The organism is Neobacillus sp. NPDC097160 (assembly GCF_044762155.1).
GTDB lineage: Bacteria > Bacillota > Bacilli > Bacillales > Cytobacillaceae > Neobacillus.
Map to the genome: position 1 here is coordinate 1 of NZ_JBIWDU010000003.1, position 55999 is coordinate 55999.

Genomic DNA, 55999 nt, shown 5'->3' on the forward strand with positions numbered 1-55999 from the left:
CAAAAACGACTAAACCATCGTGCTCCAGTTGAATACCGGATCACGATGGCTGCATAGTCTTTTTTAGAGCTGTCTACTTGACGGGTGTAAGTCCATTTTGACAGTCTTTTTTAATGCGTTCCAGTAGGAAAACCAGAATTGATAATTGTCATGACTGTAAACCAGCCGAAAACCAAGAATGAAGCTACACCCCAAAATGCGCCTAAGAAGTTTTTATTCTTCAGTGCACTATATCCGCCGAAGGCAGCCAGCACGGTTACGATCGCAAAAATAATAACTAAACCCATGATTAATCCCCCTTTTTGGTATACGCAGGCAATGTGCCTAACAAGTGAAAAAAATTATGTAACTATATTATATACATTCGATTCCTATTTTATATTTTTTTCTTGCATTTGTCGAGGGCAAAAATAGTGTAATGTAAGTGCATTAATTTCTAATCCTAATGTTTTAGTGTAAAATAATACTAATGTAATTTGAATAGGAGGTTCTTTTTCATGAAGTGGCAGCAAATTCCATTAGGTGCATTGCAAACAAATTGTTATATCGTTGAAAATCCTGACCGGACATGTTTAATTTTTGACCCGGGCAGTGAAGGAAATAAGTTGATTCATTTACTGAACCAAAGAAAATTAAAGCCAAGTGCCATTATTTTAACACATGCGCATTTTGATCATATTGGAGCAGTAAATGTAGTGAAGGATACATATAAAATACCTGCTTATATTCACAAACAGGAAGAAAAATGGCTGGGCGATCCTGCATTAAATGGCTCACAGTTGTTTATGCATGTTGAACCAATTCGCGTAAATCCTGCCGATCACATTATTCATAATGAAGGGGCAATGAAAATCGGGGATTTTGAGTTTGATGTTTTTCATACACCAGGACATTCGCCAGGGAGCATTTCCTGCTATTTCGATAGGGAAGGGTTTGTTATCTCTGGAGACGCCTTATTTCAGGGCAGTATCGGCCGTACAGACCTGCCGGGAGGTAATCAATCACAGCTATTAAAAAGTATCCATGACAAGCTGTTAACATTACCTGAGGAAACCTATGTCTTATCCGGTCATGGTCCTGTTACAACAATTGGTGAGGAAATGGACAGCAATCCATTTTTGAATGGTTTTTAGGATAATAATATAGAAGACCCTTCTCACTGAAGAGAAGGGTCTTTCTGGGGGATGTTCTTTATTCATATAATGGGAGGGGATATTGTTAAGCTACTAACTTAACAATATAATAAAATTAACACTATGTCAATAGTGCTAACTAAAAAGGGGTTTACGATGATTACCTATTTACAGAACTTAATTTCAAATTCTCAAGCAGGATTTATCTCTTACGCTGATTATATTGGTGCAGCTCTTTATCATCCCGAATTTGGCTATTATATGAAAGATAAACAGAAAATTGGCCGCCAAGGTGATTTTATTACAACAAGCAATATCTCTGATGTGTATGGCAGGCTGGTAGCAAAATGGTTTTCCCACATCTGTCAAACCACAAACCTGCCAGCAATATTTTGCGAAATTGGGGCAGGAAATGGCCGCTTCGCTAAGTCCTTTTTGCAGGAATGGAACGAATCAATAAAATCGCCACTGCAATATTTTATTGTGGAAAGCAGCCCATATCATCGGAAATTACAAAGTGAATTACTGTCGCCCGATTTTTTTGTTGTCCAAGTGGAGAGCCTAAGCGAAATAGAGCACTTTGAAGGGATGATATTTTCAAACGAACTTTTTGATGCATTACCTGTCCATGTGATTGAAAAAACAGATGGGAAACTATTAGAGGTGATGGTTGGGATTCAAAAAGACGAATTGTGCGAACTAGAAATTCCATTAACAAATCCAGAAATTTTTTCTTTTCTAGAGGAAAGTAAAATTGCTTTAAAGGAAAAGCAGCGAATTGAAATACCACTAGCAATGGATAAGATGATGCAAGAGATTTCAACAGTATTAACCAAAGGCTTGGTTGTGACAGCTGATTATGGTTATTCGAATGAGGAATGGATGGATCCCCGGAGAGCACAGGGGAGCTTGAGAGGATATTATCAACACATGATGATTCATGATGTCTTGCAGCATCCCGGGGAAATGGACATTACTACTCATATCCATTTTGATTACCTAATTCAAAAAGGTGAGCAAGTCGAGTTGCAATTATTAACAAAACTTCGACAGGATGAATTTTTATTAAAAGCAGGTATTCTAAAGGAATTAGAAGACCATTTTGATCCCAATCCATTTTCAGAGGTAAGTAAGCGGAATCGAGCGATTCGCAGCTTAATTATGCCTTCCGGGATGAGCTCATATTTTCATCTAATTGTTCAGCAAAAAGGGATGCAATTACATGGAAGCAATGTGTTCACTGAATAAAAGAAAAGCCGGAGCATAAACTCCGGCTTTTTCTCAATGTCCTCCAAGCGGCATCATAAATGTTGTCCAATATGTGAAGCCAGCGAAGAAAACTGTTAAATATGCTCCGAACACCCATAAATACATACGCTCGGAAAGTTTAAGATAGCTTAGCAGAATGAAAAATCCTGTTTGGGCTAAGAATAACATCGCTGTTTTATCCAAATCACCCAGATAAAACATAACAGTAAAAATGCCCGTCCAGAAACCACAAACTCTGAACATGCGATCCATATGTATCCCTCCTTTTACCCCATCGATACCATCATTACAATATTATAAAGTAAAAGGAGGTGTAATGTAAATAATGGTTTCGAATTAGTTTGTCACAAGTGCTTGATAAGAGCAAGTATCACAGCCGGAAATCATGTTTTCTTTCTCGATTAATTCAACCGATTCGAAAAGTGCTCCGAACATTCCCTTTAAAAATTCATGGTGCATACTGCAAACTGTTTCCGAATGTTCTTCTGCAACCTCTTTAAATGGGCAATTGAAAATTTGGAAAAAGATTTTTGTTTTATCACCATTTGCTTCAAATTCCGGGTAAAAACCTGCTAGTGTTGCGGCACTTTTTAATATTGTTAGCTTTTGCTCAAATTCTAATTCCTCACCCAGAGATCTTTTTGCCATTTCCTGCTCAATCACTTCCGTACCAAATCGCTTCCCTGTTAAGAAAAGTGCTTCTTTACCAACTTCACCAAGTGAAATCATGGTTTGAATTGCAACTTTGGATAATAGCATATAGTCGCGGTATGGGAAATGAAGCTGAATGACATCGTCGGATAAACGATATAACCGGCTTGGCCGACCGCCTTTTCCCGTTTTCTTTGTTTCTGATGCTAACATGTTAACATCCTCTAACTTTGATAAATGCAATCTTGCTACATTCGGATGAATATTAAAATTTTCTGCAACTTCTTGAACAGTTACTTCTTGATGACGTTTGGTAATGTATTGATAAATGTAGTATCGTGTTGGATCTGACAAAACGTTTGTAATTTTTAATGTTTGTTCCATCTCTGTTCACCTCTGACCCCCATAATTTATTCCATTATAATACAGCAATTACAACAAGGGAATGAAGTTAACAATGTTAACACTATATGTTTAGAAAATGTTCACAATTACCGTCTTTATATTGTAACAATATTAGAAAAATGGTGTGTTTTATTAAATAGATGTGCATGTCAATGCTGGATTATTGGAATTATTGGAAAGGGGAGGGAAGCAAAAAAAATTGTAAAAAAAATAATTATTTTTGAAAAATAAAGAAGGAAAAGAAAGAACGATGTCGAAATATATGCAAAGAAAATTAAAAAGGTGGTGTTACCTATTGTTAGCGCAATTGAAATTTTAGCTGATCGAATCATTACAGATGCAGCACGGAACCAAGCAACAGATATTCACATTATACCAAGAAAGAAAGACACACTTGTTCAAATCCGTTTAACCAACAAACTCATTCCCCGGTTATCACTTCCCAAAGATGAATGCGACAGATTAATCTCACATTTTAAATTCACAGCCAATATGGATATCGGAGAAAGAAGACGCCCGCAAAGCGGAGCCATTTTTTGTGAAGTAGACGGACAATTAATGGGACTAAGGCTTTCAACTCTTCCATCAAACAACAGAGAAAGTCTTGTCATCCGGTTATTACCCCAACAAGAACAGATCCCTTTTCACCAACTTTCGTTATTCCCAGCAATGACACGAAAACTGCTAGCCCTACTCAAACACGCACATGGACTCATCATATTTACCGGTCCGACTGGATCGGGTAAGACAACAACCCTCTACTCGCTATTGAATGAAACGGCCCACTTATTTCATCGTAATGTCATCACACTTGAAGACCCAATTGAAAAAAACTATGACTCTGTCCTGCAGGTTCAAGTGAACGAAAAAGCAGGCGTAACCTATGCGGCCGGATTAAAGGCTATTCTTCGCCACGATCCTGATATCATCATGGTTGGTGAAATTAGGGATGCAGAAACGGCCAAGATAGCCGTACGCGCAGCCTTAACAGGGCATTTAGTTTTAAGCACAATGCACACGAGAGACGCCAAGGGTGCGGTATACCGTCTCCGTGAATTTGGTGTGAATTGGTTAGAGGTAGAGCAGACATTGATTGCTGTCACCGCACAAAGACTAGTGGAACTTACATGCCCATTCTGCGAGGGGGAGTGTTCACCTATTTGTTATTCATATGGAAGATGGAAAAGAGCAAGTGTGTTTGAATTGTTATCAGGAAGAAATTTAAACTCAGCGATGAAAGCGGCCAAGGGTGAAAAAACCGAATCACATTATAGGAGACTTAAAGAAGTGATTAACAAGGGGATTGCCCTTGGATATATTCAAGAGTCGGAATATGAACGGCTGGTGTTTGATCATGAAAACCCGTAAATGGTCTGTGAATGAACAAGCGATTTTCTTGAAGAGAACCGGTGAATTACTTGCACGGGGGTATCCAATTGCAGAAGCAATTGAATCCATAGCATTACAATTACCTGCGAAACGAAAGGAGGAATTATATGGCTGTTTAGAAGAGTTAAAAAAGGGCTTACCATTTCATGATGTCTTAACCACTCTCAGGTTTAACAAAGACTTAATCGGCTATGTTTATTTTGCAGAGCAGCATGGCAGCTTTGCCGATGCATTATTAGAAGGAAGTGAACTTGCACTTTTAAAGGATAAAGATTTACAAAAACTGCTAAAATTACTTCAATATCCGATGCTGCTTATATTTATTACAGGTGTGCTATTCATTTTTATCGAAAACACATTGCTGCCAAGGTTTACGACGCTTTTTTCGTCGCTTGGCCTTGAGGCGAATTTTTTCACAAAGGTCATCTACGCCTTTGACCATTATTTCCCGTATGTTGTCGGTGCTGTGTTAGTGCTTCTCATCCTAACGGCAATTTATTATTTTCTTGTATTTCGAAAACTCTCCATCCTGCAGCAAAGGTCACAACTCGTCCGTATTCCTATTGTCGGCAGGATCCTCAAATTGCTGTTTACACACTACTTTTCCATTCAACTAAGCTTCCTATTATCCGGTGGAATTTCAGTCTCGGAAGCACTGCTTCTTTTTGAAAAAAATCAAAGACAACCGTTTTACAGCAAAATAGCTGAAGAAATTAAATATAAGCTTGTTACAGGAGAAAAATTGGAAACCATTTTAGCTGCCTTCTCATTTTTTGAAAAGGAATTTCCGATGATTGTCAAACACGGCCAAGAAAATGGAAAATTAGAGCAGGAATTGCTGTTTTTCAGTAAACACTGTGTCACCAACATGGAGGAAATGATTGAAAAAAGTTTAAAAACCATTCAGCCCCTTCTTTATTTGTTTATTGGATTTCTCGTTGTTTCCATGTATTTAGCTATTCTATTACCAATGTTCCATCTGCTTGATGGAATTTAAGAAAATGGAGGATTCTTAATATGTTAAAAAATGAAAAAGGTTTTACACTGATAGAAATGATGATCGTAATGCTTGTCATTTCAGTTTTGTTAATTGTCACGATTCCGAATGTTGCCAAACATAATTCAAATATCAATAACAAGGGATGCGAGGCATATGTCAAAATGGTACAAGCCCAAGTTCAAGCATATGTAATGGACAAGAACAAGTTTCCAACACTTGATGAGCTTAAAACAGAGGGATATTTAAAGGATGTCAAAGGTTGTCCAAACGGGAATACAGTTGAAATTGATTCTAAAGGTAACGTCACTTCTGTTGAAAAGGTAGCATCAAATTAACAATGAGCCAAAATCAAAAAGGCTTTACCTTAATTGAATCCTTATTAGTTCTCTCGATCTTTATGATTATTTCCTCGATTACAGTCTTCTATTTAAAGCCGCAGCACTCTGTAATTGAAGATGAGGCCTTTTTAACACAATTGCAGGCAGACCTGCTATATGCCCAGCAATATGCAATTTCTCACCAGTATGAAGTGACAGTTGTCTTTATGCCGGATCAATATCTTTATTTTATGAGATTGCGACCCGATCTGCCGCGATTTATCGAGAGAAAATACTCAACAAAATATACTGTCAGGGAGGGCACCATCCCTTTATCTTACAAATTCTTAAGTGACGGAAATGTCAACAAGTTTGGTACTTTTTTTATCTATACTGAAAAGAAAACTTATCGACTAACCGTTTTGATTGGGAAGGGACGGTTTTATGTTACAGAGCAATAAGGGATTTTTTTTGCTGGAACTGCTGCTCTCATTGTCTGCATTGTTAATGCTAAGCTTATATTTATTGCCCATATTAATGGAGATAAGGCACCAATCCATGAAATTGGAAATAGAGAATACGTCGCGAAAAATAATGTATGAAGAACTGCAAGCAAAATTAATCGATAGTCAAACATTCAAAAATTACACAATTATCCGGAATAAGGTAGAATACAAAATCATTTGGAATGAAACAGAATCGTTAGGTCAAAAGGAGGTGTGTGTAAACGTTGAAAAAAATGCATTCCTTCCAGAATCGAAAGTTTGTGGTGTCCTCGAATGAAAAAGCTTTTACCCTAATCGAAGTACTGATCGCTTTTTCAATCTTTGCCACTATTATTTTCTTTATGGCACCTATTTTTCAAATTATCCTGAACACGAAAGGGAATGACGCAGAACTACAAGCGATGGAGTGGGAAGTCTTTTCCAGTCAAATGAAAAAGGAGATCCGGCTGTCCACACGTGCCGTAGTAGAATCGGGCCGTTTAATCCTTACCAAAGATACAGAAACTGTTCAAATTGAAATGTATGGGTCCAACTTAAGAAGACGTGTGAACTCAACAGGGCACGAAATTATCCTCCAAAACGTATCGCAATCCACCTTTTCGATCATCAATAGTGCTGTTAAGATAACCGTTACAGACACTAGGGGAAAAGAATATGTCGTCACATGCTATTCGTTAGTGAATTGGTCTGGTGGAACATGAAAAATAATCAACAAGGATTTACCTACCCGCTAGTTTTGTGCTTACTTATCATTTTTCTGCTATTTTTCTCCATGCATATTGAACAATTGCTAACTGAAAGAAAAATGGCCCATGAAACGGCAGCAATCCTCCAACAGGAATATTATTTTCTTTCATCAGTAAAGAAAGTGGAGTTGCTGCAACAAACTGGAGGAATTCCTGCCAAGGGAACGCTCATTTATGTAAATGGAACCATGGATTACCAAGCCGAAACGCCGTCCGGATCTAACCAGAAGGTAAATTTTACGCTATGTCTAAAATCTGGCGAAATTATTACAGGACGCGGCTTTTTTGATTTAAAGTCAAAGAAAATGGTCAAATGGGTAAATTGAAATACCCGTTTGAAAAAACAAAACATGGATATACTTTTAAGTGTAAGAAAAGGCAGGTGTGTCCGTGAAAACAAATGATTATGTTAAATACATGACCCAAACCATTGTAAAATATGCTGACCAGCCGAAGGATGAACGCAAACGGCTGCGTATTGAAAGAAAGCAAAAAAAGGCTGATTTTTGGTATAGATGGTTTGGAATTCTACCCTATATCCTTTATTCTGAAGTGAAAAAGAAACGGAAAATGTGAGGAAACGATTTAGGATATTTAAAAATCCATTACACTGTAATGGATTTTTTCTTTATATTGCTTTTTCCGTCAAATAGAAGAGCCCGCCATTGATGAAGGAGATGTTTATTTTTGGTTCGTATTGTTCTTGTAGAGCCTTTTTTTCTGTCTCGTAGCTTTCATTTTCATCTTCTACGTCCTCATAAAAATGATCTAACAGCTGCAAATCCTGATCCCACCGCTTCCGTGCATCATAAGCCCATGAATGGTCTTCTTCAGAAATTATTGATTGTAAATACGTTTCGATTCTTGACATGCCGCTCTTTGGTTTTACCAATGGCGATAATGTAAAGGAATAATCGGGAATTTTGGGGGTCAGCGGTATTTGCATTAATCGGTCGTGAAAGTCCTCAACCATTTGACCATTAATTAGCTGTAAGCCGATTGATTTAAAAACATCCCGCTTACGGTCACATTGATAGGAAATCTTAACATTCATGCATAACCACGGCAGCAAGGGAGTTTGGCTGCCGAGCTTGCGATGATTCTCATAAAGGCGAATATAACTGGCGAGATTTTTTGTTGATTCAAAAATTTGATGCAGACGTGGCGAACCAAAGTGGATCGTTTCGCCCTTGATATGATCGGGGGCTAATCCCTTATTCGTGATGAAGGTAAGCCGCATTGGATTTGGAACTCCGCCAGTTTTTTCTAAATAGTGCCAGTAAAATGGCCTGTTCATCAGTTCTTTATCCAGTTCAATTGTTAACTGGACAGTTAAAAAGCCTGGTTTATTTTCAAGTATTAGGCATTCATTTGCCTTAAAATAATTCAAAAGAAAATTATGAATTTCCTGCTGCTGCATGTGAATCCCCTTCCTTCATGGATTGAGCAAATTCAATCATCGATGATAAATTCTCCATTTTTATTCTCATTTCGCCTTCAGATGCGGATTGTCCAAAAATATCAATCAAATGATCTTCAATGTTGCCAAATTCCAGTTTTGTTAAGATATCATCAAGCTCACCAATTACTTTTTCAAATAAATGGATCTTTTCATAAAGGAGCTTTAAGATATGTTCTTCCACAGTATTCTTGATGGCAAAATTGTAGATCATGACATCCTTTTCCTGTCCGAGACGATGGATTCGGCCAATTCGCTGCTCGAGCCGCATTGGATTCCATGGTAAATCAAAATTAATGATATGATTACAAAACTGCAAATTAATTCCTTCACCACCAGCTTCTGTCGCAATCAACACCTGGGCGTGCTTTTGAAACAATTCCCGCATCCAGTCCTTTTTCCCGCGTTTAAAGCCGCCGCGAAACGGTACAGAAGAAATCCCATGCTGTTTTAAAAACCATTGCAGGTACATCTGTGTGGCTCGATATTCGGTAAAAATAATGACTTTATCATTTACTTTTTGAATCAATTCAAGTGCTTTTTCTGCTTTTGAATTTTGCTGGACGGCTTCTACCTTTGAAATTAAAAACTGAATTTGCTCCTCGAAAGCACGAGTTGGATTTTCCCTTTTTTGAAGCATATTTTTCAGAGTATAAAAAACTGCTTCCCTGCTGCTGCATGCCTCCCGTTGCAGCGTCATCACCGAGAAAGCACTAGTCTGAACCCAATCACCCTCATTTTTAAGCGTGTTTATCGCCTCATAAAGCTCTTTTTCAGGAGACGTGAATTTAATCGGAATTGTTTCCACATGGCGTTTCGTCCATTCAATTCCTGTATCAGCGCGGCGGTTGCGGATCATCACCTTGTTTACTAATTCTTTTAAATGCTCATCATCATTTAAAGACCGCGCATCACGTTTGTATTTCTCATAAAATGAAGTCTCACTGCCTAAATGCCCGGGTTTTAGCAGAGAAACTAGATTAAAGATTTCTTCGATTCGGTTTTGAATCGGTGTGGCTGTCAATAGTAAGCAAAATTTCTTTTTAAGATTCTGGACAAATTCGTAGTTTTTCGTTTTGTTATTTTTTAATTTATGTGCTTCATCAATGATGATGAGATCATAGTCTTGTTTATAGATAATATCTCGATGTGGGTTTCGTTTGGCTGTATCAATCGATGAAACGACAACATCACACTGTTCCCATACATAACTTTTCCTTTGGGTAATCGCAGGGATAAAAAATTTGCTATTCAGTTCAATCGCCCATTGGGTGACCAAGGAAGCAGGGACAAGAATCAAGACCTTTTTCACTAATCCGCGAATCATGTATTCTTTTAAAATTAATCCAGCCTCAATGGTCTTCCCAAGTCCAACTTCGTCCGCTAGGATGGCTTTTCCATTCATGTTTTCAATTACTTGTTTTGCTGTTTCGAGCTGGTGGGGAAGGGGGGTTAAATTAGGCAAATGATCTGTGGCTTGCAAGCCCTCGAATTCCGGTATCACCAAATGTTTTTCAACCCCGATTGCCAGCTTAAATAGCTCCCAATTCCCCCATGGACCATCGTTGTCAATTCTATGTAAAAAATCATCCTGCCAAGAGGAATCAAATTCAATTTCGACCGACATCATTTCAGCTCCTTTTCATATATTCATCTATCCTCAGTCACCAGATTTATGCGCTTACAGTTTTCTAATAAAGTTATTGCTCAATGTGTTGTTTTAATGGTAGGATGATAATAGCTTTGAAAGTTTTTAAATATTTTAATAAGGTAAATTACTTTATAAGTATAATTAGTATGACCAAATTGGAAAATATTATAATGCGAATGACAACAAGGGGAGAGACTACCGTTGTAGCGCCGAAGGAGCAAGCAGAAATGTGAATCTCTCAGGCAAAAGAACTCTTGTTTGACGCAGCTCTGGAGAGCGCTGCCCAATATAGGCAGCCACCAAAGGGGAAAACCATTTTTTGGTAAACTTTCAGGTGCAAGGACAGAGACCTTCTTTTATCCAAAGGGGGGCTTCTGTCCTTTTTTATGGTCTTTTTAGAATGATCATCCATCTGTTTGTTTTTCTAGAAGGAAGTATGGATAATAATTTTGCATGATTTTGGTAATGGGTTCAATCTCTTTTAAAGAGTCATTTATAACAAATAATGAACAAGTAAAAGATTGAAGGGGGACTTTATTGATGACTGGATTAAAACGTACTCCGCTTTTCGATGTGTATAAAGAAAATGGGGGGAAAACCATCGATTTTGGCGGATGGGAGCTGCCTGTCCAATTCTCAAGCATAAAGGAAGAACATGAAGCAGTCCGCAATCGTGCAGGCTTGTTTGATGTATCCCATATGGGTGAAGTCGAAGTCAAAGGATCTGACAGCTTAAGCTACTTGCAAAAAATGATGACAAATGACATTTCAAAAGTAAAAAATGGCGGTGCCCAGTATACAGCTATGTGCTTCGATAACGGCGGTACAGTCGATGATTTACTCGTCTATAAAATCGAAGACGACCATTATCTTTTGGTTGTAAATGCATCCAACATTGAAAAGGATTATAAATGGCTTGAAGAGCATGTAGAAGGTGATGTCACAATTGAAAACCTTTCAGAAAAAACAGCTCAGCTGGCTATTCAAGGGCCGCTTGCTGAAAAAGTCCTGCAAAAGCTTGTGACTGGAACAAATTTAAGTGATATTGGCTTTTTCAAATTCCAACAAAAAGTAAACGTAAATGGCAAAACGGCACTTGTATCTAGAACTGGTTATACCGGTGAAGATGGTTTTGAGGTGTATTGTGACGCAAAAGATGTTGTCGAATTATGGAGAGCCATTTTAAAAGCCGGTGAAGAGGAAGGTGTGCTTCCATGTGGATTGGGGGCGCGTGACACACTCCGATTTGAAGCGAATTTAGCCCTTTATGGCCAAGAGCTTTCACCAGAAATTTCACCGCTGGAAGCAGGTATTGGCTTTGCAGTGAAATTAAATAAAGAAGGCGATTTTATTGGCAAAACTGCTTTAAAACAGCAAAAAGAAAGTGGCTTATCAAGAAAATTAGTTGGGATTGAAATGATTGACCGTGGAATCCCTCGTCATGGATACCCTGTTTATATCGGTGAGGAGCTAATCGGCGAAGTAACTACCGGTACGCAATCACCTACTTTAAAGAAAAATATTGGCCTTGCCCTTATTAAGACGGAATTTACCGGGCTTGAATCTGAGGTTGAAGTTGAAATTCGTGGAAAACGTTTAAAAGCTGCAGTAGTTCCAACACCTTTTTATAAAAGAGAAAAGTAAAACATGAAGGGAGTTAGGTTTATGAAACATCGCTATTTACCTATGACTGAACAAGATAAGAAGGCTATGCTTGAAACGATTGGTGTTTCTTCAATTGATGAACTGTTTAGCGATATCCCTGAAAAAGTAAGGTTTAAGGGTGAGTACAACATTAAAGCGGCTAAGTCCGAGACTGCGCTAATGAAAGAGCTTTTTATGTTAGCAGACCAAAATGCTGACCTTAAACGAAATGTATCATTCCTGGGCGCTGGTGTTTATGATCATTACATGCCTGTTATTGTTGATCATGTAATCTCTCGTTCTGAATTTTATACTGCCTATACACCATACCAGCCGGAAATTTCTCAAGGCGAGTTGCAAGCAATTTTTGAATTCCAAACAATGATTTGCGAATTAACTGGAATGGATGTGGCGAACTCCTCGATGTATGACGGTGGAACGGCTCTTGCAGAGGCAGCAATGCTTAGTGCCGGTCATACGAAACGGAAAACAATCGTTGTTTCAACTGCGGTTCATCCTGAGTATCGTGATGTCCTTAAAACATATGCAAAAGGTCAAAATCTTGAAGTAGTAGAAGTACCTGTAAAAGATGGTGTAACAGATATTGAAGCGTTAACGGAATTAGTACATGATGATGTTGCAGCAGTAATCGTCCAATACCCAAATTTCTTTGGCAGAATCGAGCCGTTAAAAGAGGTTGAGGAAATCATTCATGCTAATAAAGGGATGTTTGTAGTTAGCAGCTATCCGCTATCCCTTGGTGTTTTGACACCTCCAGGAAAATTTGGTGCTGATATTGTTATCGGTGATGCACAGCCGTTCGGAATTCCAACTGCCTTTGGCGGCCCACACTGTGGATATTTTGCCGTAACGAACAAATTAATGCGGAAGGTACCAGGACGTCTTGTAGGGCAAACAGTAGATGATCAAGGACGTCGTGGATTTGTATTAACACTTCAAGCACGTGAACAGCATATCCGTCGTGAAAAAGCGACATCAAATATTTGTTCAAACCAAGCGCTCAATGCCCTTGCAGCATCTGTCGCGATGACAGCTCTTGGTAAAAAGGGTGTCCGTGAAATGGCTGCAGCCAATTTACAGAAGGCACATTATGCAAAAACTGCTTTTAAAGAAGCTGGATTTGAAGTCGCTAATGATGGCTATTCCTTCAATGAATTCGTTGTAAAATTAAACAAACCGGTTAAAGAAATAAATCAAAAACTGTTACAAAAAGGAATCATCGGGGGCTATGATTTAGGTCGTGACTATTCAGAGCTGTCTAACCATATGCTGATTGCCGTAACAGAACAGAGGACGAAGGAAGAAATCGATACTTTAGTGAAAGAATTGGGGGATCTGCATGCATAATCAAGACCAAGCGCTCATTTTTGAAGCTAGTACACCCGGACGAATCGGATACAGTCTTCCAGAAATGGATGTACCGGAATTAGATATCAGCACTCTTCTTCCAGCGGGGTTCCTTCGGATAGAAGAGCCTGAACTTCCTGAGGTTTCAGAGCTTGATATCATGCGCCACTATACGGCTCTTTCAAAAAGGAACCACGGCCTGGACTCAGGATTTTATCCATTAGGTTCATGTACGATGAAATACAATCCGAAAATTAATGAAAATGTTGCCCGCTTTAATGGATTTGCCCATGTGCACCCACTTCAGGACGAGAGCTCTGTCCAAGGTGCACTAGGCCTGTTATATGACTTGCAGCAGCATTTGATTGAAATTACCGGAATGGACGAAGTGACATTACAGTCAGCAGCAGGTGCACATGGGGAATGGACTGGATTAATGTTGATCCGTGCCTACCATGAAGCAAATGGAGATCTAAACCGTACAAAGGTAATTGTTCCTGATTCAGCACATGGTACAAACCCTGCATCTGCCACAATCGCAGGTTTTGAAACGGTAACAGTTAAATCAACGGATAAGGGTCTTGTTGATCTTGAGGATTTACGTAGGGTTGTTGGGGAAGATACGGCTGCCTTAATGCTAACCAATCCAAATACGCTTGGACTATTTGAAGAACATATCCTTGAGATCGCTGAAATTGTTCACGATGCCGGAGGAAAAGTTTATTATGACGGGGCAAACCTAAATGCTGTCCTTTCAAAAGCCAGACCTGGCGACATGGGATTTGACGTTGTGCACTTAAATCTTCATAAAACCTTTACTGGTCCACATGGTGGCGGCGGCCCTGGTTCTGGTCCTGTCGGTGTAAAGTCAGACCTTATACCATACTTGCCAAAACCAATTATTTCGAAGCGTGGCGAGGAGTTTGTACTTGATTATGATCGTCCACAATCCATTGGCCGTGTGAAGCCGTTCTACGGGAACTTCGGCATAAACGTTCGCGCTTATACGTACATTCGTTCCATGGGTCCTGATGGTTTAAAAGCAGTAACGGAGTATGCGGTATTAAATGCCAACTACATGATGAGAAGATTGGCTGAACATTATGATTTACCATTTGATAAACATTGTAAGCATGAGTTTGTCCTAAGCGGCAAACGTCAGAAAAAATTAGGTGTCCGCACATTAGATATTGCGAAACGCCTGCTTGATTTTGGCTACCATCCACCAACCATTTACTTCCCGTTAAATGTGGAAGAGTGTATCATGATTGAGCCGACAGAAACAGAATCAAAAGAAACGCTTGATTCCTTCGTCGATATCATGATCCAAATTGCCAAAGAGGCTGAGGAAAATCCTGAGGTTGTCCAGGAAGCACCACATACAACTGTAGTTGGCCGCTTGGATGAAACTATGGCAGCACGTAAACCAGTTTTAAAATACCAAAGAGCTTGATATGGGAAGAAAGGTCAGATTCGAAAAATGAATCTGATCTTTCTTTAGTTTGGAAACAAAAAAAGCTCCGGGAACATCCCCGGAACCTTTAGAGTCATCATTATTTTTTCGTCTTTACTTTACCAGACCACTTTTTGAACCCGCCTTGAAGCTGGGTAAGGTCCTTATAACCTCTTTTGTGTAAAAATTGGGCGGCACGTGCACTGCGCATCCCGCTTTGGCAATATAGGTAAACTGGCATGTCCTGTCGAATTTCCTTAATGCGCATTTTCATTTGTGACATTGGGATATTACGTGCTCCCAGAATATGACCGCCATCGAACTCATTCGCTTCACGAACATCTATAAGTTGTGCCTTTCTGTATCCCGAACGGAATTCTTCTTCAGTTACCGTTTTAACAATCCTCTTCTGATAGAAATAGGTAAAAACGGAGTAAATAATAACTGCTGCGAGAATAATTAATAAAACATAAAGTGAACTCAACTTCTTTTTGCTCCTTTCAAGCTTTCCTGCACTAGTTTTTATTATATAAGTCATTCCGATAAAGATAAAGATGAATAGTAAAAAATCTTTTCATTTTTGTCTAATAACATTATATCAGAAACAGCTTATTTTGAAATCATATCAGATTTTGGTAGACTTAAACTCGAGACAATTTTATAAAAATGAGGTTTTCGAATGAAAAAAGAAGTTTGGCGTTTTATTGACTCTGGAAATTGTTCACCATCCTTTAATATGGCATTAGATGAAGCATTACTAGATTGGCATAGCGAGGGAAAAATCCCTCCCGTCATCCGTTTCTATGGCTGGAATCCTCCAACCTTGTCTGTAGGGTATTTTCAAAAGGTTGAAAAGGAAATTGACATGGAGGCCGTGAAAGCGCACGAGCTGGGGTTTGTCAGGAGACCTACAGGGGGGCGCGGTGTTCTCCATGAGCATGAGCTTACATATAGTGTCATCGTTTCGGAAAATCACCCAAAAATGCCAAAATCTGTTACCGAGGCCTATCGTGTTATTTCAGAAGGAATCTTAAAAGGCTTCCATCATTTAGGACTTGAAGCTTATTTTGCCGTGCCAAAGACAGCTGAGGAACGGGATGCATTGAAAAATCCCCGCTCCGCTGTATGCTTTGATGCACCGAGCTGGTATGAGCTGGTTGTAGAGGGAAGAAAGGTAGCGGGCAGTGCGCAAACAAGACAGAAAGGTGTTATTCTACAGCACGGTTCGATTCTATTGGATTTAGATGAGGACAAGTTGTTTAGCTTGTTTAAATATTCAAATGAACGTGTTAAGGATCGGATGAAGAAAGCATTTAAGGATAAAGCGGTTGCCATCAATGCTATAAGCCCAAGGAGGATTACCCTCGATGAGGCGAAAGAGGCTTTTTATAAAGGGTTTGCTGAAGGACTAAATATAGATCTTGAACCATATCAGCTAACAGAAGAAGAAACCGCATACGTTCAAAAAATAGCTAAAGAGCGCTATGAAAGTGAAGAATGGAATTTTAAAAGGTAAAGTGGAGCGGCTGCAATGCCGCTTTTTTCTTTTTATTGGTTATTCCTTAAAAAAAAGAGGCAAGCCTCGAAATTTGTTGAATTTTCCTGTTTTAGGGCGAAAAACAAATAATAGCTTTTGTTTTCTCCCAAATCTAGTTTATTTTAAGTTTGACAAAATAAATGTTATTTGCTCATCATACAATATGTAGTGGTGTCGAAAATATTTTTGGTACTATATATTGATTTTTTATGTTTATCTATGTTAACGTTATGTTTATTAAGACAACTAGATATAGCATAAACTTACTAGAATCATACACAATAGAGAGATTTAATATTGAAGGAGTTGTTCTCATGTCTGTAGTTTTTAGACAAAAAATGAATATTGATTTTGAAAGGTTGAATGAGGATATCCGCCTGTTCCCCCAAGTGCACCCGGTTACCCCAGATATGAAAATAACTCACAAGGGTGTTTCACGTTTGGTCATGCTAGACCGATACACCTTCAAAGACACAGCAAAAATAACCCTCACAAATGGCGACTTTGTTGTTTTAACGATTAAGGAAGATCCGAAATTTCCAGCACGAGGATTAGGAACCATCATGGAAATTGATTGGGAAAATAAAAAGGCTAAGGTTTTGATTGAAGAGGAGTTTAGAGGAGCGCTAGATAATCCTGAGGAAACAAGCACTGGAATCATCGTTCGTTCTTTAGATGTCATTGAAAAGCCCCTGGAGCTCTTCTACGAGCAAATTGCGAAGCGTAATGCTACAGGTCTTGCATCTGTTGAAGAAACGGAAGAGAAGCGCCGAGAGTGGGCAGATAAGTTTTATCAGGAACTGGTTAATTTGAATTTTATTCCTGCAGGACGGGTTCTGTACGGGGCCGGGGCAAATACTGATGTCACATATTTTAATTGCTACGTAATGCCTTTCGTACCAGACTCACGTGAAGGCATCTCTGACCATCGTAAGCAGGTAATGGAAATCATGAGCCGCGGCGGCGGTGTCGGTACAAATGGCTCAACATTAAGACCTCGTAATACCTTGGCTAGAGGCGTAAACGGAAAATCATCCGGATCGGTTTCATGGCTGGATGATATTGCGAAATTAACGCATTTGGTTGAGCAAGGTGGATCCCGTTAACTACTCCAACGGCGGGATTAAAATCTCGTGAATTGCTGGAACACCCTTAGAGCCTTATCAACCACAACGTGACTGGCAACGGTGAGCGTGAAGGTTTGAAAATGATAAGGATTTGGGCAATCAGCAGCGAAGCGTCTCTGGAAACGGAGATGAACGTTCAACGACTATTGAAATTTCCTAAGGTTAATCACTATGGAAAGAGTAAACTGTTATTCTGGTAACAGAATATCGGGGCGCGAGACAAAGATTTTTATCTTTGATGATATAGTTCTGATCTCATGTGAAAGCATGAGAGCTAGGCAGAAATGACCTAGCCGCTCAATTTTGAGTAGTAACAAAACAGCGTGGAGCCCAAATGATAATGCTAGCAGATTTTCATCCGGACATTATTGAATTCATTATTTCTAAAATGCAAAATCCTAGAATTCTACGATTCTTAATTGAAAATACAAATGATGAAACGATTAAAAAACATGCAAAGGATAAGCTAAAACTGACGCCATTAACCCTTCAGGAAACGGCAATGTACCAGGGAATCGTGAATTACAAAAACATCCCAGGCTATGGTGGTTTTGATGAAAATATTATTGCCGATGCAGAAGAAAAATTAGCAACCGGTGGTTATTACACAGTTCATAATCCTGATTTCCTAACTGGAGCTAACATTTCCGTTTGTTTAACAAAGGAATTTATGGAAGCTGTTGAAAATGATGGTGAATATGAGCTTCGTTTCCCATATGTTGAGCACTACAACGAAGAGGAAATGAAAATCTACAACGAAGAATGGCATCAAGTTGGTGACGTTCGTGAGTGGGAAAAACTTGGTCACAAAGTGCGAGTATACAAAACAATCAAAGCTAAAGAGTTATGGAATTTAATTAATATTTGCGCGACCTACTCAGCAGAGCCAGGAATATTTTTCATCGATAACGCTAACGACATGACAAATGCTAAAGCATATGGACAACAAGTCGTTGCAACAAATCCGTGTGGAGAACAACCACTTGCACCATTTTCAGTCTGTAACCTTGCTGCTGTTAACCTTGCAGAAATGGCGGACAAGGAAACAAAAACTGTTGATTTTGAAAAATTAAAGAAAACTGTCGCTGTTGGCGTGAGAATGCAGGATAACGTCATTAACGCAACGCCATACTTCTTAGAAGAAAATAAAAAACAAGCTCTTGGTGAGCGCCGTGTCGGTCTAGGAGTAATGGGTTTACACGATTTACTGATCTACTGTGAAACTGAGTATGGTTCGCCTGAAGGAAATAACCTAGTTGACCAAGTATTTGAAACAATTGCAACGACAGCTTATAGAACTTCAATTGAATTAGCTAAAGAGAAGGGAAGTTTCCCATTCTTAAACGGAGAAACAAGAGAAGATACAGACCGTTTAAGACAAGCTTTCATAGAAACAGGCTTTATGAAAAAAATGCCAGAAGATGTACGTCAATCGATTTTAGAAAATGGAATTAGAAATTCCCATTTGCTAACTGTGGCACCAACTGGATCCACTGGAACAATGGTTGGCGTCTCAACAGGATTAGAGCCTTATTTCTCATTCTCTTATTTCAGAAGCGGACGTCTCGGAAAATTTATCGAGGTAAAAGCAGATATCGTGCAAGAATATTTAGACCAGCATTCAGAAGCAGATGCAGACAATCTTCCAAACTGGTTCGTAACAGCGATGGAATTGGCACCAGAAGCTCATGCAGATGTCCAATGTGTCATTCAACGTTGGATTGACAGCTCAATCAGTAAGACTGTCAACGCACCAAAAGGCTACAGTGTAGAACAGGTGGAAAAGGTTTATGAACGACTCTACCGTGGCGGTGCTAAAGGTGGTACTGTCTATGTCGACGGATCACGGGATTCTCAAGTATTAACTCTCAAAGCTGAGGAAAATACAAACGAACAATTATCAATGTTTGATGATAAACCAAAGCAGCATGTCGTCCTTGTTGATACAATTACTGACCTACGATCAACAGATGTAACAATAGGTTCTGAGGTTGGAAACACTTGTCCTGTCTGCCGCAAAGGAAAAGTAAAAGAAATGGGTGGCTGTAATACTTGTACCAATTGTGGTGCACAATTGAAGTGCGGTTTATAAAGCTTTCTAGGGGATGGAGATTATTTTCCATCCTCTTTCCTATTTAGAATATTTCTAACGGTTTGCATGATATAAATAGATTGAATTTACGACTATTATTTGAACAATCAAGCATCTTCACACGTTCTTCATCCTATTATGTTATCGTAAATCTAATACAACATTACAGGGTGAGCATGCATATGTACAATTTATTTAGTCAAATAAGTTCTTTCTTAAGTAAACCGTTTCTGGAAGTGGCAAATAGTTTAGAATCCTGGCCTATTGTATTTGCATTAATATTAGGGCTTGTCGGAGCGCTAGCCCCCTGTCAGCTTACAGGCAATATCAGTGCGGTTACACTTTATGGAAACAGTTCGATTCAAAAGAAAATTGTCTGGAAAGATGTTTTCAGTTTCATCTTGGGTAAAATAGTGGCCTTTTCTCTATTAGGTGGATTAGTGTGGCTGCTAGGCAAAGGCATTGAACAAAATCTAATCCTTTATTTTCCTTGGCTCCGGAAGATTATGGGCCCTATCTTAATCATTGTGGGATTTTATATGTTAGGTTTTATAAAATTAAGAGGAACTATAAATCTATTTAAGCAATCCAAGGAATACAAGCGGGAAAATCGATTCGGTTCTTTTATGCTCGGATTTAGTTTTTCTTTAGCATTTTGTCCGACCATGTTTATTTTGTTTTTTGTAACGTTAATGCCAGTGGTCCTGTCAAGCCCATATGGTTTCATTCTCCCGTCCATTTTTGCCCTTGGAACAGCCTTACCGCTCTTAATTGTCATTTTTATCATTTGGTATCTTGGCGGAAGTGGAGTGCTTATGAAAAAGGGGAGGAAATTTGGTACCTTTGTGCAGCGGCTGGCGGGAATTCTTATGTTACTTTTGGGAATATTTGATACAATAACTTATTGGTCTGCGTGAGATCAACATTGTGAACAAATTTCGAAAAGGTAAAGAAATTATTAGAAAAATATTACTCAACTTCTTTACATAGGGTAGGGGGGTATGGTAAGATACTTTTATAGAAGTTTACATTAATTAATTTTCACGAAGAAAGGTTGGTTTTTTATGGAGAAGATTACACTAAACGTTCAAGGGATGTCTTGCGACCATTGTGTGAAGGCAGTAGAAGGAAGTGTTGGAGGGTTAAATGGAGTTGCTGCTGTTAAAGTAAACTTAAAAGCAGCTACAGTAGATGTAGAATTTAACCAGCAACAGGTTACATTGGATCAAATAAAAGAAACCATCGATGACCAAGGTTACGATGTGAAATAAGTTGTTAAACGACGTGCTGCCCTGTTAGCACGTTCTTTTTCCTAAAATATATACCTATATGGGGTATTAGGAGTTGACTTATATGAGTCATAGTTTAAAAGAAACAAATTTACAAATCTCCGGGATGACCTGTGCGGCTTGTGCAACAAGAATTGAAAAAGGCCTAAACAAATTAGCTGGTGTGGAGTCAGCGAATGTTAATCTCGCCTTGGAAAAATCCGCAATTAAATATGACCCTTTGCAAATAAATGTCGATGATATTGAAAAGAAAATTAGGGATTTAGGGTACGAGGTTGTCACGGAGAAGACAGAGCTTGACATTACCGGAATGACTTGTGCCGCCTGCTCAGCAAGAATTGAAAAAGGGCTAAATAAATTAGAGGGTGTCCTCAAGGCAAATGTGAATTTGGCACTTGAAAAAGCAACAGTTGAGTTCAATGGCTCAGCCCTTTCAACTGCCGACATAATAAAAAAGATCGAAAATCTAGGTTATGGGGCAAAGCTTATAGAGGGAACAAAAGACACGAGTGACTATCGTGAAAAAGAAATTGCCAAACAAACGAAAAAGCTCATTTTTTCCGCCATCTTGTCGTTGCCCCTTTTATGGGCAATGGCTGGCCACTTTTCGTTTACATCATTTATTTGGGTACCTGAAATATTTATGAATCCTTGGTTTCAATTACTATTGGCTACTCCCGTCCAGTTCTTTATCGGAAGCCAGTTTTACATCGGTGCGTATAAGGCGCTTAAGAATAAGAGTGCCAATATGGATGTACTTGTAGCCTTAGGTACTTCAGCAGCCTATTTCTACAGCCTTTATCAAGCCATCTTGACACTTAGCGGAAAGGTTCATATGGTGGAGCTTTATTTTGAAACGAGTGCAGTATTAATTACCTTGATTATTTTAGGAAAGTTGTTTGAAGCAAAAGCAAAAGGCCGTTCATCTGAAGCCATTAAAAAATTGATGGGACTCCAGGCGAAGACTGCTGTCGTCGAACGGGGAGGATTGGAGCAGGAAATTCCCCTTGAGGAAGTAGTCGTTGGCGATATCCTTCATATTAAACCAGGTGAAAAGATTCCCGTCGACGGGATCATTATCGATGGTCAATCTGCAATTGATGAGTCAATGTTAACCGGTGAAAGCGTTCCTATTGATAAAAAGATTGGGGACCCTGTGATCGGTGCCACCATAAACAAAAATGGCTTTTTAAAGATCGAAGCTGCAAAGGTTGGCAGAGACACAGCATTAGCACAGATTATTAGAGTAGTGGAGGAAGCTCAAGGCTCAAAGGCTCCTATTCAACGCCTTGCTGATAAAATTTCGGGTGTGTTTGTCCCGATTGTTGTGGGATTAGCCCTTTTAACGTTTATCGTCTGGTATGTCTGGGCAGTTCCAGGAGATTTTGCTGAAGCCTTAGAGAAAATGATTGCGGTCCTTGTCATTGCTTGTCCATGTGCTTTGGGGCTTGCAACACCAACTTCGATTATGGCTGGCTCCGGTCGTTCTGCCGAATATGGAGTTCTTTTTAAAGGCGGCGAACATTTAGAAATGACCCACCGGATTACCACAGTTGTCCTGGATAAAACCGGCACGGTTACAAACGGGACCCCTGTATTAACAGATGTTTTCCCTGTTGAATCCTGGACTGAAGAAGAGTTCTTATCAATCGTCGGTTCAGCGGAGAAGCAATCGGAACACCCACTGGCAGAAGCCATTGTCCAAGGAATAAAAGAAAAAGGGATTCTATTAAAAGAAATCTCGAAATTTGAAGCCATACCTGGATTTGGCATAAAAGCAACGGTTGATGGAAATGAAGTGTTAATTGGCACAAGGAAATTAATGACCAAGTATGATATCAGTGTTGCAAGGTCGCTAAAAAAAATGTATGAACTAGAGACGGTTGGCAAAACAGCCATGCTCGTAGCGATAAATGACCAGTATGCCGGTACGGTTGCTGTCGCGGATACTATCAAGGGAACTTCCAAAATGGCAATCGGGCGTTTGAAGGAAATGGGACTTGATGTCATCATGATTACAGGTGATAATCAGCGGACTGCGGAGGCAATTGCTTCACAAGCTGGTATTGATCATGTAATTGCTGAAGTTCTTCCCGAGGGAAAAGCCGATGAAATCAAGAAATTGCAAGCACAAGGCAAGAAAGTGGCCATGGTTGGAGATGGAATTAATGATGCCCCGGCATTGGCGATTGCAGACATCGGAATGGCCATTGGCACTGGTACAGATGTGGCAATGGAAGCGGCAGATATCACACTAATTCGCGGCGATTTAAATAGTATTGCTGATGCGATCTTTATGAGCAAAAAAACGATTACCAATATTAAACAAAATTTATTCTGGGCGCTGGCTTATAATTCTCTGGGCATCCCGATTGCGGCTCTCGGGTTCCTCGCACCATGGCTGGCAGGTGCTGCGATGGCATTCAGCTCCGTTTCAGTCGTTCTTAATGCATTGCGATTACAAAAAGTAAAACTATAGAATGGATCCACTAATTAGGACAGAGTGGTTATAAAAGGCTGACACATAATTGTCAGCCTTTTGCAATTTTTACACTATTGATAGCTAGTATACTGAATATATACTATTTCGTTAGCTGGGTGATACACATGAATCAGATATTATTAGTTGAAGATGAACAAAGCGTATCAGGTGTAATAAAAGCATATTTAGAAAAAGAAGGATACCAGGTTCATAGCGCTTATACAGGATTAAAAGGGATTGATCTTTTTATGACCAGCAAATATAACTTGGTTGTTTTAGATTTAATGCTGCCGGATATTAGCGGAGAAGAAGTCTGTGAAATCATCCGCCACCTCTGATGTCCATATTTTCATGCTGACGGCGAAAGGGTCATTAAATGATCGCATCGAAGGATTAAAAATCGGGGCAGATGAATATCTGATCAAACCATTCAGTCCAAGAGAATTGACGGCAAGGGTAAATGCTCTCTTCCGTAGACTAAATGGAAAGGTTCATTCATCAAGTGTCATGTTTGACGATGGGAATCTGCAAATAGATTGTGAGAAAAGGACAGTTAAGGTTTGTGGTGAGGAGAGACCCTTTACCCCAAATGAGTTTGATATTTTAAAGATCCTTGTTGCTAACAAGGGCAAGGTATTTTTACAAAAAAGTGTCAATATTTTAGCGGGAAAATTAAAGTATCAGGATTCATTGAGGAGAAGATTAGTTTCTGATATATCTCATGAAATTAGGACACCATTAAATGTCCTACAAAATAAACTTGAGGCAATGATTGACGGGGTTTATCCGGTAACAACAAAGAAATTATATTATCTTAATGAAGAAGTCATTCGGTTTGGAAAATTAATTAATAGTTTAAATACTTTAAAGGAATTTGAAACGGAAAGTACAAAGTTATCATATGAATCAATTTACCTTGATGAATTCATTCTTGAAATATGTAAGGATTTTTATATGGATGCTGAAAAAAAGCATATTAGTCTTGATTATAGTATTCAACCGAATCGCAAATATTTGATGACTGGTGATAAAGATCAATTAAAACAAGTCTTTATTAACTTGTTTTCTAATGCCATTAAATTTACTGAACCAAACGGAAGAGTGCTAATTCAATTATATGAAAATGATAAAAATATTGTCGTAGAAGTTTGTGATAATGGTATAGGAATTCTGGAAGAAGATTTGCCATATATCTTTGAAAGACTTTATCGGGGAGATATAAGCAGGCAGAAAATCGAAGGGAATGGGATTGGCTTAACCATCGTCAAGAATATCCTCCAGCTTCACAATGCTGTTATTGGGGTAGAAAGTAAAGAAGGAAATGGTTCAAAGTTTACGATATATTTTGCAAAAAATGAAGTAAGTAAATAAAGTGGGGAAAGACCCCACTTTATTTTACATAATCTATTGGAGGTATTTGCTTCTGATTTCCTCTAGGTTGGCAGTTTTCAAATCGTTCACAACATCTATTACTCCAAGCAATTCCTCTTATTTAGATATCCTTTAAATCATCCACTACTTTAATGACCCCTCGTTTCATTCCCATCCAACAGCTAAAAGGAATATCTTCATTACCAGGGGTGAAATCTATGATATTTTTTCCACTTTGGAGTTTCTGTTCAACATTCATATCAGGCATTACGATTGTATTATTGCAACCGGTAATCTGCTCACCATCTACTACCCACTTAACAGGCATTCCCTTTTGAACATATAATGTATTTGGAGTATACCCGTAGACATTTGCTGTCATATTGAGAACTTGTACCCCATCCTTAATGGTTGCTTTTGTTGCATTAGATGCAGCTGCAGAATCGCCAAAAGCGCCAATATTGGTAAGTATCGAAGCTGGACTAATGTTCATTCCTGCCAGTGCTAAGCCCCTGTTGCTCATAACAAGTCCAAGAACAACAATAAGAATGCCGCTAAATTTAAGAATCTTCTTGGTATACCCTTTACTTAAAAGACTTGACAATGCTCCGAAGGTTAGCATTAGCGGGACTGTTCCAATCGCAAACATAAACATGGATAATGCACCGCTAATTGCACTGCCTGTTCCTAAAGCATATAGCTGCATCGTTTGCAGCGGTCCACAAGGCATTAATCCATTAAGCATGCCTATAAAAAAAGGTGTTTTAGGTTTAGGTTTACTTACTAATTTCAAAGCAAAAGTTGGTATTTTTAGTTGAAACTTTCTAAACGCTTTAAAGCCGGCCATATTAAAGCCCATCATAATCATAAACACTCCGGCAAAAATTTGCATTGCGGCTTTATTCGTTAGGGAAAGAGCAAAAACGGAACCAATGGCACCAACGATTCCACCAATGATGGTATAGGCTGTAACTCTTCCAAGGTTATATAAAATAGCTGGCTTCATCGCCTCAAATTTGTTTTTGCCTTCCTTTCCAATGGTTTGGGAAAGCATAATGCCACCACACATTCCTACACAATGGAGGGAAGTGATCAACCCAACAACAAATAAAACAGCGTAGGAAGCATTTTTGAGTTGATCCTCCATATTAAAGCTGCCGGTATTTATACCAAGTAGCAAAACAGCAGCAACAACAATGATTATTCCAATAAACTTAAAGCCTTTACCATTTTCAGTACTGTAGCCGACACGATTGATGGCTGCCTTCATCTCGTTAATACTACATAATTCATCATTAAACTCAATATCTGCGAATTGGCCAGTAAAATTTGCCTTAACATCAATGCCACCATTTATTTTTTTTACTGTTCTTTCGATTCGCTTCTCGCAAGATGTACAGGTCATATCGTACACCTTAATTCTTTCCTTCCGAATACTCATAAAAATTCCCTTCCTTTTCTGACAAAATCCCTATTATTAATGGATAGGTTAAGTTTAGAAAAAAGTTATGTTGACGGTATGAAGAAATATAGGTCTCCGGTGAACATTTTGTAGACAAAATAGGAACAAAAAATGTCCAATCCTAGTATAAAATTTTTGCTAGTCCGCGGTACTATTTTCATGATAAATCGATTAAAGATGTAACAATGAGTTCATCTTTAGGAGTGGCTGCCATGAAAATAGACGGCGTTTTTTCTGGAGGGGGAATTAGAGGATTTTCACTCATTGGAGCCTATGAAGAAATTGAAAATAGGGGATTTCAATTTGTCAGGGTCGCAGGAACCAGTGCAGGGTCTATCGTTGCCGCATTAATTGCTGCAGGGTACACAAGTAAAGAAACTTATCACTTGGTGGATGAGTTCGATCTGCCTAAAATGCTTGATACCCGTAAATCCATCATTCCATTTTCGATTGCTAAATGGCTGCTCGTTTATTGGAAGCTCGGCCTTTATAAGGGAAATGAACTGGAAAAATGGATGAAAGAGAAACTCGAAGCAAAAGGATTAAAAACATTCGCTGATTTGCCCCCTAATGCCCTTAGAGTGATTGCTTCAGATCTTTCGAATGGACGAATGGTCGTTTTACCTGATGACTTGGAAAAATACGGGATTTCACCAGGTTCATTCCCTATTGCGAAGGCAATAAGAATGAGCTGCAGTATCCCATACTTTTTTGAGCCGGTTAAATTACGTTCGATTGATGGTGTCAATATTTTGGTGGATGGCGGGGTGCTCAGTAATTTCCCAATGTGGCTTTTTGATAAGGATAATGTAAAAAAAGTCAGACCAGTGCTTGGGATTAAACTGAGCCCAAGTGAATATGAACATGAAAAACATAAAATAAAAAACGGTATCCAATTATTTGGGGCATTATTTGAGACCATGAAGGATGCCCATGACCAAAGATATATTTCCAAAAAGCATGTGGAAAATATCATATTTATTACTGCCGAAGGGGTATCGTTAACAGAATTTAATTTAACTGATGAGAAAAAGCAAAAATTATTTGAGATAGGCAGAGAACATGCGAAAAGTTTTTTGAATAAATGGGGATATTAAAAAGAAAAATCGAGTGTCTAAAAAGACGCTCGATTTTTCTTTTTACTCTTTTTACCATCGATGACGGTCAAGTGAGCAGGAGATTTCTTTTTTGTCTTGTTGCTTTTCTTTAAAGTTGATAATGTCCCAAGAGAAGAGCCCTTAACAGTGGTATCTCCACTCTTTTGCTGAAGTCGTTTTTTTGACTTTTTTGCTGCCTTAAGAAATGCCCGCTGCTCTTTTTTCTGAGGGCTCGAATTTGAAAACTTCCGAACAAGGAAATAAATAACCAAACCGATCAATGCGATGACAGCTATTCTCTGAATGAAACCGGCAGGATTAGCTGTAAATGAACCAATAAGGCCAAGTATAGCAAGAACAATAAGTACCCCAACAATAATAACGGGTGCCCGATTTTTCAAGAATGCCACCTCCCTAAGAGCATCTTAAGCATTTTTTTATTCTTTTAAACACATCAAAACAAAGATTTAGACAATTTCTTCACTTTTCATGTCGTACTCTGTTGCCTTTTCCCTTTTTAGCAGTTCGTTAAAGGAAAGAATCGCCACTTCGACTTGGTCATTATTCGGTTCCTTTGTTGTTATCAGTTGAAGCCAAAGCCCTGGAAGTCCCAAATACTTCAAGACAGGAATATCACGCAGTTTGTTGGTGATTTGCAAGACTTCAAAGGCGATTCCTAAGACCACCGGTATTAATAAAAGGCGGTCAACCACCCTTAACCAAAGTGGTGAAGTAGGAACTAGCAAATAAACAAAGACACCGACGATGACTGTAAAAAGAATAAAACTGCTGCCGCAGCGGTAGTGCAGGCGGGAATGTGCCTGAACATTTTCAACGGTCAGCTCTACTCCTGCCTCAAAGGTGTTTATTACTTTATGCTCAGCACCATGATATTGAAACACCCTTTTTATAAGCGGAGTAAGTGAGACAAAATATATATAGGAAAGGAGCAGCAAAAGCTTAAAGAAGCCTTCCACCAGGACTTGGGCAAAATCTGATGGAAAAATTGGTTTCGTTAATACTGCTAAGAAGACGGGTATTAACGTAAAAGCAAATTTTCCAAATAAGAATGAAAGGACACCGATAACAGCTACTCCTAAATACATCGTCAATTTAGAGACTTCTTTTTCTTTAATGGTTGCATCGTCTTTCGGATCCACATCAAATCGTTCTGTGGAGAAGTTTAAATGTTTTGATCCATTTGCACTAGATTCAATAATGGCAATGATTCCCCGAAGAAACGGGATTTTTTTAAGGCTACTTAAAGTAGGATTTGCTTTCCGAGGCAAATGAAAGTATTCTACAGAACGATCTTTCCTGCGAACTGCGGTAACATAATGATGTTTTCCGCCAAACATGACTCCTTCAACGACCGCTTGGCCGCCATATACGGGTTTTTGAGAATTGGACATGGTCATTAACACCAACCTATAACTTTAGTTGCACAATAGCAGAGAGGATAAATCTGTTTGTACTTAAATGTATTCTACTAGAAAAATGAAAAAACCTCTAGGAAGACAGAATATTTCCAACTAAATTTCGCAAAAAAATTTTTTGATGTAAGGAATAAACTTATAAGGGCATAATAATGATGGAATTTATCATTAATTTACGATTCGATGATAATGACATGAAGAAAAAAAGCACTTCCAAAATGATCACAGATAAACGGGGGTTTTTTACAATGACGAGCGAACAAAAATTGGACAATTATCCAAGACCCATGTCCTTTGTAACAATGGTTTTTTGGACTGGTTTATTTGGTGGAGTTTTTTGGGGAACAGTTGGGTATATTGCATCCTATTTTAATTTTACAGAAGTTGGCCCCAGAGTCATATTAGAACCATGGGCACTTGGAGATTGGAAAAATGGCTGGCTGGGAACGGTTATATCTATCATTTTAATAGGTGTGTTTTCTATTATTGCCGCTTTTATTTACTATGCAGTTCTAAGAAAATTTAAAGGTTTTTGGCTTGGGCTCGGGTATGGCATCGTTTTGTTCTTATTGGTGTTCTTTATTCTTAATCCGTTATTTCCAGGAATAAAGGCGTTTTCTGATTTAAGTAGGGATACCATTATTACGTCCATTTGTTTATATATCCTATATGGGATTTTTATTGGTTATTCCATTAATTATGAGTTTGAGCTTAATAAAGTGCAAGTGAATGAGGCTTCGACATAAGCTTAGATTAGTCGGAATAATTTGATTGTGCTAAAATATTTTTATCCTTAAGTGGATCAGAAAAGGAGAGAAGAAAAAATGGAAAAAATAGAGAAATTAAGATCAAATTTTTCACAACATGGAATTGATGGGATTCTTATTACCAGCCCATTTAATCGCCGCTACATCTCAAATTTTACTGGGTCGGCAGGAGTTGTATTAATTAGTGCTGACAAAGCACAGTTTATTACAGATTTCCGTTATATCGAACAAGCAACGAAGCAATGTGAAGGTTTTGAAATTATTAAATTTTCTGGTTCTATTCCCGAGGAAGCAGCACGCCTTGCAAAAAAATTAGGGATTCAAAAGCTTGGATTCGAGGAAGATCATTTAACATACTCTTCCTTTAAAGTTTATGAGAAAGAAATTGAGGCTGAACTTGTTCCCACATCAGGTATAATTGAAAAGTTACGCTTGATTAAGACCGATGCAGAGATTAATATATTAAAGGTGGCAGCAGATATTGCTGATGCCGCATTTAAACACATTTTAGACTTCATTCATCCTGGAAAAACTGAATTAGAGGTTTCGAATGAATTAGAGTTCTTTATGAGAAGAGCTGGTGCGACTTCTTCCTCTTTTGATACGATTGTTGCCTCAGGGCATCGCTCTGCACTGCCGCACGGTGTCGCTAGTGATAAAGTAATCGAGACGGGAGATTTAGTAACATTGGATTATGGCGCGTACTATAATGGATATGTCTCTGATATTACGAGGACAGTTGCTGTTGGTGAGCCTAATACAAAACTGAAAGAAATTTACAGTATTGTTCTTGAAGCACAATTGAGGGGAATGGCTGGAATTAAACCAGGTGTAACAGGTAAGGAAGCAGATGCATTAACGCGGAACTACATATCAGAAAAAGGTTATGGTGAATACTTTGGCCATTCCACAGGTCATGGTATCGGGCTTGAAGTTCACGAAGGCCCTGGGTTGTCAATGAAGTCTGATATCATTTTAGAACCTGGAATGGTTGTAACATGTGAACCTGGCATCTATATTCCAGGTCTTGGCGGCGTACGGATTGAAGATGATATATTGATTACGAAGGACCATAACGAAGCACTTACTCATTCTACAAAAGAACTTATAATATTGTCATGAATTTAGGAGGAAGTAACGATGATATCTGTTAATGATTTTAAAACAGGATTAACAATTGAAGTGGATGGCGGCCTATGGCGTGTCATGGATTTCCAACATGTAAAGCCAGGAAAGGGAGCAGCTTTTGTTCGTTCAAAGCTGCGTAACCTTCGTAACGGAGCAATTCAAGAAAAAACGTTCCGTGCTGGTGAAAAAGTGGAAAAAGCGCAAATTGATAACCGTAAAATGCAATACCTTTATGCTAGTGGTGATTCACATGTATTTATGGATATGGATTCTTACGAACAAGTGGAACTTCCAGCCAGCAACATTGAATACGAATTGAAATTTTTAAAAGAAAATATGGAAGTTCACATTATGATGTTTAATTTTGAAACACTTGGAGTGGAGCTGCCAAATACGGTTGAATTAGAAGTAACGGAAACAGAGCCGGGAATTAAAGGTGATACAGCTTCTGGCGGCACTAAGCCTGCAACTCTAGAAACAGGTCTTATCGTTCAAGTTCCTTTCTTTATCAACCAAGGAGATAAATTAATCATCAATACAACAGAAGCTTCGTATGTTTCACGTGCGTAACTAGTATAAAATTTAAAGGCCTTAGTCGAATTATCGGACTAAGGCCTTTTTTTTTCATAAAATTAATGGAATATATTATTTATACTTTCACTATCTTGAAAACTTCACTAAATAGTAAGAAATAGAAACTATTTAATTAGTTGCTTTTTGATAAAATTAATTTGTAACAGAAGAGGCGGAAGGGGTGATACAAACGATGAAACGAATTACTTCACTTTTATTTCTCTGCATTTTAATAGCATTAGTGGCTGCAGGGTGTAGTTCCAAACTCGATAGCGAAAAATGGGCGTTAGATAAAAAGCATGAGCCGCTGCCTGATTATGTCTTAAACACTTCAGAAAAAGTTCAAGAGACATATATAATGGCATCAAAATACCCCGAAGTAGTAGCACAGGTTCCATGTTACTGTGGCTGTGGTGTCTCGGACGGGCACAAAAGTAATCTAGATTGCTTTATTGATCAAATTGGCAATAATAATGCTGTAACTGGATGGGATTCGATGGGTGTCTCGTGAGACATCTGTGTCGATATCGCCCGGGAGGCGGTAGAAATGCATCTTGACGGTAAAAGCCCTAAGAAAATTTATGATTTAATCACGAAGAAATATGGAGATTCTGGAGATCCAACCCCAACACCTGAACCAAAGTAGGTAGTAGCCAATGAAAAAAATCCTAATCGGAAGCTACATTGTCATTATTATTGGAGTCATTTTTGGCATCGGCAATAGTGGTATTTTTAGTAACACAAACTCAAAAGCGATTGCAGCCGGTGAAAAGGTATATAACAAAAATTGCCTTGTCTGTCATGGACAAAAAGGAAAAGGTGAGGGCCCAAAAGTCGGTACGGCCCTTAATAATCAAAATTTTTTGAACGCTGTTTCGGATTCAGACCTTTATAATTATGTGAAATTTGGAAGAGAAGGTACTGGAATGCCAGCTTATGGCCCTCGATTATCAGAAAATGATATTAACAATCTTATTGTGTTTATGAGGGATTGGCAATCAGAAGAAATTGATTTTGATGTTCCAAAAACGATTTCTGGAGATCCAGAGATTGGAATGAAAAAGTACAATGTATATTGTCTAAACTGTCATGGTGAAGCAGGTGCCGGTAAATTTAAAATGGGTACAGCTCTTACTAATCCTCAATATTTAAAATATACAACAGATAAGCAAATATGGATTACTACTGCTTATGGACGAGAAGAAACCCGGATGGGTCCATCATTAAAGGGTCTTGAAGGCGTTCGGCAGTTAAAAAAAGAGGAATTATCGGATATTGTTAGTTATATTCGATCAGTAAATGTGAAAGAAGAAACTCCAAAGGATTATCTAAAGCCTTGAATCCATCCCAATGGATTCAGGTTTTTTTTATTCCAAAAAAATGAATTGTGAACATTTTGTGGTATTTCTATGACGAAAACTCAAACGTTTTTATGCTTTAACAAAATGTTCAAGAGTAAGCCAACAACAATGGATAGATAACGATTATATTTATTTCAAAGAGGACTATAGTGAAAAATATAACTTTCTACAAATGAGTTTTTGAAGTTCAAGGAGGATTAATATGCTTAAGAAAAAGTGGTTGGCATTGTTGGTCATTGCATCATTCTTCGCTAGTTTTATTAGTTCAAAAGCTAGTGCTGAAGCAGTATATCAGGCAGAAAAATTTCCTTTTAAGGAAATGCAAGTTCAAGTAATGCCGGAGTTTGATTACCCAGAGGATTGGGAATCTAGGGATATTCCATCATTACTGGTGGGCCAGTACGGAACTATTACAAACAAGAGCGGTCAAGACTATGATGGGAAAATTGAAATCCCCGTCCCGGCAATGGAAAAGGGGTTTGAAGCCTACTTAGTAGCAGAATTTCCGGAAGAGAATAAGCCTGAAGTACAGCGTCCATATGATGTAGACAAAGAAAAAGGGATCTTGACCTGGAAGCCGGCAAAAGCAATCAAAAATAATGAAACGTATAAATTTGTAATTGAGTACTATACAAAATCAATCGATGTGAATGATAAAAAAAGTTTTACATACCAAATGGTTAATAATGCTGAAATCGAACAATTGGATGTTGTTTTTTACGCCCCAATGGAGGCAAAGGAAATCAAGCTTGAGCCAAAGACAGAAAATAATACAAAAAATGAGTATGGTGAAGAGTTATATTACTACCAATATAAGAATGTAAAAGCTGGAGAAAACTTAAAATATTCCTTCTCATATAAGAAAGATGGTACGGAGTCTACAATGGAAGCAATCAACAAAAAGCAGCCACCAAATGACGAAAACCATAGTGGTGTAACCGCAACAGACCAAGTTAATAAGGGAGGCACCGATAATTCAAAACGTCCGATCATCGGAGTCGGTGGTGCATCGATTATTGGAATTGCACTTATCATCGCAGGACTTTTTGTCTTTCTCGGATTGAAAGGGAGCTCTCGAACATCGGGAACGAAAGCATTGGGTACAAAACACAAACCGCAGCCAAAGCAGCAACCGAATACCAAAAGAGTCAACAACAAATCTGATAACTCCGAGGAAAAGAAGGAACTGCGCAAAAAGCTTTTAACAGGGAAAATTGATCAAGAAATGTACGAAGAAGAAATGAAAAAACTAATCTAATGAGGTGAGTTGGATGAAGAAAAATACGATTGTTATGCTTGGCGGCTTTATTATTGCCGGGGCTATTGTTTTCCTCCTCATGGCAGCAACCCCAGGTTCAAGTGGTGTTGAGTTGACGATGAAAGAGCTATTGGCTACACAAGAGCAGCATCAGGACGATTTTGTTACGGTAGAAGGTTTATTAATGGAAGACTCGATTAAATGGAATCCAGACAAAATTGAATTGAAATTTGATGTTAAAGATAACGATGGTAATATAATGCACGTTATTCATAACGGTCCAAAACCAGATAACTTCTCAGACGGGGTTATTACGATTCTTCAAGGGTCCCCAACTAAAAAGAATACATTCGAAGCCGAATCAGTGAAAACAAGATGTCCTTCTAAATATGAAGGAAAAGATATGAAAGAATATGATCCTGAAACACATAAGGAAAAGTTAAATCAACCTCCGAAAGAAAAATAACAGGCTCAGTTAAGAAGGTGACGAAATGTTTTTATTTGCCAACGCAACAATTTATATAGGATTAGCAATTGCCATCTATTCGCTCCTCATAATTACTTTGGGGATCAGCACAAAAAATCAAAAGCTCGTCAATAGTGGAAAGGGTGGACTAATTGCATTATTTGTTTGTGCATCATTTGCGATGCTTTCCTTGTTCTATCTTTTAGCGACATCACAGTTCCAATATGAATACGTAAGTGATTACACCAGCAGTGAACTTCCGATTATTTACAAACTTACTGCACTTTGGGCAGGTAATGCCGGTTCATTGTTATTGTGGACATTCTTCTTAACGCTTTACATGATTATGATTGCTTTCTCGAGGAAGATGAGAGGAAACCCAATGGTTCCTTACATTTCCGCCATTCTAATGGCTAACGCAGTGTTCTTCTTCTTCATCTTAGGATTTGTCGCCAAACCATTCATTTTATTGGATACGGTCCCAATTGAAGGAAAAGGGTTAAACCCGATGCTACAGAACCCTGGAATGATTATTCATCCAGTAACACTATACCTTGGGTACGTTGGTCTTGCTGTTCCATTTGCATTTGCTATGGCGGCCTTACTTCTGAAAAACGTTGATGATTTCTGGATTAAAATGACGAGACGCTGGACGATTGTTGCCTGGTTATTCTTAAGTCTTGGAAATATCTTTGGCGGTCAGTGGGCATATGTGGAACTTGGCTGGGGGGGCTACTGGGCATGGGATCCGGTTGAAAATGCTTCCTTTATGCCATGGTTAACCGCTACCGCATTCTTACATTCCGTAATGATCCAAGAACGAAAAAACATGCTGAAAATATGGAATATCAGTTTAATCATCGTTTCTTTTGCACTGACACTTTTTGGAACATTCCTCGTGCGAAGCGGTGTTTTGACATCTGTCCATGCATTCGCAAATTCAAATCTAGGATTATACTTCTTAATCTTCATGGGCATTGCAGTCATTCTAGCATTATATGTTTTAATGAGCCGCTATAATCTGCTAAAACGCAGTGCCGGGGAATTTAATTCGTTTGTCTCAAAAGAAAGCAGTTTTTTAGTAAATAATCTATTACTTGTCGGTGCAGCTTTTGCGGTGTTCTGGGGAACTATTTTCCCGCTAGTATCTGAAGCCGTCCGTGGAACCAAAGTAACAGTTGGTCTGCCATTCTTTAATAAAGTGGAAGCACCTATTCTTTTATCGATGATGTTTGTCATGGCAGTTTGTCCAATGTTGGCCTGGCAGCGCTCGACAGTAAAAAATCTTAAGAAAAACTTTATGATTCCAGCTATCCTTGCTGTTCTTGGCATGGTGCTAATGGTTATATTAGGGATTCAAAAAGCATGGGCAGTCATTGGATACGGGGTTATCATTCTATTATTAATTACCCACTACTTAGAGTTTTATAGAGGGGTAAAAGCTAGAAGAAAAATGACGAAAGAAACACCACTTGTTGCCCTGTACCGTTTGATGGTTCGTAATCGCCGCAGATACGGTGGCTATATTGTTCACCTTGGTATCGCGTTTATTACCATGGGCATCATCGGTTCACAAAACTATGACCTTGAGACGATGAAAACAGTTTCATTAGGACAGTCGATTGAGCTTAAAGATTACCGTCTCAATTATGAACGTCTTGATCAAAAAAGAGAAGGAATTAACGATGTTGTCTATGCAGATATAACTGTTTTTAGGAATGGTAAAAAAATAGGTACGTACCAGCCGGAAAAGGTGTTTTATGGTAACTGGGAACAACCATCTTCTGAAGTAGCTATCATTTCTTCATGGAAAGAAGACTTATACATTGTGTTAAGTGCATGGGAAGACGATGGGAAGGCAACCTTTGTTGTGAAAATTAATCCGATGATGAACTGGTTATGGTTTGGTTCCTTCATGATTGTTATTGGGGCATTGTTCGCCGTGTGGAACGGAAAATATGGAAATGTCACTCCGAGATACACGGGAGTACGCAAAGAGGTGTCTTAAAATGAAAAATAAAATTTACCTTGGGCTCCTCATCATTGCTTTTATCTTTCAAGGTTCATTCATTCGAGTGGAAGCAAAGCAGTTCGATTATAAATCTCCTGAATTCAAAGCGGTTGCCCAGCAGTTCGCCTGTACTTGCGGCTGCGGCCAGGATCATTATGAATGTGATCCCAATACATGCAATCTCACAACTGAGTTTAAAAAGGATTTAGTTGAGATGATGAACAAAGGCTGGGATAAGGATAAAATCCGTGAATACTATGTCAATATTTACGGTGAAGAAATATTAACTTCACCTGAGAAAAGTGGTTTTAGCCTAACAGCATGGGTTCTCCCATTTGTTGTATTAGGAGCAGCAGGTATAGTTGTATTTTTCATCATTCGTAAATGGGTGAAGAAAAAAGGAACAGAAGACGTAGTCGATGAAATCACGAGCACCGAGAAAGAAGTTGAAGAGGAAATCCTATCTTCCATGATCGATGAAGAACGTAAAAAGTATCTTTAGGATGTGAACAAAATGCACGATATCTCAATCATTTCGATGATTTTCACTGCCGCATTGGCGCTTGTTTGTCTATTTATAATATTATCACCGTTATTTAAGTGGGATGAGTATTTACATGTTAATGCAAAAGGTCAGGATTTGGCGTCAACAAAAGAAGCACTCTTGACAACGCTTAACGAGATTGAGTTTGAGTACAAAATGGATAAAATCTCACACGCAGATTATAAAAATTTAAAGAAACAATACGAAACAGAAGTGGCCAGTATTATGAAGGAAGAAGAACAAAATGTGGAGTCAAGTGTTGATAAAGAGTTAATGGCAGAAGTGGAAAAGGAAATTGAAGCACAAATGAAAAGCTATAAGAATAAAAAGGGGGAAGGAAAGTGATCAAGAAAATCACAGTCTTCTTCCTCGGCCTGATGCTGTTGATCCCGTTCTATGGATTAGCAGCATCCGAATCGAAAATTTCAGTTGATATGCATTACCTTGTTGTCAGCTCGGCTGAAGATGGTTCAACGAATATGATGAATATGGTGAATTACACCAACACTACTGCTGAAGAATATAAAGGCGACGGGAAAGGTGAAGCAGTATTAAACGTCACCCTTCCGGAAGGAGCAAAAGATCTTAATTTCTTAGATAACCAAATTGCCTTTAAACAGGAAGACAAAGGTTTTATAACAACCATTCCAGTCCCGGCAAATCAAACAATGGTGCTTCCGTTTAGCTACAGAATGCCGAAGGGAAAAGAAATTAAGCTAACGGTTAATTATCCGGTACAAATCATGCAAATCCTCGTTCCAGAGGGCAGGGGCAGTATCGAAGTGAATGGGGCTGAAGCAACAAGTCAAGGGCTTTTCAAATTTGATGACCAAAATTATTTTGGATATACCATCGAAGATATTAAGGAAGATCAGACCTTCACGCTTGTTTATAACAAAGACAAACAACCAGCGGCTGATGAAACAAAACAGGCACAAACAACAGGGGAAAACGGAAAAAATAGTTCTGTTACCCATTCAGCACCTGCTTTTCATAATTCGGGGCACATAAAAATGTGGGCCCAATCACCATTACATCGCTTTAACCCGCACGTCTTTTTGATTATTATTAGTGTCATTTTGATCGCGGGCATTTCCTACTATGTCTATTTTAGAAGGAAAGCAAGGTTGGAAGAGGAAAGACTCGGAGCAGATAAGGAAGAGAAGGCCTTTAAGCTTTTAATGGCGAAGCAAAAAGCAATCATGGATAAGATTATTGAATTGGAAGAAACCCTTGGGGATGGAAAGCTCTCAGAGGATGAATATCAAGCAAAGCTTGCTGCTTATAAACAGCATTTAGTCCAAGTTAAATTAAATTTACGTAATTTTGTTGAGTAACAGCTGGGATAGGTGGGACTGCAGATGATAGAAATTAAAAATCTGACAAAGCAGGCTGATAATAAGCTAATCTTGCGTGGTGTAGACCTCCGGGTAGAAAAAGGGGAAACGGTAGCCATCTTAGGACCAAATGGTGCCGGTAAGAGTACGCTTCTAAAGGTATTGGCAACGTTAATTAAACCCACATCAGGGCAAGTGTTGGTGAATGATTTGGAGTTGAAAAAGAACCATATTGAAATAAAAAAGGTATTAGGTTATTTACCGCATTCCAGCTTGCTTTATGATCATTACTCCCCGTTAGAAAATCTCGTTTTCTTTGGGAATATTTATGGGGTTAAAGATGTGGAACAAAAAGCTATTAAACTTGTAAAAGAAGTAGGATTGTCGTTTTTTTTGAATGAACCGGTCAAGAATTTTTCACGCGGAATGATCCAGAGGATTGCTATCGCCCGTGCAATTGTCCATGATCCCGAGGTCCTGCTTTTAGACGAACCGCACACAGGGTTGGATCAAGGAGCAATTTCGATTCTGAACAATGTCATTCTTTCGATGAAAGAAAAAGGTGCAACAACGTTGATGGTTACCCATGATTTTAAGCAGGCAGCAGAAATCTGTGATCGGGTTATCATTGTGAAGAATGGAAAAATTGTTGATGACTTTAAGATTGAAAATCGAAACTTAGGATATGTTTCCGGAAAATACGAGCTTCAGATGGAGGGGGTATCATGAACCTATTCCGAACAGCTCACTTTCTGGCTAAAAAGGATTTATATTCAGAGCTTAAAACAAAACAAATTCTCACAACGCAGATCATTTTCGCCGCGCTTGTAATTGTAGTATTTAGTTTTGCTTTTGACCCTGCTAATAACACAACAAAGGCTGTTATTCCTGGGGTTATTTGGGTCATTATCGTGTTTGCTGGAATTTTAGGTCTTAACCGGTCATTTATATCAGAGCAGCGAAATGATACGATGCAAGGATTGTTGGTTGCACCAATGGAGGCCCAGAGTATTTATTTAGGAAAGTTTCTGGCAAATTTTGCGATGATGCTTGTTGTAGAACTAGTTTCTATTCCGTTTTTATTCTTACTATTCGATTTCAAATTTCTTGGAAGTTTCCCATATTTTATTTTAATCATTTTTTTAGGAAGCTTTGGATTTATTGCAGTTGGAACATTCTTAGCTGCCCTGGCTGCCAATTCTAAAAGCAGTGAAATGCTGCTGCCGCTTTTGCTTTTTCCGATTACAACGCCAATTTTAATTGGTGTTGTTCAGGCAACGAAAATCATTTTAACGAATATGGAAAAGCTTTCAAGCGCACTCGCTTGGATCCAATTAGTCACGGCGTATGATGTTATCTTCTTCGTTGTTTGTTTCTTATTAATAGATTATGTGCTGGAGGTTTAAGTGATGAGTATGAATCTCGAACGAGAGAAAGCGGTGCTTCCTGGAACACAGTTGGCTGATGCAAAATCAACAAATCTCTCAAAAATTTTGTTTGGTGCCACAGTGATCACGATGCTAGTTTCTCTTTACTTTATTTTCATTTTTGCTGCAGAAGAAACAACTATGCATGCTGCACAAAAAATCTTTTATTTTCATGTGAGCTCTGCATGGCTAGCGTTTATGGCGTTTTTTGTCACATTTGTATTTAGTATTTTGTTCTTAATCAAGCGGAAAAGAATATTTGACACCTATGCCTATGTTTCAGCTGAAATTGGTGTTGTGTTTACAATTATTGTGTTAACGACAGGTCCCATTTGGGCCAGATCGGCTTGGAATACATGGTGGGTATGGGAGCCGCGTTTAATCACGACATTAATTCTATTCTTTATCTACATTGCCTACATTATGATTAGGCAGATGGATGGCGTTTGGGATAAAAAGGCTCGACTCTCAGCTGTCTTTGGCATCATCGGTTTTGCTGATGTTCCAATCGTATTCTTCGCCATTCGTTGGTGGCAAACGAAATTCCACCCAATTGTTTTTGGTGATGGCCCATCTCAAAAGGGCGGCGGGATTGAGGATACAATGTTAGCAGCATTGCTAATCACGATTACCGCTTTTACCATTCTTTATTCTTACCTACTTTATAAGGGTGTTTCTTTTGAAAATATGAGAATTAAGGTTGAGCAATATAAAGAAAAATTAAGAGAACAATTGGATAAATAGGAGGGTTTAATCATGAATTATGAATATATGTTAGGTGCTTATTCCGTTGCCTGGGTGGTCATTTTTGCTTATATGTTTATTCTCGGTAAAAGACATGACAAGCTAAAAAAGGAAATTGATTTTTTGAAGCAGCTCGATAAATAGACAGCTAGTCTGGGTGTCAGGGGGAAATACGATGAATACAAGAGTCATCAAATTACTCGTATTGATTCTTATTGTTGGTATGTTCGGCTTTTTTGGCTATAGTTTAGTTACAAAAGGTAAAAATACGGATGTTGGTGATAAGGCTTATAATTTCGAACTGCCAAATTATGAGGGTGGAACAACTAAACTAGCTGAATACAAGGGTAAAGTCGTTATAGTAAACTATTTTGCGAGCTGGTGTGCACCATGTAAAGAGGAGTTCCCTGAACTGGCAGCATTTCAAAAGGATTATGGAAATAAATATCCCCTACTTATGATCAACCGCGGAGAAACAATTGATAGGATAAAAAAAGTTACTGAGAACAATAAAGAGGGAATGATTTATTTATTTGATTATAATGCTAAGGTTGCAAAGCGGTTTAATGTTACCGGCCAGCCTGAAACGTTTGTCATTGATAAGCAGGGAGTTATAAGGGAGCACTTTAACGGTGCCATTACTGAAATGCAGCTGTATAATTGGGCAAAGAAATACGACAACTAATCATGATTTAAAAAAGAGCAGGCACCTGAATAATTTCAAGTGCCTGCTCTTTTTCTAATATACGCCGATAAGCGGGCGCCTTCCGCTTTTCTTAATATGCAGTATGATAATGAAATTCTGCAGAAATAGCAGCCTTAACCAGGATTTGCCCCGGTTCAAATTGAGTTGTACTGACTCCCTTCACAAAGGTTTCAGATGGATGGGAAAAGGGCTGAACCGAACTTCCGCCTTCGACGACTAAACTTGGTGTCGGGATTAGCGTCACGTTTAATGTCTCCGCAATGGTTTTGGCTTTTTCAATTGCATTGTTTAGTGCAAGGACTAATGCTTGCTGATAAAAAGTATCCTTATTCTTAGCTGTAAATTGAACATTAGAGACATAGTTAACCCCGTTTTGAACTGCTGTATCCACTACTTTGCCTACCAGTGGTAAATCTTCTATTTTCACTTGTAATAGATGAGTTATTTTATAACCGCGAAATATTTGTTTCCCTTGATCAAAATCATAATCTGATTCAATACGATAGTCGAACGTTTGTAATTGATTATTTGGTATTCCTAGTCCTCGAAGGGCGTTGATTACTTTTGTTACTTCAACGGAGTTCTGCTGCTGTGCTGTTATCAATTCCTTATTTTCCGTGATCACCCCTAATTTCACTGAAGCCGTATCAGGTTGGATTGCCAGTTCTCCTTCGCCTGTTACCTTTATTAAGTGGCCTTTGTGGTGTAAACCGTTTCGATTAGGCGGCAAGTAATTATACAATTTATTTCCCCCTTTAATATGTTCCCTCTTATAAAATACGGATAGCCCACAAGAAATGTTCCTATTTTAAAATCTATTCTTTTATATTTGGTTCTAGCAATCTTATCAAAAAAATAGAAATGAATTAACAGATTAGAAAGTCATATTGTGTCCAAGCAGGCATACATTTTAAATAATGAGAAATGCAAATAAAGGGAGGAAGCATACGTGGAAACAATCCTTAACTTTTTACCAAAAAATATTACAGACCTAATCAGCAAAATCCCTCCTAACCAAAAAGAAGAATTAGAGGAAATACGCATCCGTATTAACCGGCCAATTGAAATATCGCTAAAGGGAGTTCCGCGGTTTTTATCGTATATTATTCAGCCTGAAGATGCTTTTCAACTAATGAATAAAATTAGCCATTTCTCCATTTATGCGCTTGAAGAAGAGCTCAAACGCGGGTATATAACAGTATCGGGGGGACATCGTATTGGACTTGCCGGGAAAGTCATTCTTGAGGACGGTAAGGTCAAGGCGATTAGGGATATTTCCTCTTTTAACATTCGAATTGCCAGGGAAAAGGTGGGAATAGCCGAACCTATCATTCCATTTATTTTTCAAGGCAGCTGGATGCATACGATGATTATCGGTCCACCGCAAACGGGAAAAACGACTCTGCTACGTGATATCGCCAGGATCATTTCCTTAGGGAATACTGTAAAAGGGATACTGGCTAGTAAGACTGGAATTGTTGATGAACGGAGTGAAATTGCCGGATGCGTGAATGGGGTTCCGCAATTGACGTTTGGCCATCGCCTGGACGTGTTAGATGCCTGTCCAAAGGCAGAAGGAATGATGATGCTGATTCGCTCGATGAGCCCCGATGTTTTAATTGTTGACGAAATTGGCCGGAAGGAAGATGCAGAGGCCATTCAAGAGGCGGTACATGCGGGAATAAAACTAGTTATGACCACACACGGGACGAGCATTGAAGAAGTACGAAACAGGCCGTCACTAAGGGATATTATTGACCAAAGAATTTTTGAACGGTTTGTTATTCTTAGCAGGGCATCGGGGCCTGGGACTATTACCCATATTCTAAACGAAAGTGGGCAGGAAATGAATCAAAAAGTGAGAGTGACATAAATGATTAAGTTAATTGGTGCCATCATCATTATTGTTGCGACTACTTGGACAGGATTTGAGGCTTCCCGGAATTTTAGTGAACGCCCAAAGCAGCTAAGAGCGTTAAGGTCAGCACTCCAATCACTTGAGGCTGAAATAATGTACAGCCATACACCCTTGCATGAAGCAGCCCGGAGATTAGCTGCCCAGCTTTCCAATCCTTTATCGATGTTTTTTGAATCCTTTGCAAAGAAACTAACTGACACTGAGACAACAGTTAAAGAAGCCTGGGAGACTAGTTTAAAAGAGATTTGGAAGTCAACAGCTTTAAAACAGGGTGAATTCGAAATTATGAAGCAATTTGGAGAAACCCTTGGCCGCCATGATCGCCTTTCCCAGCAAAAACATATTATGCTCACTCTTTCCCACCTGGAAAGAGAAGAAGCTGATGCCATCGACCGGCAGGCAAAATATGAAAAAATGGTAAAGAGTCTAGGATTCTTATCAGGATTATTACTGATAATTTTATTATTTTAGGGGGAAAAGCAATGGGTCTAGATGTGGATATCATTTTTAAAATCGCCGGTGTCGGAATTGTTGTGGCTTTTTTGCATACAGTTCTTGATCAGGTTGGCAAGAAGGAATATGCACAATGGGTCACACTGTTCGGGTTTATCTATATTTTATTTCAGGTAGCCTCGATCGTAGATGATCTCTTCCAGAAAATAAAATCAGTATTCTTGTTTCAATAGAAAGGGGGGCTTTTCGATTGAAATCATAAAAATTGTTGGTGTCGCTCTCATCGCAACCTTTCTTGCATTAATCATTAAAGAGCAAAAACCTAATTTTGCTTTTCTCTTAGTCGTTTTTGTTGGCTGTGCTATTTTTCTCTTTTTAGTGGATAAGATCTTTGAAATCATTCATATGCTTGAAAAGCTGGCAGTGAATGCAAAGGTAAATATGATTTATGTTGAAACGATACTTAAAATCATTGGAATTGCCTATATTGCCGAATTCGCCACCCAAATTACCAAGGATGCAGGTATGGGAGCGATCGCCTCTAAAATTGAATTAGCAGGAAAAATCATCATTCTCGCCATGGCGATCCCAATTTTAACAGTTTTGATTGAAACCATTATCAAACTAATTCCGAGTTAAATAATTGTCTAGCTCCAGCGCCTAGGCGCTTACGCTTTTCTAAAGAGGTGTAAAAATTGAAGCAGAGGCTGCAGATTATTCCTATTATCATTCTTTTAATCTTTTTTCTATTCATTCCAAGTGTCCAAGCTGCAGAAGAATCCAAAGATACCTCTAACCCGCTTTCACCACAGGAGTTGGTAGATGAACAGCTAAAGACATTGGACTTAGCAGAACTTAAGCAATTCTGGGAGGATATTACCAATAAATATGGCGGCTTCCTCCCTGAAAGCCAAAAAGGAAGCTTATATGATTTCGTAAAGGGCGATAAAAAGTTCTCATTTAAACAATGGGGTCAGGGAGTATTAAAGTTCGCCTTTCATGAATTTGTAGCAAATGGAAAATTACTTGGTTCGTTAATCATGTTAACCATTTTTAGCATGTTTCTTCAATCCATGCAAAATGCCTTCGAGAAAAGTGCTATTAGTAAGGTTGCCTATTCCATTGTGTATATGGTGCTGGTCATCCTTGCACTTAATAGTTTCCATATCGCAATCAGCTATACAAATGAAGCAATCGGAACGATGATCTCCTTTATACTCGCACTTGTTCCCCTTCTGCTTGCGCTAATAGCGGCATCAGGAGGATTAGTATCTGCAGCATTCTTTCATCCAGTCATTTTATTCTTAATGAATATGAGCGGTATGTTCATGCAATATGTGATTCTGCCACTTCTCTTTTTAGCAACGTTACTTAGTATTGTCAGTACAATGTCTGAACAATATAAAGTGTCACAATTAGCCGCCCTTTTAAGAAACTGGAGCATTGGGTTAATGGGACTTTTCTTAACGATATTTCTTGGAGTTATATCTGTCCAGGGGGCTTCAACAGCCGTAACCGATGGGGTGGCTATAAGAACCGCAAAATTTGTAACAGGAAACTTTATTCCTGTCATCGGAAGGATGTTTACCGATGCCACAGACACAGTGGTTAGTGCATCTGTACTCTTAAAAAACACAGTTGGCATTGCAGGAGTTGCTATCCTGCTCATTATTGTCGCATTCCCGGCTATTAAAATATTAATGATTGCCTTTATTTATAAATTTGCAGCTGCCATCCTTCAGCCTTTAGGCGGTGGTCCTGTGATTAAATGTCTTGATATTATCAGCAAAAGCGTCATCTATGTCTTTGCAGCGCTGGGAATTGTGTCGCTGATGTTCTTTTTAAGTATTACAGTGATAGTGGCGGCTGGAAATTTAACGATGATGATGAGATAGGGGGGAAGCAGAATGGATTTTTTGAAAGAGTGGGTAACGAATATAATTCTTTTTATCCTTTTAGCGACTGTCATTGATATGTTGCTGCCAAATTCCAGCATGCAAAAATATAGCAAGATGGTTACAGGGCTGCTCTTGATTGCCATTATTCTTACCCCCATCTTTAAATTGATCTCTAAGGACTTTGAAGCAGCACTAGGTTCTATTCCAACATACCAAGCGCCTGGAGAAAAAAATATGAAAAATGTAATAGATTTAAAGAAAAAAGAAATACAAGCTTCACAACATGCATATATTTTAGAAGAATTGGCTGTCCAGCTGAAAAAGGGCGTTAAGGAGGAGTTGATGGAACAATACGGATTGGAGATAGAAAAAATTGACCTAGCCATAAACGAAGAAAGCGACCAAGCATTCCCTGAAAACCTCCAAAAGGTTATGGTTCTTCTGAAACAGCCAGATCCGGGCGTAAAGACAGTCGAAGCGATTAAACAAATCGAAATAAACACAGAAAAACCTCTTCCATCTAAAGGATCAACAGAAGAAACCGAAAAAATTGCCTCATTTCTTTCGCAGAAATGGAGTGTAACAGAAGAAACAGTGGAAGTTTCGATTGAAGGGGGGATTAAAAAGAAGAATGGATAACAATAAAGGGCCGTTATCGCGGCTCAAAAAAATACTAAAACTGGATGAGAAAGGTGAGAAGAAGCCTGGTAAATACCAGTATATGCTCCTTGTCCTATGTATTGGTGCCGCATTTATGATTGCAAGTAACATTTTGTTTAAAAAGGATACAAATCCTGCTGCCGTACCTGCTGCAGCAACCGAAAAAACAGCCTCTGAAGATGTACCGGCATTTGGCATGAAAAAGAGTTCCGGCAATAAGGCAATGGCTGAATATGAGGAAAAATATGAAAATCAGATGAAGAAGGCATTACAGGAAATGCTGGGAGTCGATGATGTAACCGTTGTTGTGACCATTGATTCAACTGATAAGAAGGTTCTTGAGAAAAATAGAGTAACCAAATCGCAAACGACGGATGAAACAGATCGCGAAGGCGGACAGCGTAAAGTAGTCGATAGTTCAACAGATGAACAGTTGGTCATTATCCGTGAAGGCGAAAAAGAGGTGCCGATTGTTGTAGAAACAAAAAAGCCGGAAATTCGCGGTGTACTGGTGGTTGCCAAGGGAGCAGACAATATCGAAGTGAAAAAATGGATTAAGGAAGCAGTCACTAGGGCATTGGGAGTACCTAGCCACCGAGTTGCTGTCATGCCTAAAAAATAAAAGGGGGATTATCAATATGCTTTTGAAAAAACAAACGGTTTGGTTATTAACAATGTTAAGTTTAGTAGTGGTGTTATCGGTTTATTACATTACATCTCCAGAGCAAAAAAATAATGACCTGGCAGCAGTACAACAAAAGGCTAAAGATCAAAATCAAGGTAAAACAAAAACTGAGGCTAAAGACGGTAAAACAGTCGTATCTAGTGTAGCAGGTGATAGTGCCTTTGAAGAACTTCGAATGAAACTCGAAGACCTGCGCAGTGAGCATCAAGAAGAATTAACCACTCAACTAGCCTCCACCGATCTTTCAGCAGACGAAAGAAGTAAGGTGAAGGATCAAATGAATAAATTGAATAAAGTTGCCCAAAGTGAAGAATTGCTTGAAACATTTATCAAAACAATGGGGTTTGATGATGTCCTTGTAAGGGCAGATGGTCCAAAGGTAATTGTTACGGTTAAATCGAAGAAAAAGCCTTCAGCCTCAGAGGCCAATAAGATTATGCTTGAAGTGAAAAAGGAAATTGATGAAACCAATTATGTAGCAGTTGAATATCAGCCAGCAAAATAATGATAAAAAAAGGGAGGTCAAAGACTTTCCTTTTTTCCATTGTTTAAACACTTTGATCTTAGGGAAAAATAATCATTTGAGTTGATACAGCAGTTGGAAATTTGTTTTTCCTCAAAAAAAGATTATGATGGAAGAAGAGGGTAATAAGTGAAATGATCTTTCCCTTACGATATAAAATATTGAACTATTACTAAATATTATCGTATAGTATTAGTAGTAAGTCCTAATTAAAGCTGTACAAGGAGTGTTCCTAAATGTTAAAAGTACAAGAAATTCGTGAATTAATTAAATTGGTTGACCAGTCTAGTATTGATGAATTTGTATATGAAAATGAAGGTTCAAAAATTAAAATGAAAAAAAATAGTGAGGCAACGGTAACAACTGTACAACCAGTTGTACAAACAGCACCTGCTCCGGTGATGCCAGCTGCCATTCAAACACCTGTTACATCTGTTGCACATGCAGTGGAAGTAATACAGGAAGCGCAAGATGTAACAGCAACCGCAGAAGTAACAGCGAACTTACACAAAATTACTTCTCCAATGGTAGGCACTTTCTATGCTTCACCAACCCCAGATGCCGATGTATATGTAAAGGCAGGGTCAAAAGTTTCAAAGGACTCCATTGTTTGTATTGTTGAAGCAATGAAATTGTTTAATGAGATTGAGGCAGAAGTAAACGGTGAAGTTGTTGAAGTACTTGTTAAAAATGGACAATTAGTAGAATATGGACAGCCTTTATTTTTAGTAAAGCCTGAGTAAGGAGCGGTAACAGGATGATAAAAAAACTGTTAATTGCAAACAGAGGAGAAATTGCAGTAAGGATTATTCGCGCCTGCCGGGAAATGGGAATTGAATCTGTTGCCGTTTATTCCGAAGCAGATCGTGAAGCTCTGCATGTCCAACTGGCAGATGAAGCCTATTGTATTGGACCCACATCTTCAAAAGAAAGTTATTTAAACGTTACAAATATTATTAGTGTCGCAAAGCTGACCGCCTGTGATGCCATTCATCCAGGTTATGGTTTCCTTGCTGAAAATGCCGATTTCGCAGAACTTTGCCGTGAATGCAATATCACCTTTGTCGGTCCGAGCCCTGAAGCCATCACAAAAATGGGTACAAAGGATATTGCCAGAGAAACCATGCGTGAAGCCGGTGTTCCAATTGTTCCCGGTTCAACTGGAATTATCAATGATATCGATGAGGCACTTGAACTCGTTAAAAAGATTGAATATCCAGTCATAATAAAAGCAACTGCAGGCGGCGGCGGAAAAGGAATCCGCGTTGCCAAGAATGAACAGGAATTAATAAAAGGCATCAATATCACCCAGCAAGAAGCGTTGACGGCATTTGGAAATCCCGGGGTATACATAGAAAAATATATTGAGGATTTCCGCCATGTTGAAATTCAGGTTCTTGGTGATACTTACGGTAATACCATCCATTTAGGTGAAAGAGATTGCTCCATCCAGCGCAGGCTGCAAAAATTGCTAGAAGAAACCCCTTCACCTGCTTTAGACGGAGAAATCCGCGAAGAAATGGGAAATGCAGCAGTTAAAGCTGCAAAAGCAGTTGATTATTCGGGTGCTGGCACGGTAGAATTTATATATGACTACCGCAATCGTAAATATTATTTTATGGAAATGAACACGAGGATACAGGTGGAGCATCCTGTAACAGAAATGGTCACTGGAATCGACCTTATTAAGGAAATGATTCGAGTGGCAAGCGGCGAAAAACTTACAATCACCCAGCAGGATGTCACGTTTACAGGCTGGGCCATCGAATGCCGGATTAATGCAGAAAATCCAGAGAAGAACTTTCTCCCTTCAGCCGGAAAAATTAAAATGTATTTACCGCCTGGCGGGTTAGGAGTTCGTATTGATTCAGCGGCATATCCAGGATATACGATTCCGCCGTATTACGATTCCATGATTGCGAAAGTCATCACATATGGCAGCAGCAGGGAAGAAGCGATTTCAAGAATGAAACGTGCTTTAAGTGAGTTTGTTGTTGAAGGCATCCATACTACCATACCGTTTCATTTAAAACTGCTTGAACACGAAAAATTCGTAGAAGGCAATTTTAATACGAAATTCCTGGAATTGCATGATGTGATGAAGTCTATCTAATATCTGGAGGTGTTCTAAAATGAGCGAATTTAGTGTCTTGGAAATGGATCAAGGAAATAACGGCCATGGGAAAATAGAAATTGCCCCTGAAGTCATTGAGGTTATTGCAGGGATTGCTGCTTCCGAGGTAGAAGGTGTAGCAGGAATGCGCGGTAATTTTGCTGCAGGTGTTGTAGAGCGCTTAGGGAAGAAAAACCACGGTAAGGGCGTAAAAGTTGAGCTAACTGAAACCGGAATTAAAGTTGATGTCTATTGTTTGATGAAGTTTGGCATCTCTATTCCAAATGTTGCAGGCAAAATACAAGATAACATTCGTCAAGCACTGCTAAATATGACGGCATTAGATGCTGAAGAAGTTAACATTCACGTTGTAGGGATTCAATTTGAAACCCAAAAGAACGAACTTGAAATTGAATCAGAGCTTTAACATGGAGAACCAAGGGAATAATTCCTTTGGTTTTTCTTTTTTATTCACTAATAATTCCAAATAATAAAAAATCAACCGTAGTGTGCGATTCTCCTTTAGTTATGCTATTATCTTTTTATGTGCAAGCAAACTTATTAGCTTTTATAACGGTTCATGTATGAAAAATCGACAAAAATTATTTAATATATCTAAAGGAGTTAACGGTATAATGAAAAGAAGAACAGCACGGGAAAAAGCGTTACAAGCTCTTTTTCAAATTGATGTAAGCAGCACTGAACCATCATTAGCGATAGAACATGTTTTGGAAGGGGAGGCAGGTGACGAGTATCTATCAAGTCTGGTTTTGGGTGTTATCGAACAAAAAGCTGAAATTGATGAATTAATCATACAAAACCTTGAGAAATGGTCACTAGACCGCTTGGCAACAGTTGATCGAAATTTATTAAGGATCGCTACATATGAATTGAAATATTTCCGAAATGAAGTTCCGGAAAATGTAATTTTAGATGAGGCCATAGAAATAGCTAAAATATACGGGGATGACCAATCAAGCAAGTTTATTAATGGTGTTCTTTCAAAGGTGAAACAAAAGCTTCCTACCGATTAATTGATTGGGTCTTCTCGGAATAAGGGGAGAAATAACAATGACTGCTCAAATTATTAATGGAAAAGAAATCGCCGCGAAAAAAAGATTAGAAATTGCTGAAGAGGTTGAAAAACTAAAGAGTCAGGGGATTACTCCGGGATTAGCCGTCATTCTCGTTGGAAATAACCATGCATCACAGACATATGTAAAAAATAAAGAAAAAGCATGTAAAGAACTTGGCATGTACTCTTTATTAATTGAAATGCCAGAGGCGGTCTCCGAGGGAGAATTACTCGCAAAAATTGAAGAATTGAACGAGGCCACTGAGATTCATGGTATATTGGTTCAGCTTCCGCTTCCAAAACATATCGATGAAAAAAAGGTAATTGAATCTATCTCTCCTTTAAAGGATGTCGATGGTTTCCATCCAATTAATATTGGCAGGATGATGACTGGGCAAAATGCATTCTTGCCATGTACCCCCTACGGAATAATGGTATTACTTGAGGAATCAGATATTTCCATTTCAGGTAAGCATGTTGTGGTAGTTGGAAGAAGCAATATTGTCGGCAAGCCTGTGGGCCAATTATTCCTTAATCAACATGCAACTGTCACATATTGTCACTCAAGAACCAAAGATTTAAAGTTCCATACAAATCAAGCAGATATCCTTGTTGCCGCTGTTGGGATACCTAACTTTATAAAGGGAGAGCATGTGAAGGATGGCGCCGTTGTTATTGATGTCGGAATTAACCGCAATGAAGCCGGGAAGCTTTGCGGGGATGTTGACTTTGATGAGGTGTCTGAGAAAGCAGGATATATCACTCCAGTGCCAAAGGGAGTCGGCCCGATGACCATTACAATGCTAATGTACAATACGCTAAAATCCGCCGCTGAAAGTTTAGACCGCAAGTAAGCAGACTCTTGTCCTTATCTTTTATGGTTGAAGTTCCTTTCTAAGTCGACTGTTCAGACATACAAAGTGACTTCATTTATAATAGATAAGGACAGTTTTAGCTAATTGGTTGAAAAGAGGAACTAGTTATGCAGGAGCAAAGATATCTATCTGTAAATGCTTTAACAAAATACATAAAAAGAAAATTTGATGCCGACCCGCATTTACGTGATATTCATGTTAGAGGGGAAATTTCAAATTTTAAGCAGCATTCGAGCGGACACATGTATTTTACATTAAAGGATGAAAAAGCCCGGATTCTTGCTGTGATGTTTGCCAGCCAGTCTCGTTTCATGAAATTTTCACCTGAAAACGGGATGAAGGTAATTGTTAAAGGGGATATCACGGTATATGAACCTAGCGGCCAATACCAAATTTATATTAAAGAAATGCAGCCAGATGGTATTGGAGAATTGTTTTTAGCATATGAGCAGTTAAAACAAAGGCTAGAAGCGGAGGGATTGTTCGCGCCTGAAACGAAAAAGGCGATTCCGCTTTATCCAAGAACGGTTGGCGTCATTACTTCACCAACAGGCGCAGCCATTAGGGATGTTATCACAACAATTAAAAGACGCTATCCCATCGCAAATATTCTGGTATTCCCAGCACTTGTTCAAGGTGATCACGCAGCCCCTTCAATTGTGAAGGCAATTGAAAAAGCAAATAACATGAAGGAAATTGATGTTTTGATCGTCGGCCGCGGGGGAGGCTCAATTGAGGAGCTATGGGCTTTTAATGAAGAACTAACGGCTCGTGCCATCTTTGCATCCAAGATCCCGATTATTTCAGCTGTTGGCCATGAAACCGATTTTACGATTGCCGATTTTGTTGCAGACTTACGCGCACCTACTCCAACTGGTGCTGCTGAACTTGCCGTTCCCCATTTGGAAGAGTTAATGGACAGGATTTTGCAGCGGCAAACCCGCCTGATCCGTGCTATGAATGGGAAATTTCAATTTGAAAAAGAACGCTTAAATCGTGTTCAAAAATCGTATGCCTTTCGCTATCCTCACCGCCTTTATGAACAAAAGCTTGAACAGCTCGACAAATTAACAGAAATGCTTGTTCGCGGGACGTCCCGATTGACGATATTTAAAAAGGGACAGCAAGAGATTTTGTACAAACGACTGCTGAGAAATCATCCTAACGAAGCACTTGAAGAAGCAAAAAAACGTTTTGATCGTACGCAAAAAGATATGAACCGCTCTATGCTGCAAATACTTTCAAAAAAACAAACAGATTTCGACCATATCCTCTCGACCTTACAGGCATTGAGTCCATTGAAAATAATGGAGCGCGGATATAGCTTGGCTTATTCAGATGATAACCGACTTGTGAAAAGTGTTAAACAGGTAAAAGTAAACGAGCAAGTTCAGATTCAATTACCAGATGGGAGTCTTTTCTGTAATGTGGAGAATATAAAGGAGAGAGAAACCAGTGACCAATGAAAAAACAATAACCTTTGAAGAAGCAATGTCGAAACTGGAACAAATTGTAGATAAGCTTGAAGAGGGCGACGTTCCATTGGAAAAGGCGATTCTTTTCTATAAAGAAGGAATGGAACTGTCAAAACTTTGTCATGATAAATTGAAAAGTGTAGAAGAACAACTGACGCAAATCATTACAGAGGATGGACGTGCGGAGAATTTTTCTATCGATGAGGAGGAATAGGACTTGGGAACCGGGTTTCTAGACGCATTTGCACAAGAATATAAACAACTGCTTGATTCGGAGCTACGTGCACGGGTTGAAAGGCTTGATGCCCCTTCTGTTATCAAGGAATCTATGATTTATTCCCTTGAAGCGGGCGGAAAAAGAATCCGTCCTCTATTGCTATTTGCAACATTAGACGCGTTTGGAATCGACCCTAAAAATGGGCTGAATGCTGCGGCTGCGGCTGAAATGATCCATACCTACTCATTAATCCACGATGATTTGCCAAGCATGGATAATGACGATTTAAGGAGAGGAAAACCGACCAATCATAAGGTTTTTGGTGATGCCGTTGCCATATTAGCCGGTGATGCGTTGTTAACCTATAGTTTCGAGGTAATTAGTACTCTTCCAAATGAATTTGCTTCGGCCGATACGAAACTAAAGTTAGTGATTGAAATGGCAAGAGCGGCCGGGACAGAAGGAATGGTTGGCGGTCAAGTTGCTGATATGGAAGGTGAAGGGAAGAAACTCTCTCTAGAGGAGCTTGATTATATACATATTCATAAAACAGGTAAGCTGCTTAAGTTTTGTGTGGTAGCGGGGGCTATAATGGCAGAGGCAAGTCAAAGTCAATTTGATCATCTTTCTGCCTTCGCCCATCACCTTGGTCTTGCATTTCAAATACAGGATGATATTCTGGATTTGACCGGCAATCAACAGGTGATTGGCAAGCCTGTTGGAAGTGATACAGCAAACGATAAGAGTACTTATCCGCAATTGTTATCTTTGGAAGGTGCAAGAGCTGCTTTAAGTAACCAAATAAACCAAGCAAAGGAATTTCTGAAAAAGACTGGCTTAAATACAAATTTGCTAAGAGAAATAACGGATCTAGTTGCTTCAAGAGATCACTAATAATGGGTGTTTGAGGTAATGAATTTATTATGATATAATCGTTTTCAATGTAGAGAACGTTGTTAATGCCGTTATCACATATCGTGTTAACGGCTATTTTTTCAAAAGAAAAGCCGAAGCGCGTTTTAGCGCACGAAAGAAAATGTATGAAAGTGAGTGGTCCAAAAATGGATTTATTATCAATAAAGGACCCATCCTTTTTAAAAAGGATGTCGAATAACGAGTTGAAGACTTTAAGTCAGGAAATTCGCCAATTCTTGGTTGAAAAGCTATCTGTAACTGGAGGCCACATTGGACCGAATCTGGGTGTAGTGGAATTAACCATTGCTTTACATAAATGTTTTGACAGTCCAAAAGATAAAATTATCTGGGATGTTGGTCATCAATCCTATGTTCATAAAATTTTAACAGGCAGGGCCAGTGAATTTGATACCCTTAGACAATTTAAAGGTTTATGCGGTTTCCCTAAGATGGTTGAAAGCGAGCATGATGTTTGGGAGACAGGCCACAGCTCCACTTCGCTTTCAGCAGCAATGGGGATGGCAATTGCCAGGGATTTAAAAAAGGAAAAATCCTTCGTGGTTCCGGTGATTGGTGATGGTGCCTTAACAGGTGGAATGGCATTAGAAGCCTTAAATCATATTGGTCATGAGAAAAAAGATATGATCGTTATTTTAAACGATAATGAAATGTCAATCGCTCCAAATGTGGGTGCCCTTCATAATATTCTTGGCCAATTGCGCACGGCCGGAAAATATCAATGGGTGAAAGATGAACTTGAAGTGCTATTGAAAAAAGTTCCTGCTGTTGGCGGTAAACTTGCGGCAACGGCGGAACGAATCAAGGATAGTCTTAAATATTTAGTGGTTTCGGGCATGTTTTTTGAAGAATTAGGATTTACTTATTTGGGTCCGATTGATGGCCATAATTTTGACGCTTTATTTGAGAACCTTAGCTATGCTAAAAAGACTGAAGGGCCCGTTCTTCTTCATGTCATCACTAAAAAGGGTAAAGGGTATCAACCGGCAGAAAGTGATAAAACAGGTACATGGCACGGAACTGGTCCATATAAGATGGATACTGGAGATTTTGTTAAACCAGCTAAAAAGCAGCCGCCCGCATGGAGCAGTTTAGTAAGCGAAACAGTTCGAAAGCTGGCACGGAGCGATGAACGAATTGTGGCGATTACTCCAGCGATGCCGGTAGGTTCTAAGCTCGAAGGCTTTGCCAGTGAGTTCCCTGAACGAATGTATGATGTTGGGATCGCCGAACAGCATGCCGCGACAGTTGCAGCAGGTTTAGCTACACAGAATATGAAGCCTTTTTTAGCGATATACTCCACGTTTTTACAACGTGCCTATGATCAGGTTGTTCATGATATCTGCAGGCAAAACTTAAATGTTTTTATTGGTATTGACCGAGCAGGGTTAGTTGGCGCCGATGGTGAAACGCACCAAGGCGTATTTGATATTGCTTTTTTAAGACATATTCCTAATATCGTGCTCATGATGCCAAAAGACGAAAATGAAGGCCAGCATATGGTATATACCGCTTTAAATTACGATGATGGCCCAATAGCGATGAGATTCCCGCGTGGCAATGGAGTCGGTGTCCAAATGGATGAGGAATTTCGGAAGATTCCTATCGGTACATGGGAGGTTTTAAAAGACGGCGATGATGCGGCTATACTAACCTTTGGTACTACCATTCCAATGGCAATGGAAGCGGCATTGGCACTTGAAAAGAAAGGGATTTCTGTGAGGGTTGTGAATGCTAGGTTTATAAAGCCATTGGATGAAAAAATGTTGACCGGTTTATTAGAAAATAATATCCCGCTTCTCACCATTGAGGAGGCAGTTTTACAAGGCGGCTTTGGAAGTGCTGTTCTTGAGTTTGCTCATGACCATGGGTTTTATCATCCCCAAATTGACCGAATCGGAATCCCGGATCAATTTATTGAACATGGCGATGTAGGCTCCCTGCTTGAAGAGATAGGCTTAACGACAG

The 55999-nt window shown here is 38.9% G+C and carries 63 protein-coding genes, 2 pseudogenes and 1 riboswitch (1 of these 66 cut by a window edge); of the genes and pseudogenes, 55 read left to right on the forward strand and 10 right to left on the reverse strand.

The annotated features are described in order from the left end of the window. Nucleotides 1-110: 110 nt before the first annotated feature. Entirely contained in the window at nt 111-287 is a 177-nt protein-coding gene (locus ACIQXV_RS04255; RefSeq protein WP_402956348.1) for a DUF2759 domain-containing protein, read from the reverse strand. Between the two features lie 210 nt (nt 288-497). Between ACIQXV_RS04255 and ACIQXV_RS04260 the strand changes: the two genes are divergently transcribed. Together ACIQXV_RS04260 and ACIQXV_RS04265 are read left to right on the forward strand one after the other, a co-directional pair. Next, nucleotides 498-1133 (forward strand): MBL fold metallo-hydrolase, encoded by a 636-nt coding sequence (locus ACIQXV_RS04260; protein WP_402956350.1) that lies wholly within the window; start codon nt 498-500, stop codon nt 1131-1133. A gap of 156 nt (nt 1134-1289) precedes the next feature. Next, complete coding sequence (locus tag ACIQXV_RS04265; RefSeq protein ID WP_402956351.1) at nt 1290-2381, forward strand: class I SAM-dependent methyltransferase; 1092 nt, start codon at nt 1290-1292, stop codon at nt 2379-2381. Nucleotides 2382-2414: 33 nt separating this feature from the next. On the opposite strand, the gene ACIQXV_RS04270 is transcribed toward ACIQXV_RS04265, so the two are convergent. Together ACIQXV_RS04270 and ACIQXV_RS04275 are read right to left on the reverse strand one after the other, a co-directional pair. After that, nucleotides 2415-2654, reverse strand: a complete 240-nt coding sequence (locus tag ACIQXV_RS04270) for a DUF2626 domain-containing protein (RefSeq protein ID WP_402956353.1) — start codon at nt 2652-2654, stop codon at nt 2415-2417. An 84-nt stretch (nt 2655-2738) separates the two neighbouring features. After that, nucleotides 2739-3437 (reverse strand): helix-turn-helix transcriptional regulator, encoded by a 699-nt coding sequence (locus ACIQXV_RS04275; protein WP_402956354.1) that lies wholly within the window; start codon nt 3435-3437, stop codon nt 2739-2741. A 303-nt stretch (nt 3438-3740) separates the two neighbouring features. Between ACIQXV_RS04275 and comGA the strand changes: the two genes are divergently transcribed. The 8 genes from comGA (at nt 3741) to ACIQXV_RS04315 (ending at nt 7992) form a co-directional block, all read left to right on the forward strand. Continuing rightward, nucleotides 3741-4826, forward strand: coding sequence for a competence type IV pilus ATPase ComGA (gene comGA / locus ACIQXV_RS04280; RefSeq protein WP_402956356.1), 1086 nt, complete (start codon nt 3741-3743; stop codon nt 4824-4826). Continuing rightward, nucleotides 4813-5844: a competence type IV pilus assembly protein ComGB gene (gene comGB, locus ACIQXV_RS04285; RefSeq protein ID WP_402956358.1), complete on the forward strand. Its 1032-nt coding sequence runs from the start codon at nt 4813-4815 to the stop codon at nt 5842-5844. Before comGA ends, comGB begins: the two co-directional genes overlap by 14 nt. Before the next feature lie 20 nt (nt 5845-5864). Further along, nucleotides 5865-6182, forward strand: a complete 318-nt coding sequence (gene comGC, locus ACIQXV_RS04290) for a competence type IV pilus major pilin ComGC (protein ID WP_402956360.1) — start codon at nt 5865-5867, stop codon at nt 6180-6182. 2 nt (nt 6183-6184) lie between these two features. After that, complete coding sequence (gene comGD / locus ACIQXV_RS04295) at nt 6185-6625, forward strand: competence type IV pilus minor pilin ComGD (RefSeq protein WP_402956362.1); 441 nt, start codon at nt 6185-6187, stop codon at nt 6623-6625. Continuing rightward, nucleotides 6609-6947 carry a hypothetical protein gene (locus ACIQXV_RS04300; protein WP_402956364.1) on the forward strand — a complete coding sequence of 113 codons (339 nt, stop codon included), beginning with the start codon at nt 6609-6611 and terminating at the stop codon, nt 6945-6947. The genes comGD and ACIQXV_RS04300 overlap by 17 nt, the downstream gene beginning before the upstream one ends. Then, a complete protein-coding gene (gene comGF, locus ACIQXV_RS04305) occupies nt 6904-7371 on the forward strand; it encodes a competence type IV pilus minor pilin ComGF (RefSeq protein WP_402957125.1) in 468 nt (155 codons plus the stop codon). The genes ACIQXV_RS04300 and comGF overlap by 44 nt, the downstream gene beginning before the upstream one ends. Further along, nucleotides 7368-7742 carry a competence type IV pilus minor pilin ComGG gene (gene comGG / locus ACIQXV_RS04310; RefSeq protein ID WP_402956366.1) on the forward strand — a complete coding sequence of 125 codons (375 nt, stop codon included), beginning with the start codon at nt 7368-7370 and terminating at the stop codon, nt 7740-7742. Before comGF ends, comGG begins: the two co-directional genes overlap by 4 nt. A 64-nt stretch (nt 7743-7806) precedes the next feature. Continuing rightward, the gene (locus ACIQXV_RS04315; RefSeq protein WP_402956368.1) at nt 7807-7992 is read left to right on the forward strand and encodes a YqzE family protein; all 186 of its coding nucleotides are present in this window, start codon (nt 7807-7809) and stop codon (nt 7990-7992) included. A gap of 52 nt (nt 7993-8044) precedes the next feature. On the opposite strand, the gene ACIQXV_RS04320 is transcribed toward ACIQXV_RS04315, so the two are convergent. Together ACIQXV_RS04320 and ACIQXV_RS04325 are read right to left on the reverse strand one after the other, a co-directional pair. Beyond that, a complete protein-coding gene (locus ACIQXV_RS04320; RefSeq protein ID WP_402956369.1) occupies nt 8045-8836 on the reverse strand; it encodes a YqhG family protein in 792 nt (263 codons plus the stop codon). Further along, the gene (locus tag ACIQXV_RS04325; RefSeq protein ID WP_402957126.1) at nt 8814-10502 is read right to left on the reverse strand and encodes a DEAD/DEAH box helicase; all 1689 of its coding nucleotides are present in this window, start codon (nt 10500-10502) and stop codon (nt 8814-8816) included. Before ACIQXV_RS04325 ends, ACIQXV_RS04320 begins: the two co-directional genes overlap by 23 nt. Nucleotides 10503-10702: 200 nt before the next feature. Next, nucleotides 10703-10790, forward strand: a riboswitch (glycine riboswitch). Nucleotides 10791-11066: 276 nt separating this feature from the next. Here ACIQXV_RS04325 and gcvT point away from each other — a divergent pair. Genes gcvT through gcvPB form a run of 3 tightly spaced genes read left to right on the forward strand, consistent with a single transcriptional unit; the run spans nt 11067 to nt 14991 of the window. Continuing rightward, complete coding sequence (gene gcvT / locus ACIQXV_RS04330; protein WP_402956371.1) at nt 11067-12170, forward strand: glycine cleavage system aminomethyltransferase GcvT; 1104 nt, start codon at nt 11067-11069, stop codon at nt 12168-12170. A 21-nt stretch (nt 12171-12191) separates the two neighbouring features. After that, nucleotides 12192-13538 (forward strand): aminomethyl-transferring glycine dehydrogenase subunit GcvPA, encoded by a 1347-nt coding sequence (gene gcvPA, locus ACIQXV_RS04335; protein WP_402956372.1) that lies wholly within the window; start codon nt 12192-12194, stop codon nt 13536-13538. Continuing rightward, a complete protein-coding gene (gene gcvPB, locus ACIQXV_RS04340; RefSeq protein ID WP_402956374.1) occupies nt 13531-14991 on the forward strand; it encodes an aminomethyl-transferring glycine dehydrogenase subunit GcvPB in 1461 nt (486 codons plus the stop codon). Before gcvPA ends, gcvPB begins: the two co-directional genes overlap by 8 nt. Nucleotides 14992-15091: 100 nt before the next feature. Here the strand turns inward: gcvPB and ACIQXV_RS04345 are convergent, their stop codons facing one another. Further along, nucleotides 15092-15475, reverse strand: coding sequence for a rhodanese-like domain-containing protein (locus ACIQXV_RS04345; protein WP_402956376.1), 384 nt, complete (start codon nt 15473-15475; stop codon nt 15092-15094). A gap of 195 nt (nt 15476-15670) precedes the next feature. Here ACIQXV_RS04345 and ACIQXV_RS04350 point away from each other — a divergent pair, with 195 nt between their 5' ends. From ACIQXV_RS04350 to ACIQXV_RS04385, 8 genes and pseudogenes are all read left to right on the forward strand, one after another. Next, on the forward strand, nt 15671-16507 hold the full coding sequence (locus ACIQXV_RS04350; RefSeq protein WP_402956378.1) for a lipoate--protein ligase family protein: 837 nt from the start codon (nt 15671-15673) through the stop codon (nt 16505-16507). Nucleotides 16508-16842: 335 nt separating this feature from the next. Beyond that, nucleotides 16843-17631, forward strand: a pseudogene (locus tag ACIQXV_RS04355) (ribonucleotide reductase N-terminal alpha domain-containing protein); the annotation flags it as partial. Between the two features lie 343 nt (nt 17632-17974). Continuing rightward, a pseudogene (locus ACIQXV_RS04360) lies at nt 17975-19747 on the forward strand (vitamin B12-dependent ribonucleotide reductase); the annotation flags it as partial. A gap of 182 nt (nt 19748-19929) precedes the next feature. Then, entirely contained in the window at nt 19930-20664 is a 735-nt protein-coding gene (locus tag ACIQXV_RS04365; protein ID WP_402956380.1) for an urease accessory protein UreH domain-containing protein, read from the forward strand. Nucleotides 20665-20811: 147 nt separating this feature from the next. After that, nucleotides 20812-21018 (forward strand): copper chaperone CopZ, encoded by a 207-nt coding sequence (copZ, locus tag ACIQXV_RS04370; RefSeq protein ID WP_402956382.1) that lies wholly within the window; start codon nt 20812-20814, stop codon nt 21016-21018. An 82-nt stretch (nt 21019-21100) separates the two neighbouring features. Then, nucleotides 21101-23515 carry a heavy metal translocating P-type ATPase gene (locus tag ACIQXV_RS04375; RefSeq protein ID WP_402956384.1) on the forward strand — a complete coding sequence of 805 codons (2415 nt, stop codon included), beginning with the start codon at nt 21101-21103 and terminating at the stop codon, nt 23513-23515. Nucleotides 23516-23643: 128 nt separating this feature from the next. After that, the gene (locus tag ACIQXV_RS04380; protein WP_402956386.1) at nt 23644-23856 is read left to right on the forward strand and encodes a response regulator; all 213 of its coding nucleotides are present in this window, start codon (nt 23644-23646) and stop codon (nt 23854-23856) included. Next, nucleotides 23834-24889, forward strand: a complete 1056-nt coding sequence (locus tag ACIQXV_RS04385; protein WP_402956388.1) for an ATP-binding response regulator — start codon at nt 23834-23836, stop codon at nt 24887-24889. The genes ACIQXV_RS04380 and ACIQXV_RS04385 overlap by 23 nt, the downstream gene beginning before the upstream one ends. A 121-nt stretch (nt 24890-25010) precedes the next feature. Here the strand turns inward: ACIQXV_RS04385 and ACIQXV_RS04390 are convergent, their stop codons facing one another. Continuing rightward, nucleotides 25011-26330, reverse strand: a complete 1320-nt coding sequence (locus ACIQXV_RS04390) for an urease accessory protein UreH domain-containing protein (RefSeq protein WP_402956390.1) — start codon at nt 26328-26330, stop codon at nt 25011-25013. 233 nt (nt 26331-26563) lie between these two features. Here ACIQXV_RS04390 and ACIQXV_RS04395 point away from each other — a divergent pair, with 233 nt between their 5' ends. Beyond that, nucleotides 26564-27448 carry a patatin-like phospholipase family protein gene (locus ACIQXV_RS04395; RefSeq protein WP_402956392.1) on the forward strand — a complete coding sequence of 295 codons (885 nt, stop codon included), beginning with the start codon at nt 26564-26566 and terminating at the stop codon, nt 27446-27448. 17 nt (nt 27449-27465) lie between these two features. Here ACIQXV_RS04395 and ACIQXV_RS04400 read toward each other — a convergent pair whose 3' ends face one another. Both ACIQXV_RS04400 and ACIQXV_RS04405 read right to left on the reverse strand, forming a co-directional pair. Further along, nucleotides 27466-27858: an SA1362 family protein gene (locus ACIQXV_RS04400; RefSeq protein ID WP_402956394.1), complete on the reverse strand. Its 393-nt coding sequence runs from the start codon at nt 27856-27858 to the stop codon at nt 27466-27468. Between the two features lie 57 nt (nt 27859-27915). Then, nucleotides 27916-28860, reverse strand: a complete 945-nt coding sequence (locus tag ACIQXV_RS04405; protein ID WP_402956396.1) for a DUF1385 domain-containing protein — start codon at nt 28858-28860, stop codon at nt 27916-27918. 272 nt (nt 28861-29132) lie between these two features. Between ACIQXV_RS04405 and ACIQXV_RS04410 the strand changes: the two genes are divergently transcribed. The 16 genes from ACIQXV_RS04410 to ACIQXV_RS04485 all read left to right on the forward strand — a co-directional run bounded on the left by ACIQXV_RS04410 (nt 29133) and on the right by ACIQXV_RS04485 (nt 41185). After that, nucleotides 29133-29630 (forward strand): YqhR family membrane protein, encoded by a 498-nt coding sequence (locus ACIQXV_RS04410; RefSeq protein WP_402956398.1) that lies wholly within the window; start codon nt 29133-29135, stop codon nt 29628-29630. A 78-nt stretch (nt 29631-29708) separates the two neighbouring features. Then, nucleotides 29709-30773 (forward strand): M24 family metallopeptidase, encoded by a 1065-nt coding sequence (locus ACIQXV_RS04415; RefSeq protein WP_402956400.1) that lies wholly within the window; start codon nt 29709-29711, stop codon nt 30771-30773. Between the two features lie 18 nt (nt 30774-30791). Next, nucleotides 30792-31349, forward strand: coding sequence for an elongation factor P (gene efp, locus ACIQXV_RS04420; protein ID WP_402956402.1), 558 nt, complete (start codon nt 30792-30794; stop codon nt 31347-31349). A gap of 196 nt (nt 31350-31545) precedes the next feature. Beyond that, nucleotides 31546-31998 carry a PCYCGC motif-containing (lipo)protein gene (locus ACIQXV_RS04425; RefSeq protein WP_402956404.1) on the forward strand — a complete coding sequence of 151 codons (453 nt, stop codon included), beginning with the start codon at nt 31546-31548 and terminating at the stop codon, nt 31996-31998. Nucleotides 31999-32008: 10 nt separating this feature from the next. Continuing rightward, nucleotides 32009-32692, forward strand: a complete 684-nt coding sequence (locus ACIQXV_RS04430) for a c-type cytochrome (RefSeq protein ID WP_402956406.1) — start codon at nt 32009-32011, stop codon at nt 32690-32692. 223 nt (nt 32693-32915) lie between these two features. Further along, a complete protein-coding gene (locus tag ACIQXV_RS04435) occupies nt 32916-33971 on the forward strand; it encodes a hypothetical protein (protein ID WP_402956408.1) in 1056 nt (351 codons plus the stop codon). Nucleotides 33972-33984: 13 nt separating this feature from the next. Beyond that, the gene (locus ACIQXV_RS04440; protein WP_402956410.1) at nt 33985-34437 is read left to right on the forward strand and encodes a cytochrome c maturation protein CcmE; all 453 of its coding nucleotides are present in this window, start codon (nt 33985-33987) and stop codon (nt 34435-34437) included. A 25-nt stretch (nt 34438-34462) separates the two neighbouring features. Continuing rightward, complete coding sequence (locus ACIQXV_RS04445) at nt 34463-36445, forward strand: heme lyase CcmF/NrfE family subunit (RefSeq protein WP_402956412.1); 1983 nt, start codon at nt 34463-34465, stop codon at nt 36443-36445. 1 nt (nt 36446) lies between these two features. After that, a complete protein-coding gene (locus ACIQXV_RS04450) occupies nt 36447-36950 on the forward strand; it encodes a cytochrome c-type biogenesis protein (protein WP_402956414.1) in 504 nt (167 codons plus the stop codon). A 12-nt stretch (nt 36951-36962) separates the two neighbouring features. Next, entirely contained in the window at nt 36963-37337 is a 375-nt protein-coding gene (locus ACIQXV_RS04455; RefSeq protein ID WP_402956416.1) for a hypothetical protein, read from the forward strand. Beyond that, nucleotides 37334-38329 (forward strand): hypothetical protein, encoded by a 996-nt coding sequence (locus tag ACIQXV_RS04460; RefSeq protein WP_402956418.1) that lies wholly within the window; start codon nt 37334-37336, stop codon nt 38327-38329. The genes ACIQXV_RS04455 and ACIQXV_RS04460 overlap by 4 nt, the downstream gene beginning before the upstream one ends. Before the next feature lie 24 nt (nt 38330-38353). Then, the gene (gene ccmA, locus ACIQXV_RS04465; RefSeq protein WP_402956420.1) at nt 38354-39058 is read left to right on the forward strand and encodes a heme ABC exporter ATP-binding protein CcmA; all 705 of its coding nucleotides are present in this window, start codon (nt 38354-38356) and stop codon (nt 39056-39058) included. Beyond that, nucleotides 39055-39735: a heme exporter protein CcmB gene (locus ACIQXV_RS04470; protein ID WP_402956422.1), complete on the forward strand. Its 681-nt coding sequence runs from the start codon at nt 39055-39057 to the stop codon at nt 39733-39735. The genes ccmA and ACIQXV_RS04470 overlap by 4 nt, the downstream gene beginning before the upstream one ends. Before the next feature lie 3 nt (nt 39736-39738). Then, complete coding sequence (locus ACIQXV_RS04475) at nt 39739-40500, forward strand: cytochrome c biogenesis protein (protein WP_402956424.1); 762 nt, start codon at nt 39739-39741, stop codon at nt 40498-40500. 12 nt (nt 40501-40512) lie between these two features. Further along, a complete protein-coding gene (locus tag ACIQXV_RS04480) occupies nt 40513-40644 on the forward strand; it encodes a CcmD family protein (protein ID WP_402956426.1) in 132 nt (43 codons plus the stop codon). Between the two features lie 31 nt (nt 40645-40675). Next, nucleotides 40676-41185, forward strand: a complete 510-nt coding sequence (locus ACIQXV_RS04485) for a TlpA family protein disulfide reductase (protein ID WP_402956428.1) — start codon at nt 40676-40678, stop codon at nt 41183-41185. A gap of 91 nt (nt 41186-41276) precedes the next feature. On the opposite strand, the gene ACIQXV_RS04490 is transcribed toward ACIQXV_RS04485, so the two are convergent. Next, nucleotides 41277-41948: an SIMPL domain-containing protein gene (locus tag ACIQXV_RS04490; protein WP_402956430.1), complete on the reverse strand. Its 672-nt coding sequence runs from the start codon at nt 41946-41948 to the stop codon at nt 41277-41279. Between the two features lie 207 nt (nt 41949-42155). Between ACIQXV_RS04490 and spoIIIAA the strand changes: the two genes are divergently transcribed. From spoIIIAA to dxs, 17 genes are all read left to right on the forward strand, one after another. After that, complete coding sequence (gene spoIIIAA, locus ACIQXV_RS04495; RefSeq protein WP_402956432.1) at nt 42156-43079, forward strand: stage III sporulation protein AA; 924 nt, start codon at nt 42156-42158, stop codon at nt 43077-43079. Beyond that, entirely contained in the window at nt 43080-43595 is a 516-nt protein-coding gene (gene spoIIIAB / locus ACIQXV_RS04500) for a stage III sporulation protein SpoIIIAB (protein WP_402956434.1), read from the forward strand. It abuts the gene before it with no gap. An 11-nt stretch (nt 43596-43606) separates the two neighbouring features. Further along, entirely contained in the window at nt 43607-43810 is a 204-nt protein-coding gene (spoIIIAC, locus tag ACIQXV_RS04505; RefSeq protein ID WP_173070597.1) for a stage III sporulation protein AC, read from the forward strand. A 16-nt stretch (nt 43811-43826) separates the two neighbouring features. Beyond that, entirely contained in the window at nt 43827-44216 is a 390-nt protein-coding gene (gene spoIIIAD, locus ACIQXV_RS04510; protein ID WP_402957127.1) for a stage III sporulation protein AD, read from the forward strand. 56 nt (nt 44217-44272) lie between these two features. Next, nucleotides 44273-45472: a stage III sporulation protein AE gene (spoIIIAE, locus tag ACIQXV_RS04515; RefSeq protein ID WP_402956437.1), complete on the forward strand. Its 1200-nt coding sequence runs from the start codon at nt 44273-44275 to the stop codon at nt 45470-45472. A gap of 12 nt (nt 45473-45484) precedes the next feature. Further along, nucleotides 45485-46114: a stage III sporulation protein AF gene (spoIIIAF, locus tag ACIQXV_RS04520; protein ID WP_402956439.1), complete on the forward strand. Its 630-nt coding sequence runs from the start codon at nt 45485-45487 to the stop codon at nt 46112-46114. Continuing rightward, the gene (gene spoIIIAG / locus ACIQXV_RS04525; RefSeq protein ID WP_402956441.1) at nt 46107-46757 is read left to right on the forward strand and encodes a stage III sporulation protein AG; all 651 of its coding nucleotides are present in this window, start codon (nt 46107-46109) and stop codon (nt 46755-46757) included. Before spoIIIAF ends, spoIIIAG begins: the two co-directional genes overlap by 8 nt. A 16-nt stretch (nt 46758-46773) precedes the next feature. After that, nucleotides 46774-47325, forward strand: a complete 552-nt coding sequence (locus tag ACIQXV_RS04530) for a SpoIIIAH-like family protein (RefSeq protein WP_402956443.1) — start codon at nt 46774-46776, stop codon at nt 47323-47325. Nucleotides 47326-47579: 254 nt separating this feature from the next. Continuing rightward, nucleotides 47580-48086 (forward strand): acetyl-CoA carboxylase biotin carboxyl carrier protein, encoded by a 507-nt coding sequence (accB, locus tag ACIQXV_RS04535; RefSeq protein ID WP_402956445.1) that lies wholly within the window; start codon nt 47580-47582, stop codon nt 48084-48086. A 14-nt stretch (nt 48087-48100) separates the two neighbouring features. After that, nucleotides 48101-49456 carry an acetyl-CoA carboxylase biotin carboxylase subunit gene (gene accC / locus ACIQXV_RS04540; protein WP_402956447.1) on the forward strand — a complete coding sequence of 452 codons (1356 nt, stop codon included), beginning with the start codon at nt 48101-48103 and terminating at the stop codon, nt 49454-49456. A 19-nt stretch (nt 49457-49475) separates the two neighbouring features. Then, entirely contained in the window at nt 49476-49883 is a 408-nt protein-coding gene (locus ACIQXV_RS04545; RefSeq protein ID WP_402956449.1) for an Asp23/Gls24 family envelope stress response protein, read from the forward strand. A gap of 208 nt (nt 49884-50091) precedes the next feature. Beyond that, nucleotides 50092-50490, forward strand: a complete 399-nt coding sequence (gene nusB / locus ACIQXV_RS04550) for a transcription antitermination factor NusB (RefSeq protein ID WP_402956451.1) — start codon at nt 50092-50094, stop codon at nt 50488-50490. 37 nt (nt 50491-50527) lie between these two features. Continuing rightward, the gene (gene folD, locus ACIQXV_RS04555; RefSeq protein WP_402956453.1) at nt 50528-51385 is read left to right on the forward strand and encodes a bifunctional methylenetetrahydrofolate dehydrogenase/methenyltetrahydrofolate cyclohydrolase FolD; all 858 of its coding nucleotides are present in this window, start codon (nt 50528-50530) and stop codon (nt 51383-51385) included. 128 nt (nt 51386-51513) lie between these two features. Further along, nucleotides 51514-52872, forward strand: coding sequence for an exodeoxyribonuclease VII large subunit (xseA, locus tag ACIQXV_RS04560; RefSeq protein WP_402956455.1), 1359 nt, complete (start codon nt 51514-51516; stop codon nt 52870-52872). Continuing rightward, on the forward strand, nt 52862-53095 hold the full coding sequence (locus ACIQXV_RS04565) for an exodeoxyribonuclease VII small subunit (RefSeq protein ID WP_402956457.1): 234 nt from the start codon (nt 52862-52864) through the stop codon (nt 53093-53095). Before xseA ends, ACIQXV_RS04565 begins: the two co-directional genes overlap by 11 nt. A gap of 3 nt (nt 53096-53098) precedes the next feature. Next, a complete protein-coding gene (locus tag ACIQXV_RS04570; protein ID WP_402956459.1) occupies nt 53099-53992 on the forward strand; it encodes a polyprenyl synthetase family protein in 894 nt (297 codons plus the stop codon). A gap of 167 nt (nt 53993-54159) precedes the next feature. Then, on the forward strand, nt 54160-55999 hold the 5' portion of the coding sequence (gene dxs / locus ACIQXV_RS04575) for a 1-deoxy-D-xylulose-5-phosphate synthase (RefSeq protein WP_402957128.1). It continues 56 nt past the right edge of the window; 1840 of the gene's 1896 nt are visible here — the first part of the coding sequence; the start codon lies at nt 54160-54162; its stop codon lies beyond the right edge, outside the window.

What these genes read in the sequence shown, in the direction of transcription:
- ACIQXV_RS04255 (WP_402956348.1), bottom strand. Translation starts at nt 287, where the DNA reads ATGGGTTTAGTTATTATTTTTGCGATCGTAACCGTGCTGGCTGCCTTC.
- ACIQXV_RS04260 (WP_402956350.1), top strand. Translation starts at nt 498, where the DNA reads ATGAAGTGGCAGCAAATTCCATTAGGTGCATTGCAAACAAATTGTTAT.
- ACIQXV_RS04265 (WP_402956351.1), top strand. Translation starts at nt 1,290, where the DNA reads ATGATTACCTATTTACAGAACTTAATTTCAAATTCTCAAGCAGGATTT.
- ACIQXV_RS04270 (WP_402956353.1), bottom strand. Translation starts at nt 2,654, where the DNA reads ATGGATCGCATGTTCAGAGTTTGTGGTTTCTGGACGGGCATTTTTACT.
- ACIQXV_RS04275 (WP_402956354.1), bottom strand. Translation starts at nt 3,437, where the DNA reads ATGGAACAAACATTAAAAATTACAAACGTTTTGTCAGATCCAACACGA.
- comGB (WP_402956358.1), top strand. Translation starts at nt 4,813, where the DNA reads ATGAAAACCCGTAAATGGTCTGTGAATGAACAAGCGATTTTCTTGAAG.
- comGC (WP_402956360.1), top strand. Translation starts at nt 5,865, where the DNA reads ATGTTAAAAAATGAAAAAGGTTTTACACTGATAGAAATGATGATCGTA.
- comGD (WP_402956362.1), top strand. Translation starts at nt 6,185, where the DNA reads ATGAGCCAAAATCAAAAAGGCTTTACCTTAATTGAATCCTTATTAGTT.
- ACIQXV_RS04300 (WP_402956364.1), top strand. Translation starts at nt 6,609, where the DNA reads ATGTTACAGAGCAATAAGGGATTTTTTTTGCTGGAACTGCTGCTCTCA.
- comGF (WP_402957125.1), top strand. Translation starts at nt 6,904, where the DNA reads ATGCATTCCTTCCAGAATCGAAAGTTTGTGGTGTCCTCGAATGAAAAA.
- comGG (WP_402956366.1), top strand. Translation starts at nt 7,368, where the DNA reads ATGAAAAATAATCAACAAGGATTTACCTACCCGCTAGTTTTGTGCTTA.
- ACIQXV_RS04320 (WP_402956369.1), bottom strand. Translation starts at nt 8,836, where the DNA reads ATGCAGCAGCAGGAAATTCATAATTTTCTTTTGAATTATTTTAAGGCA.
- ACIQXV_RS04325 (WP_402957126.1), bottom strand. Translation starts at nt 10,502, where the DNA reads ATGTCGGTCGAAATTGAATTTGATTCCTCTTGGCAGGATGATTTTTTA.
- gcvT (WP_402956371.1), top strand. Translation starts at nt 11,067, where the DNA reads ATGACTGGATTAAAACGTACTCCGCTTTTCGATGTGTATAAAGAAAAT.
- gcvPA (WP_402956372.1), top strand. Translation starts at nt 12,192, where the DNA reads ATGAAACATCGCTATTTACCTATGACTGAACAAGATAAGAAGGCTATG.
- gcvPB (WP_402956374.1), top strand. Translation starts at nt 13,531, where the DNA reads ATGCATAATCAAGACCAAGCGCTCATTTTTGAAGCTAGTACACCCGGA.
- ACIQXV_RS04350 (WP_402956378.1), top strand. Translation starts at nt 15,671, where the DNA reads ATGAAAAAAGAAGTTTGGCGTTTTATTGACTCTGGAAATTGTTCACCA.
- ACIQXV_RS04365 (WP_402956380.1), top strand. Translation starts at nt 19,930, where the DNA reads ATGTACAATTTATTTAGTCAAATAAGTTCTTTCTTAAGTAAACCGTTT.
- copZ (WP_402956382.1), top strand. Translation starts at nt 20,812, where the DNA reads ATGGAGAAGATTACACTAAACGTTCAAGGGATGTCTTGCGACCATTGT.
- ACIQXV_RS04375 (WP_402956384.1), top strand. Translation starts at nt 21,101, where the DNA reads ATGAGTCATAGTTTAAAAGAAACAAATTTACAAATCTCCGGGATGACC.
- ACIQXV_RS04380 (WP_402956386.1), top strand. Translation starts at nt 23,644, where the DNA reads ATGAATCAGATATTATTAGTTGAAGATGAACAAAGCGTATCAGGTGTA.
- ACIQXV_RS04390 (WP_402956390.1), bottom strand. Translation starts at nt 26,330, where the DNA reads ATGAGTATTCGGAAGGAAAGAATTAAGGTGTACGATATGACCTGTACA.
- ACIQXV_RS04395 (WP_402956392.1), top strand. Translation starts at nt 26,564, where the DNA reads ATGAAAATAGACGGCGTTTTTTCTGGAGGGGGAATTAGAGGATTTTCA.
- ACIQXV_RS04405 (WP_402956396.1), bottom strand. Translation starts at nt 28,860, where the DNA reads ATGTCCAATTCTCAAAAACCCGTATATGGCGGCCAAGCGGTCGTTGAA.
- ACIQXV_RS04410 (WP_402956398.1), top strand. Translation starts at nt 29,133, where the DNA reads ATGACGAGCGAACAAAAATTGGACAATTATCCAAGACCCATGTCCTTT.
- ACIQXV_RS04415 (WP_402956400.1), top strand. Translation starts at nt 29,709, where the DNA reads ATGGAAAAAATAGAGAAATTAAGATCAAATTTTTCACAACATGGAATT.
- efp (WP_402956402.1), top strand. Translation starts at nt 30,792, where the DNA reads ATGATATCTGTTAATGATTTTAAAACAGGATTAACAATTGAAGTGGAT.
- ACIQXV_RS04430 (WP_402956406.1), top strand. Translation starts at nt 32,009, where the DNA reads ATGAAAAAAATCCTAATCGGAAGCTACATTGTCATTATTATTGGAGTC.
- ACIQXV_RS04435 (WP_402956408.1), top strand. Translation starts at nt 32,916, where the DNA reads ATGCTTAAGAAAAAGTGGTTGGCATTGTTGGTCATTGCATCATTCTTC.
- ACIQXV_RS04440 (WP_402956410.1), top strand. Translation starts at nt 33,985, where the DNA reads ATGAAGAAAAATACGATTGTTATGCTTGGCGGCTTTATTATTGCCGGG.
- ACIQXV_RS04445 (WP_402956412.1), top strand. Translation starts at nt 34,463, where the DNA reads ATGTTTTTATTTGCCAACGCAACAATTTATATAGGATTAGCAATTGCC.
- ACIQXV_RS04450 (WP_402956414.1), top strand. Translation starts at nt 36,447, where the DNA reads ATGAAAAATAAAATTTACCTTGGGCTCCTCATCATTGCTTTTATCTTT.
- ACIQXV_RS04455 (WP_402956416.1), top strand. Translation starts at nt 36,963, where the DNA reads ATGCACGATATCTCAATCATTTCGATGATTTTCACTGCCGCATTGGCG.
- ccmA (WP_402956420.1), top strand. Translation starts at nt 38,354, where the DNA reads ATGATAGAAATTAAAAATCTGACAAAGCAGGCTGATAATAAGCTAATC.
- ACIQXV_RS04470 (WP_402956422.1), top strand. Translation starts at nt 39,055, where the DNA reads ATGAACCTATTCCGAACAGCTCACTTTCTGGCTAAAAAGGATTTATAT.
- ACIQXV_RS04475 (WP_402956424.1), top strand. Translation starts at nt 39,739, where the DNA reads ATGAGTATGAATCTCGAACGAGAGAAAGCGGTGCTTCCTGGAACACAG.
- ACIQXV_RS04480 (WP_402956426.1), top strand. Translation starts at nt 40,513, where the DNA reads ATGAATTATGAATATATGTTAGGTGCTTATTCCGTTGCCTGGGTGGTC.
- ACIQXV_RS04485 (WP_402956428.1), top strand. Translation starts at nt 40,676, where the DNA reads ATGAATACAAGAGTCATCAAATTACTCGTATTGATTCTTATTGTTGGT.
- spoIIIAB (WP_402956434.1), top strand. Translation starts at nt 43,080, where the DNA reads ATGATTAAGTTAATTGGTGCCATCATCATTATTGTTGCGACTACTTGG.
- spoIIIAC (WP_173070597.1), top strand. Translation starts at nt 43,607, where the DNA reads ATGGGTCTAGATGTGGATATCATTTTTAAAATCGCCGGTGTCGGAATT.
- spoIIIAF (WP_402956439.1), top strand. Translation starts at nt 45,485, where the DNA reads ATGGATTTTTTGAAAGAGTGGGTAACGAATATAATTCTTTTTATCCTT.
- spoIIIAG (WP_402956441.1), top strand. Translation starts at nt 46,107, where the DNA reads ATGGATAACAATAAAGGGCCGTTATCGCGGCTCAAAAAAATACTAAAA.
- ACIQXV_RS04530 (WP_402956443.1), top strand. Translation starts at nt 46,774, where the DNA reads ATGCTTTTGAAAAAACAAACGGTTTGGTTATTAACAATGTTAAGTTTA.
- accB (WP_402956445.1), top strand. Translation starts at nt 47,580, where the DNA reads ATGTTAAAAGTACAAGAAATTCGTGAATTAATTAAATTGGTTGACCAG.
- accC (WP_402956447.1), top strand. Translation starts at nt 48,101, where the DNA reads ATGATAAAAAAACTGTTAATTGCAAACAGAGGAGAAATTGCAGTAAGG.
- ACIQXV_RS04545 (WP_402956449.1), top strand. Translation starts at nt 49,476, where the DNA reads ATGAGCGAATTTAGTGTCTTGGAAATGGATCAAGGAAATAACGGCCAT.
- nusB (WP_402956451.1), top strand. Translation starts at nt 50,092, where the DNA reads ATGAAAAGAAGAACAGCACGGGAAAAAGCGTTACAAGCTCTTTTTCAA.
- folD (WP_402956453.1), top strand. Translation starts at nt 50,528, where the DNA reads ATGACTGCTCAAATTATTAATGGAAAAGAAATCGCCGCGAAAAAAAGA.
- xseA (WP_402956455.1), top strand. Translation starts at nt 51,514, where the DNA reads ATGCAGGAGCAAAGATATCTATCTGTAAATGCTTTAACAAAATACATA.